Annotated in this window: 48 protein-coding genes and 2 tRNA genes (2 of these 50 only partly in view); 18 read left to right on the top strand and 32 right to left on the bottom strand. The window is 55.5% G+C overall.

Features of this window, described 5'->3' with window-relative positions; genetic code table 11:
* From pgi to AACY09_RS19410, 9 genes are all read left to right on the top strand, one after another.
* Positions 1–905, top strand: the 3' portion of a protein-coding gene (gene pgi, locus AACY09_RS19450) for a glucose-6-phosphate isomerase (protein WP_339490352.1). 760 nt of this gene lie to the left of the window's left edge; only the last 905 of its 1,665 coding nucleotides appear in the window; its start codon lies off the left edge, out of view; the stop codon is at positions 903–905.
* Positions 906–1,064: 159 nt separating this feature from the next.
* Positions 1,065–3,002 (top strand): acetate--CoA ligase, encoded by a 1,938-nt coding sequence (acs, locus tag AACY09_RS19445; RefSeq protein WP_339490350.1) that lies wholly within the window; start codon positions 1,065–1,067, stop codon positions 3,000–3,002.
* Positions 3,003–3,110: 108 nt separating this feature from the next.
* A complete protein-coding gene (locus AACY09_RS19440; protein WP_339490510.1) occupies positions 3,111–3,986 on the top strand; it encodes an oxygenase MpaB family protein in 876 nt (291 codons plus the stop codon).
* Between the two features lie 142 nt (positions 3,987–4,128).
* Positions 4,129–5,310, top strand: a complete 1,182-nt coding sequence (locus AACY09_RS19435; protein ID WP_339490348.1) for an acetyl-CoA C-acetyltransferase — start codon at positions 4,129–4,131, stop codon at positions 5,308–5,310.
* Positions 5,311–5,400: 90 nt separating this feature from the next.
* Positions 5,401–6,417 carry a class I SAM-dependent rRNA methyltransferase gene (locus AACY09_RS19430; protein WP_339490347.1) on the top strand — a complete coding sequence of 339 codons (1,017 nt, stop codon included), beginning with the start codon at positions 5,401–5,403 and terminating at the stop codon, positions 6,415–6,417.
* A 101-nt stretch (positions 6,418–6,518) separates the two neighbouring features.
* Positions 6,519–9,638 (top strand): DUF748 domain-containing protein, encoded by a 3,120-nt coding sequence (locus AACY09_RS19425; protein ID WP_339490346.1) that lies wholly within the window; start codon positions 6,519–6,521, stop codon positions 9,636–9,638.
* Positions 9,639–9,649: 11 nt separating this feature from the next.
* On the top strand, positions 9,650–9,940 hold the full coding sequence (locus AACY09_RS19420) for a DUF2845 domain-containing protein (protein WP_339490345.1): 291 nt from the start codon (positions 9,650–9,652) through the stop codon (positions 9,938–9,940).
* Positions 9,941–10,026: 86 nt separating this feature from the next.
* Positions 10,027–10,275, top strand: coding sequence for a DUF2845 domain-containing protein (locus AACY09_RS19415; protein ID WP_339490344.1), 249 nt, complete (start codon positions 10,027–10,029; stop codon positions 10,273–10,275).
* 58 nt (positions 10,276–10,333) lie between these two features.
* Positions 10,334–11,788: a rhomboid family intramembrane serine protease gene (locus tag AACY09_RS19410; RefSeq protein WP_339490343.1), complete on the top strand. Its 1,455-nt coding sequence runs from the start codon at positions 10,334–10,336 to the stop codon at positions 11,786–11,788.
* A 52-nt stretch (positions 11,789–11,840) separates the two neighbouring features.
* Here AACY09_RS19410 and AACY09_RS19405 read toward each other — a convergent pair whose 3' ends face one another.
* The 18 genes from AACY09_RS19405 to rlmE all read right to left on the bottom strand — a co-directional run bounded on the left by AACY09_RS19405 (position 11,841) and on the right by rlmE (position 30,133).
* The gene (locus AACY09_RS19405) at positions 11,841–12,038 is read right to left on the bottom strand and encodes a CsbD family protein (RefSeq protein WP_339490342.1); all 198 of its coding nucleotides are present in this window, start codon (positions 12,036–12,038) and stop codon (positions 11,841–11,843) included.
* A gap of 135 nt (positions 12,039–12,173) precedes the next feature.
* The gene (locus AACY09_RS19400) at positions 12,174–12,545 is read right to left on the bottom strand and encodes a BON domain-containing protein (RefSeq protein ID WP_339490340.1); all 372 of its coding nucleotides are present in this window, start codon (positions 12,543–12,545) and stop codon (positions 12,174–12,176) included.
* A 200-nt stretch (positions 12,546–12,745) separates the two neighbouring features.
* Positions 12,746–14,170: a tetratricopeptide repeat protein gene (locus AACY09_RS19395; protein ID WP_339490338.1), complete on the bottom strand. Its 1,425-nt coding sequence runs from the start codon at positions 14,168–14,170 to the stop codon at positions 12,746–12,748.
* 288 nt (positions 14,171–14,458) lie between these two features.
* On the bottom strand, positions 14,459–16,564 hold the full coding sequence (gene pnp, locus AACY09_RS19390) for a polyribonucleotide nucleotidyltransferase (protein WP_339490337.1): 2,106 nt from the start codon (positions 16,562–16,564) through the stop codon (positions 14,459–14,461).
* Positions 16,565–16,820: 256 nt separating this feature from the next.
* Positions 16,821–17,090, bottom strand: a complete 270-nt coding sequence (gene rpsO / locus AACY09_RS19385) for a 30S ribosomal protein S15 (RefSeq protein WP_010487557.1) — start codon at positions 17,088–17,090, stop codon at positions 16,821–16,823.
* Between the two features lie 303 nt (positions 17,091–17,393).
* Positions 17,394–18,311 carry a tRNA pseudouridine(55) synthase TruB gene (gene truB, locus AACY09_RS19380; RefSeq protein ID WP_339490336.1) on the bottom strand — a complete coding sequence of 306 codons (918 nt, stop codon included), beginning with the start codon at positions 18,309–18,311 and terminating at the stop codon, positions 17,394–17,396.
* A 4-nt stretch (positions 18,312–18,315) separates the two neighbouring features.
* Positions 18,316–18,717 (bottom strand): 30S ribosome-binding factor RbfA, encoded by a 402-nt coding sequence (rbfA, locus tag AACY09_RS19375; protein WP_339490335.1) that lies wholly within the window; start codon positions 18,715–18,717, stop codon positions 18,316–18,318.
* Between the two features lie 109 nt (positions 18,718–18,826).
* Positions 18,827–21,331 (bottom strand): translation initiation factor IF-2, encoded by a 2,505-nt coding sequence (gene infB / locus AACY09_RS19370; RefSeq protein ID WP_339490333.1) that lies wholly within the window; start codon positions 21,329–21,331, stop codon positions 18,827–18,829.
* A 25-nt stretch (positions 21,332–21,356) separates the two neighbouring features.
* Positions 21,357–22,838 carry a transcription termination factor NusA gene (nusA, locus tag AACY09_RS19365; protein WP_339490332.1) on the bottom strand — a complete coding sequence of 494 codons (1,482 nt, stop codon included), beginning with the start codon at positions 22,836–22,838 and terminating at the stop codon, positions 21,357–21,359.
* Between the two features lie 47 nt (positions 22,839–22,885).
* Positions 22,886–23,344: a ribosome maturation factor RimP gene (gene rimP / locus AACY09_RS19360; RefSeq protein WP_339490509.1), complete on the bottom strand. Its 459-nt coding sequence runs from the start codon at positions 23,342–23,344 to the stop codon at positions 22,886–22,888.
* A gap of 133 nt (positions 23,345–23,477) precedes the next feature.
* A tRNA-Met gene (locus AACY09_RS19355) sits at positions 23,478–23,554 on the bottom strand.
* A gap of 98 nt (positions 23,555–23,652) precedes the next feature.
* Positions 23,653–23,738: transfer RNA gene (locus tag AACY09_RS19350), tRNA-Leu, on the bottom strand.
* Between the two features lie 10 nt (positions 23,739–23,748).
* A complete protein-coding gene (secG, locus tag AACY09_RS19345; protein ID WP_339490331.1) occupies positions 23,749–24,138 on the bottom strand; it encodes a preprotein translocase subunit SecG in 390 nt (129 codons plus the stop codon).
* Between the two features lie 4 nt (positions 24,139–24,142).
* A complete protein-coding gene (gene tpiA, locus AACY09_RS19340) occupies positions 24,143–24,898 on the bottom strand; it encodes a triose-phosphate isomerase (protein WP_339490330.1) in 756 nt (251 codons plus the stop codon).
* 64 nt (positions 24,899–24,962) lie between these two features.
* The gene (gene glmM / locus AACY09_RS19335) at positions 24,963–26,300 is read right to left on the bottom strand and encodes a phosphoglucosamine mutase (RefSeq protein WP_339490328.1); all 1,338 of its coding nucleotides are present in this window, start codon (positions 26,298–26,300) and stop codon (positions 24,963–24,965) included.
* Positions 26,301–26,320: 20 nt separating this feature from the next.
* A complete protein-coding gene (gene folP / locus AACY09_RS19330; protein ID WP_339490325.1) occupies positions 26,321–27,172 on the bottom strand; it encodes a dihydropteroate synthase in 852 nt (283 codons plus the stop codon).
* 167 nt (positions 27,173–27,339) lie between these two features.
* Complete coding sequence (ftsH, locus tag AACY09_RS19325; protein ID WP_339490323.1) at positions 27,340–29,271, bottom strand: ATP-dependent zinc metalloprotease FtsH; 1,932 nt, start codon at positions 29,269–29,271, stop codon at positions 27,340–27,342.
* A gap of 238 nt (positions 29,272–29,509) precedes the next feature.
* A complete protein-coding gene (rlmE, locus tag AACY09_RS19320; RefSeq protein ID WP_339490322.1) occupies positions 29,510–30,133 on the bottom strand; it encodes a 23S rRNA (uridine(2552)-2'-O)-methyltransferase RlmE in 624 nt (207 codons plus the stop codon).
* A gap of 102 nt (positions 30,134–30,235) precedes the next feature.
* Here rlmE and yhbY point away from each other — a divergent pair, with 102 nt between their 5' ends.
* Positions 30,236–30,547, top strand: a complete 312-nt coding sequence (gene yhbY / locus AACY09_RS19315) for a ribosome assembly RNA-binding protein YhbY (protein WP_339490321.1) — start codon at positions 30,236–30,238, stop codon at positions 30,545–30,547.
* A 53-nt stretch (positions 30,548–30,600) separates the two neighbouring features.
* Here yhbY and AACY09_RS19310 read toward each other — a convergent pair whose 3' ends face one another.
* The 8 genes from AACY09_RS19310 to grpE all read right to left on the bottom strand — a co-directional run bounded on the left by AACY09_RS19310 (position 30,601) and on the right by grpE (position 41,158).
* Positions 30,601–30,999: a DUF4149 domain-containing protein gene (locus AACY09_RS19310; RefSeq protein ID WP_339490508.1), complete on the bottom strand. Its 399-nt coding sequence runs from the start codon at positions 30,997–30,999 to the stop codon at positions 30,601–30,603.
* 43 nt (positions 31,000–31,042) lie between these two features.
* Positions 31,043–31,519 carry a transcription elongation factor GreA gene (greA, locus tag AACY09_RS19305; protein WP_339490320.1) on the bottom strand — a complete coding sequence of 159 codons (477 nt, stop codon included), beginning with the start codon at positions 31,517–31,519 and terminating at the stop codon, positions 31,043–31,045.
* Entirely contained in the window at positions 31,516–34,737 is a 3,222-nt protein-coding gene (gene carB / locus AACY09_RS19300) for a carbamoyl-phosphate synthase large subunit (RefSeq protein WP_339490319.1), read from the bottom strand. The genes greA and carB overlap by 4 nt, the downstream gene beginning before the upstream one ends.
* A 38-nt stretch (positions 34,738–34,775) precedes the next feature.
* Complete coding sequence (gene carA, locus AACY09_RS19295; protein WP_339490318.1) at positions 34,776–35,924, bottom strand: glutamine-hydrolyzing carbamoyl-phosphate synthase small subunit; 1,149 nt, start codon at positions 35,922–35,924, stop codon at positions 34,776–34,778.
* 207 nt (positions 35,925–36,131) lie between these two features.
* Entirely contained in the window at positions 36,132–36,935 is an 804-nt protein-coding gene (gene dapB, locus AACY09_RS19290) for a 4-hydroxy-tetrahydrodipicolinate reductase (RefSeq protein ID WP_339490317.1), read from the bottom strand.
* A gap of 289 nt (positions 36,936–37,224) precedes the next feature.
* On the bottom strand, positions 37,225–38,367 hold the full coding sequence (dnaJ, locus tag AACY09_RS19285; RefSeq protein WP_339490315.1) for a molecular chaperone DnaJ: 1,143 nt from the start codon (positions 38,365–38,367) through the stop codon (positions 37,225–37,227).
* 205 nt (positions 38,368–38,572) lie between these two features.
* Positions 38,573–40,489 (bottom strand): molecular chaperone DnaK, encoded by a 1,917-nt coding sequence (gene dnaK, locus AACY09_RS19280; RefSeq protein ID WP_339490314.1) that lies wholly within the window; start codon positions 40,487–40,489, stop codon positions 38,573–38,575.
* A gap of 99 nt (positions 40,490–40,588) precedes the next feature.
* Positions 40,589–41,158: a nucleotide exchange factor GrpE gene (gene grpE, locus AACY09_RS19275; protein WP_339490313.1), complete on the bottom strand. Its 570-nt coding sequence runs from the start codon at positions 41,156–41,158 to the stop codon at positions 40,589–40,591.
* 196 nt (positions 41,159–41,354) lie between these two features.
* On the opposite strand from grpE, the gene recN reads away from it, so the two are divergent.
* Positions 41,355–43,028 carry a DNA repair protein RecN gene (gene recN / locus AACY09_RS19270; RefSeq protein WP_339490312.1) on the top strand — a complete coding sequence of 558 codons (1,674 nt, stop codon included), beginning with the start codon at positions 41,355–41,357 and terminating at the stop codon, positions 43,026–43,028.
* Between the two features lie 101 nt (positions 43,029–43,129).
* Here the strand turns inward: recN and fur are convergent, their stop codons facing one another.
* On the bottom strand, positions 43,130–43,534 hold the full coding sequence (gene fur / locus AACY09_RS19265) for a ferric iron uptake transcriptional regulator (RefSeq protein WP_339490310.1): 405 nt from the start codon (positions 43,532–43,534) through the stop codon (positions 43,130–43,132).
* A gap of 97 nt (positions 43,535–43,631) precedes the next feature.
* On the opposite strand from fur, the gene AACY09_RS19260 reads away from it, so the two are divergent.
* Positions 43,632–44,171 carry an outer membrane protein assembly factor BamE gene (locus AACY09_RS19260; RefSeq protein ID WP_339490309.1) on the top strand — a complete coding sequence of 180 codons (540 nt, stop codon included), beginning with the start codon at positions 43,632–43,634 and terminating at the stop codon, positions 44,169–44,171.
* Between the two features lie 340 nt (positions 44,172–44,511).
* Here the strand turns inward: AACY09_RS19260 and AACY09_RS19255 are convergent, their stop codons facing one another.
* The 3 genes from AACY09_RS19255 to AACY09_RS19245 are packed head-to-tail and all read right to left on the bottom strand — an operon-like array spanning position 44,512 to position 46,719.
* Positions 44,512–44,838, bottom strand: a complete 327-nt coding sequence (locus AACY09_RS19255; protein ID WP_339490308.1) for an RnfH family protein — start codon at positions 44,836–44,838, stop codon at positions 44,512–44,514.
* An 8-nt stretch (positions 44,839–44,846) separates the two neighbouring features.
* Positions 44,847–45,281, bottom strand: a complete 435-nt coding sequence (locus AACY09_RS19250) for a type II toxin-antitoxin system RatA family toxin (RefSeq protein ID WP_339490307.1) — start codon at positions 45,279–45,281, stop codon at positions 44,847–44,849.
* 34 nt (positions 45,282–45,315) lie between these two features.
* On the bottom strand, positions 45,316–46,719 hold the full coding sequence (locus AACY09_RS19245; RefSeq protein WP_339490306.1) for a sodium-dependent transporter: 1,404 nt from the start codon (positions 46,717–46,719) through the stop codon (positions 45,316–45,318).
* A 171-nt stretch (positions 46,720–46,890) separates the two neighbouring features.
* On the opposite strand from AACY09_RS19245, the gene smpB reads away from it, so the two are divergent.
* The gene (smpB, locus tag AACY09_RS19240; protein WP_339490305.1) at positions 46,891–47,370 is read left to right on the top strand and encodes an SsrA-binding protein SmpB; all 480 of its coding nucleotides are present in this window, start codon (positions 46,891–46,893) and stop codon (positions 47,368–47,370) included.
* A 34-nt stretch (positions 47,371–47,404) separates the two neighbouring features.
* Here smpB and AACY09_RS19235 read toward each other — a convergent pair whose 3' ends face one another.
* A complete protein-coding gene (locus tag AACY09_RS19235) occupies positions 47,405–48,172 on the bottom strand; it encodes an FCD domain-containing protein (protein ID WP_339490304.1) in 768 nt (255 codons plus the stop codon).
* Between the two features lie 286 nt (positions 48,173–48,458).
* Between AACY09_RS19235 and AACY09_RS19230 the strand changes: the two genes are divergently transcribed.
* The 5 genes from AACY09_RS19230 to AACY09_RS19210 all read left to right on the top strand — a co-directional run bounded on the left by AACY09_RS19230 (position 48,459) and on the right by AACY09_RS19210 (position 55,543).
* Entirely contained in the window at positions 48,459–50,156 is a 1,698-nt protein-coding gene (locus AACY09_RS19230) for an L-lactate permease (protein WP_339490302.1), read from the top strand.
* 150 nt (positions 50,157–50,306) lie between these two features.
* The gene (gene lldD / locus AACY09_RS19225) at positions 50,307–51,452 is read left to right on the top strand and encodes an FMN-dependent L-lactate dehydrogenase LldD (protein WP_339490300.1); all 1,146 of its coding nucleotides are present in this window, start codon (positions 50,307–50,309) and stop codon (positions 51,450–51,452) included.
* A 122-nt stretch (positions 51,453–51,574) separates the two neighbouring features.
* Positions 51,575–54,385, top strand: a complete 2,811-nt coding sequence (locus AACY09_RS19220; RefSeq protein WP_339490298.1) for an FAD-binding and (Fe-S)-binding domain-containing protein — start codon at positions 51,575–51,577, stop codon at positions 54,383–54,385.
* A gap of 229 nt (positions 54,386–54,614) precedes the next feature.
* Positions 54,615–54,890, top strand: coding sequence for a hypothetical protein (locus AACY09_RS19215; protein ID WP_339490297.1), 276 nt, complete (start codon positions 54,615–54,617; stop codon positions 54,888–54,890).
* Positions 54,891–55,129: 239 nt separating this feature from the next.
* Positions 55,130–55,543 (top strand): HPF/RaiA family ribosome-associated protein, encoded by a 414-nt coding sequence (locus AACY09_RS19210; RefSeq protein ID WP_339490296.1) that lies wholly within the window; start codon positions 55,130–55,132, stop codon positions 55,541–55,543.
* A 183-nt stretch (positions 55,544–55,726) separates the two neighbouring features.
* Here the strand turns inward: AACY09_RS19210 and AACY09_RS19205 are convergent, their stop codons facing one another.
* Positions 55,727–57,671, bottom strand: partial view of an ATP-binding protein gene (locus AACY09_RS19205; protein ID WP_339490295.1) — the 3' portion only. Its footprint extends 983 nt past the window's final position; 1,945 of the gene's 2,928 nt are visible here — the last part of the coding sequence; its start codon lies beyond the right edge, outside the window — the gene reads right to left on this strand; it ends in the stop codon at positions 55,727–55,729.

Below are 57,671 nucleotides of genomic sequence, written 5' to 3'. Positions count from 1 at the left end.
CAGTTGCCTTTGGTATCCGTGAAGAGAATATCTTCCCAATGTGGGATTGGGTTGGCGGCCGTTACTCACTGTGGTCGGCGATTGGTCTGCCGATTGCCATGACTATCGGCATGTCCAACTTTAAGGAGTTACTGTCCGGCGCTTACAGCATGGACCGGCACTTCCAAACGGCACCCTTTGAACAAAACATGCCCGTGCTGATGGCGCTGCTGGGCGTGTGGTATGGCAATTTCTGGGACGCCCAGAGCCAGGCCATCCTGCCGTATGACCACTATTTGCGGAACATCACCAAACACCTGCAGCAACTCGACATGGAGTCCAACGGCAAGTCAGTGATGCAAGATGGCAGCCCGGTGAACTGCGCGACTGGCCCGGTGATCTGGGGAGGCGTTGGCTGTAATGGCCAGCACGCGTATCACCAGTTGCTGCACCAAGGCACCCAACTGATTCCCGCAGACTTTATTGTGCCCGTTGTCAGTTACAACCCGGTCGCCGACCACCACCAGTGGCTTTACGCTAACTGCTTATCGCAAAGCCAGGCCTTGATGCTCGGCAAGAGCTATGAAGAAGCCCAAACCGAACTGCGCAACCAAGGCTTGAGTGAAGATAAAATAGCCGAACTTGCACCGCACAAAGTAATTCCGGGCAATCGGCCAAGTAACACCCTGGTCCTGGAGCGGATTAGCCCTCGCCGTCTGGGTGCGCTGGTTGCCTTGTATGAACACAAGGTATTCACCCAGAGCGTTATCTGGGGAACCAATGCCTTTGATCAGTGGGGTGTTGAGTTGGGTAAGGAGCTCGGCAAAGGGGTTTATTCACGCCTCGTTGGCGCCGAATCCAATGCAGCTGAAGACCCATCGACGCAAGGCCTGATCGACTTCTTCCGCGCCCGTCACCGCGGCTAATAGCGCACTAGATGTACCCCCAAGCCCCGGCACATGTCGGGGCTTGGCGTTTGTGCGCGCAGCATTACCGCTTAGCCAGAAGCGCGGCAACCCACAACAATCACCGACCATGGAGTGCTAACCTAAAGCTGTCGCGGATAAAAAAATAAGGGTCCCGCCATGTTTGAAGTTACTCGCCATCCTGTCGCTGACGATGTTCGCCAACGTGCACACATCAACAACGATGACTACCTGCGCCTGTACAAGCAGTCAATCGAGCAGCCTGAAACCTTCTGGGCTGAGCAGGCCAAAACATTTCTCGACTGGTTCGAGCCATGGCAAAGCGTGCATCAGGTCGATATGCGCAAAGGCCACGCCAGCTGGTTCAAGGGCGGCAAACTGAATGTCAGTTACAACTGCATTGATCGCCACCTGGAAAAACATGGCGAGCAGGTTGCGCTGATCTGGGAAGGTGACAACCCAACAGAATCAGCCAATATCACCTACAACAAATTGCACCATAACGTGTGCCGCCTGGCTAACGTGCTAAAAAGCCGCGGCGTGAAAAAGGGCGATCGGGTGTGTATCTACATGCCAATGATCCCGGAAGCGGCCTATGCCATGCTCGCCTGCACCCGGATTGGCGCGGTGCATTCGGTGGTCTTCGGCGGCTTTAGCCCCGACGCCCTGCGCGACCGTATTCTCGATGCAGATTGCCGCACCGTTATAACCGCCGACGAAGGCGTGCGCGGTGGAAAGTACGTTGCGCTCAAGGCCAATGTCGATAAGGCCTTGCAAAGCTGCCCGGACGTTTCGACCGTGATCGTTGCCCAACGCACGGAAGGCGAGGTCCAATGGTTTAAAGACCGCGACATTTGGTACCACGAAGCCATGCACGCGGCCAGTGCGGATTGTCCGCCAGAGCCAATGGATGCAGAAGATCCGCTGTTCATCCTCTACACTTCCGGCAGTACAGGCAAACCCAAGGGCGTGTTGCACTCTACCGGCGGTTACCTGCTACAGGCCGCGATGACCCACAAATATGTGTTCGACTATCACCCCGGCGACATTTACTGGTGTACCGCTGATGTCGGCTGGGTAACGGGCCACAGCTATATCGTTTACGGCCCGCTGGCGAATGCAGCAACCAGCCTGATTTTCGAAGGTGTGCCCAATTACCCGGATGCCTCGCGCTTCTGGCAGGTGATCGACAAGCATCAAGTCAACATCTTCTATACCGCACCAACAGCTTTGCGCGCCTTGATGCGGGAGGGTAACGATCTGGTCAAAAGCACCTCACGCAGCAGCTTACGCCTGCTCGGCAGCGTCGGTGAACCGATCAACCCCGAGGCCTGGGAATGGTATTTCAATGTGGTCGGCGACAAGCGTTGTCCGGTTGTTGATACCTGGTGGCAAACCGAAACGGGCGCAATCATGATTACCCCATTACCCGGGGCGACCGACCTCAAGCCCGGCTCCGCCACCCGGCCGTTCTTTGGCGTACAACCGGTTCTAATGGATGAACAAGGCAAAGAGATCGAAGGGGCAGGCTCTGGGGTTTTGGCGATCAAAGCCAGCTGGCCAAGCCAGATCCGCAGCATCTACGGCGATCACCAGCGCATGATCGAGACCTACTTCTCAGCCTATCCAGGCTATTACTTCAGCGGCGACGGCGCGCGCCGGGACGAAGACGGCTATTACTGGATCACTGGCCGCGTTGATGACGTAATCAATGTCTCCGGTCACCGCATTGGCACCGCCGAAGTCGAAAGTGCGCTGGTCCTCCACGACGCCGTCGCAGAAGCAGCCGTTGTCGGTTACCCCCATGACCTCAAAGGCCAAGGCATCTATGCCTTTGTCACGCTGATGAATGGGGTGGACACCAGTGACGCCCTGCAACAGGAACTGCTGGCCCTGGTGAGCAAGGAAATTGGCAGCTTCGCCAAGCCTGAATTAATGCAGTGGGCACCCGGTTTGCCGAAAACCCGCTCCGGCAAAATCATGCGCCGAATCCTGCGCAAGATTGCCTGCAATGAGCTCGACACCCTGGGCGACACCTCAACCCTGGCTGACCCCTCGGTGGTCGATGACTTGATCGACAAGCGCCTTAATCGCTAACCGCAACCTTTGCCCCTGCTCCAGTCGGATCAGGGGCCAATGCGCGTGCATAGCATGACAGGCTGCGTGTTGCTTGTAGCTGCTGCGGATAAACCGCACACTTGCGCCATGGAATATATTCGCCGAAAAATCGAAAGTCAGGTCTTGGGACTCAGCGGTATTGCGTTGGGCCAGATCGACTTTGAAAACCCCAAAGGCGACCCCGGTATGTTTGGCCCGGAGTCAATCAGTTGGCAGGTTCACGGCGATTTCACCAGCATGCTGGTTGGCGGTATCAGCGCCCTGCTCATGCAGGCACTGCATCCTTTAGCCCTGGCCGGGGTGTGGGATCACTCGAACTTTCGTGAAGACTTACTCGGTCGGTTGCGCCGCACTGGGCAGTTCATTTCCGGCACCACTTTTGGTGCCAAAGCCGATGCCGACTGGCTGATCGACAAAGTCAAAAACATTCACTTGCACATTACCGGCTTTGCCCCTGACGGACGCCCCTACGCAGCCAGCGATCCAGATCTGCTGACCTGGGTTCACGTGGCTGAAGTGCACAGTTTTCTGCAGTCACATCTACGCTATCGCAACCCGGATTTATCCGGCTCCGATCAAGACCGTTACTACAGCGAAATTGCAGTGATTGCTGAGCGCTTGGGTGCAACCGATGTACCGCGCTCCAGGGCAGAGATTTCGCTCTACCTCGAGCACATGCGCCCCCAATTGTTGTGCGATGAGCGCTCACTGGAAGTTCTGCGCATTCTGCTCAACGCGCCCGCACCCAGCTTTTTTGCCGGTTTCGCTGCCACGTTATTTATGCAAGGCGGCATCGACCTGCTGCCAAACTGGGCGCAGATCATGCTGGGACAGCCGATAAGCCCTGGCCGCAGCCGCTGGATTCGCCTGCGCATTAATCGACTTGCGCCAGTGCTGCGCTGGGCGGTGCGCAGCGGCGCTATCCATCGAGCACGCCGGCGCTTAGGGATAGTCGCCACTTAAGCCAGTGTGCCAACATAGGGGAAAGCAGCCAAATCGGTAGGGTGGACGACGCCGTTCCCGTCCACCACAGGAAGCAACGAACAGCAAAACCACGGTGGACAAGCCTCGCCTTGTTCACCCTACGAGGACTGAGGACACAATCATGCAAGAAGTCGTTATTGTCGCCGCCACACGTACCGCCATTGGTAGCTTCCAAGGTGCGCTGTCGAGTATTCCAGCACCTGAACTGGGCGCAGCGGTAATCCGCCGCCTGCTTGAGCAAACGGGGTTAAATGCCGCTGAAGTTGATGAAGTTATCCTCGGCCAAGTTTTGACTGCTGCTTCCGGGCAAAACCCGGCTCGTCAGGCCTCGATTCTTGCCGGGCTGCCCGTTGCAGTACCGGCGATGACCCTGAACAAAGTCTGCGGCTCAGGCCTGAAGGCCCTGCACTTGGGTGCTCAAGCGATTCGCTGCGGTGATGCCGATGTGATCATTGCCGGCGGCATGGAGAACATGAGCCTCGCCCCCTACGTGCTGCCAGGTGCGCGCACTGGCTTGCGCATGGGCCACGCGAAAATTATCGACAGCATGATCACCGACGGCCTGTGGGATGCGTTTAACGACTACCACATGGGCATCACTGCCGAAAATCTGGTCGACAAATATGGCATCAGCCGTGAACAGCAAGATGCCTTCGCTGCCGCCTCACAACTCAAAGCGGTCACCGCTGCTGACGCCGGTCGCTTTGACGCTGAAATCACGCCGATCATGATCCCGCAACGCAAAGGTGATCCGATCGCCTTTGCCAAAGATGAAGGCCCGCGCGCCGGTGTGACTGCCGAATCACTGGGCAAGCTCAAGCCTGCGTTCAAAAAGGACGGCACGGTAACCGCTGGTAACGCTTCAAGCCTCAATGATGGCGCCGCAGCGGTATTGCTGATGAGTGCAGACAAAGCCAAGACCCTTGGCTTGCCGGTGTTGGCGCGCATCGCCAGTTACGCTAACGCCGGGGTTGATCCCGCGATCATGGGTATTGGTCCGGTTTCAGCGACCCGTCGCTGCTTGGAAAAAGCCAACTGGAAAATTGAAGACCTTGATCTGATCGAAGCCAACGAAGCCTTCGCCGCACAGGCCCTGTCGGTGAACAAGGATCTGGGCTGGGATACCCAGAAGATCAACGTTAACGGCGGCGCGATTGCTCTCGGCCACCCGATTGGCGCATCTGGCTGCCGGGTACTGGTCACCCTGCTCCACGAAATGATCAAACGAGATGCCAAAAAAGGCCTGGCCACCTTGTGCATCGGTGGCGGCCAGGGTGTTGCCCTGGCTATAGAGCGCAACTAAGCCCTCGCCATCTAAATGCCGGTGCTGTCGCTCAGCACCGGCATTTTTATTGATAAACTAGGCACACTTACCCCTCTTGAGTCGTCGCGCATGTCCGCTCTCATATTGGCGCTGCGCGCCGCACTGGCTGATCGTCAGCCGTTAATCGAACAACTGCACAGCCAAGGCACCGATTGCTATCGCCTGTTTCATGGCAGCCAGGAAGGCGCGGGCGGCTTAACCATCGACCGTTACGGCCCGCAACTATTGGTGCAGAGTTTTCATCACAGCCTGACCCGCGAGGAGCTGCTGCAACTCGCCGATAAGTGCAATGCATTTGTCGATCAACCATTGCTGCTGGTCTACAACGACCGCTCAAAAGGCAACTCGCGTATCGACCGTCAAGACCCGGTGTATACCGCGCAAGATGCAGCCCTGGAAGACATGATCGGCCATGAATGGGGCCTTAACTACCGGGTGCGCGGACGCCATGCCGGGCAAGATCCGCTGCTGTTTCTTGATCTACGCAATGCGCGCGGCTGGGTCAAACAGCACAGCGCCGGTAAAAGAGTGCTTAACCTGTTCGCTTACACCTGCGGCGTGGGTCTTGCCGCTGCGGCGGGCGGCGCTAAGGCGGTGACCAACCTGGATTTCGCCGAAGGCAATCTGGCGGTCGGTCGCGAAAATGGTGCACTCAACCCAGCACTGCAACCCATGCAGTTCATTCAGTCAGACTACTTTCCGGCTATCCGCCAGCTCGCAGGCTTGCCGATCGCCCAGCGCCGCGGACAGAAACTGCCGAGCTATCCACGGCTAAAGCCCGAGCAATTCGATTTAGTGCTACTGGATCCGCCGGCATGGGCAAAAAGTGCATTTGGCACAGTCGACCTGCTGCGCGATTACCAAAGTTTGCTAAAGCCGGCGATCTTGGCCACCGCCGATGATGGTGTATTGATCTGCTGTAACAATCTGGCCAAAGTTGCCATCAGCGACTGGCGCGAACAAGTGCTACGTTGCGCTAGCAAATTGGGGCGTCCGGTACGTGATTGCCAGGTAATAAGCCCGGCGGCTGACTTCCCGTCGAGCGATGGCCAACCCCCGTTGAAAACCTTGATCTTGCAGTTTTAGGGCCAGCGCATCACCGACTAAAACCTGCACTGACTTCATTGAACTCGCCCAAGCGTGCCATACTCAAAAGCATTTCTTGCCGGGATAGATGACGCTTAGCTATGTACAAAGGACTGAAATACACCGCTGGCACCCTGATTTTTGGCCTTGGCCTCTATGCCCTGCTGGGTTTTCTGATCATCCCGGGCGTCGGCCTGCGGGTGATCAATCAGCAGTTGGCGCAGTACGCCACCCAACCCGCTAAGCTTGAACGCATGCAGTTCAACCCCTTCAGCCTGGAGTTGAAACTTTGGGGCATGGGCATCGGTGCCGGTGAAACCAAGCACATTGCCTTCGAACACCTGTACGCCAATATCGAAGCCGACAGCGCTTGGACAAAAGCGTTGCACCTGGCCGATATTGAGCTGGACAAGGCCCACAGCGAAATTCTCTTCGACAAGGATGGCGGGCTTAACCTGACGCAGTTATTCAAGCTGCCCGAAAGCCCGAAGCCAGTAGCAGAAGAACCACCTGGCGACCCGTTCCCTGTGCGTATTGACCGAATCAAGTTAGTCGATGGCTACATTCACTTTCAGGACTTGCGCCCAAGTGAGCCGATCAACTTCATTTATGATGCGCTGAACCTCGAGCTGAAAAACCTCAGCACGCTGCCCGACGACAACGCCGCAATGACCTTGGCAGCCACAGGGCCCCAAGGCGGACGGATCGACTGGACAGGCAAAGTCAGCCTGGTGCCCGTCACCGCAACCGGCAGCCTTAAAGTCACCGATGCCCAGCTGAAAGGCTTCTGGCCTTATGTGCGCGACGCAGTGCCGATTGATATTGATAAAGGCGTGCTCAGCCTCTCAAGCGACTACACCCTCGATTTGTCGAAAAGCACGGAGCTGCGTTTAAACAACATCAAGCTCAAGCTCTCGCCTTTCGCCATCAAAGCACCCGACGGCCGCCCACTGGTCAACCTCGAAAACCTTGAAGTCAGCGACACGACCCTGGACCTGGCTAAACAAGAAGTGGTGGTGGGTAAGATTCGCAGCCAAAAACTCGAAACCTGGGCCAGTCGCGAAGCCGATGGCGAGCTGGATTGGCAAAAGCTTTTTGCCAGCCAACCCGCGCCCAAAAAAGCCGTGGAAAAACCCGCTGCTGCACCAACCGCCCCTACCGCAGAGGCGCCTAAAGACAAACCCGCTGGCAACCCGGCAGATGCACCTGCAACCGTAGCCGAGGCTGCGCCCCAGCCCCCAGCCTCAGAAACCGCAGCAGATACAGACGCAACCCAGTCAGCCAGCCCGACGGCAGAGCCTGAGAGGGCCGCCAGTAGCGAACAGCTTGCAACCAATGAAGCTGCACAGAGCAAAACAGCCACTAAAGCCGCAGCCAAACCGGCAGCGAGCAAACCTTGGGTCGTTGTGCTCAAAGACGTGCAACTGCGTGATTATCAGGTGCACTTGGCGGACAAAGTGCCTGAGAAAGATTTAGCGCTGGAGCTTGGCCCGCTCAACCTTGATATCAAAAACTTCAACAGCCAAGGCACCAGCCCGTTTGATATCAAGCTCGATACCGGCTTGGGCAAGCAAGGCAAGGTGCAGGCCGAAGGCAAGGTTCAGCTGACGCCAACCACAGCCAACCTCAAGGTCACCACCAGCAATATCGACTTACGTGTAGCGCAGGCCTACATGGACCCGTTCGTGCGCCTGGAGCTGCGCAGCGGCATGCTGGATAGCCAATTAAATGTGGCGCTTACCAGCACTGAGCCCCTGCAGCTGAATGTTACCGGCAATGCGCAAGTCAACCAGCTACACACCCTTGATACGATCAAGCAGCGCGACTTTGTGCGCTGGAAGACCCTAGACCTGACCGGCCTCAATTATCAGCACGGCGACAGCTTGACCATCGACAAGGTCGGCCTGGATAACCCCTATGCGCGGTTCTTGATCAACGAAGACCTGACCACCAACGTCAGCGAACTGGTTATTGCGCAGCCAGCTGACCCGAATGCCAAAGCCGAACCCGCCGGCAAGCCACTGGGCATCCGTATCGGCGAAATCAATATTGCCGATGGTTCGGCCAACTTTGCCGACTTCAGCCTGACGCCCAACTTCGCCACGGCGATTCAGCAGCTCAATGGGCAAATTGGCACCATCGATAGCCGCGCGCCGAAACCGGCAAAAATCAATATTGCCGGTAAGGTCGACAAGTACGCCCCGGTTAGCATCAAAGGCAGCCTGAATCCATTCGACCCGCTGGCCAGCCTCGATATCGCCACCCAGTTCAAACGTGTCGAACTGACCACACTGACGCCCTACTCCGGCAAGTTTGCGGGGTATCGTATTCGCAAAGGCCGACTCAATCTTGACCTGCATTACCGCATCAACAACGGCAAGCTAAACGCCGAAAACAGCGTGGTGGTTGAGCAGCTGCAACTTGGTGAAAAAGTGGACAGCCCAAGCGCTGTAGACCTGCCAATCAAGCTGGCCGTGGCCCTGCTCAAAGACAGCGACGGTAAGATTTCACTGGCACTGCCGGTACAAGGCGACCTTAACAATCCGCAATTCAGTGTGATGCCGATCGTCTGGCAAACCCTGCGTAATCTGGTGGTGCGAGCGGCAACCGCGCCGTTTAAATTCATCGGCAGCCTGGTGTCTGGCGGCAATGATGTGGACCTGAGCAATGTGCAATTTACGGCAGGCAGCAGTGAGCTCGACAAGTCGGCGCAAAGCTCGCTCGACACCCTGATCAAGGCATTGGGTGAGCGTCCGGCATTGCGTCTTGAAGTGGAAGGCATGAGCGCGCAAACCGCCGACGGTCCGCTTCTCGCCGAGCAACGCCTGCAGCGTGAATACCAATCGACCTACTACAAGATGCTCCAGCGCCGCGGCGATACTGTGCCCAGCGACGCCGACGAGCTTGAGGTGCCAGATGACGTCAAAGGACCCATGCTTGAAGGCATTTACCGCGCCCGTCTGAAAAAACAGCCACCGGCTGAATGGGCCGAGTTGGATGACGAACAACGCAACAAAAATCTCAGCGACGCCGTCATCGCGCAATGGAGTGGCAGTGAATTGCTGTTGCGTAAGCTGGCTCAGGAGCGTGCAGCAACCATCAAGGACTACTTGGCCCAACATGGCTTGAGTGACGAGCGTATCTATCTGCTCGATGTCAGCTTAGGCAGTGCCGAAGCCGATGGACGTGTGGCCACGCCACTGCAACTTGGCAGCGAATAACGACTATGCAGATGCAGCCATTGCTTACCCTGCTCGCACTCGCATTTAGCGCAGGCGTCGCTCATGCCGACGACACCATGCGCTGTGGCAGCCAACTGATCAGTGTCGGTGACCGAGCCTTTGAAGTTGAAGATAAATGCGGTACACCGGCTTTTCGCGATGTAGTTGGCTATACGCTGGGGCCTTATGAGCGCCGCGAAATGAAAATTGAAGAATGGGTGTACGGCCCGAGTAACGGCGTCAATAGCATCCTCACCTTCGAAGGCAGCCGACTCAAAGGCATTGAGCGTAAACGCCAGTAATCTGACTGGCTTCGGCGCCTCCATCAGGAAACCATGTGAAGCTATTTCTGGCAGTATCTTTAGCATTCGGCTTTAGCAGCTGGGCCATGGCCGACAGCCTTCGCTGCGGCAGCGCCTTGGTCACCACAGACGACTCGACCAGCGAAGTGCAGGACAAATGCGGCGAGCCCATCAGCCGTGACTTTCTGGGTTACAAACAAATCGTCGACGCCTTTGGCTACACCAATGAAGTGGCCATTGAAGAGTGGGCCTATGGCCCGCGCAGTGGCATGTATCACTTCATTCGGTTTGAAGGCAATCGCCTGAAACGGGTGACCAGCAAACGCGGAAACTGACAGCAAGCATCGCCAGTGCTAGGCTCCTCGGCAAAATGCCATCACGGACCGCTTGTCGATGCTAATTCTTCCCGCTGAGCACCCGCTGGACTGGAAAAAACCGCCAGTCATGACCTTGCTGCTGATTGCCCTGAATGTGCTGATTTATTTCGCTTACCAAGGTGGCGACAGCGCTCGCGAAGCCAAAGCAGTCGACAGCTACCTGCAAGCAGGCTTGCTTAACCGCGAGCGACCGCTGTTCGTTCAATCCTTCAGTACCCGCCACGAGCTGACAATCAGCGCAACCGAACAACTTGAGCGTGTGCGTCGCAGCCAACTCGCGCGCATGGTGCTTTACGACCTTCAGTTCGAGCACGCAATCCACCATAACGCCGACTACCTGGCCGATAGCGAATGGCAAGCGCAACGCAGCAAGGTTGAGCAACTGCGCGATAAGATCAGCAGCATCCGTTTTGGCTTTATCCCAGCGCGCTTCAGCGTTGAAGGCTTATTCGGCGCCATGTTCCTGCATGGCAGCTTTGGCCATCTTGCGGGCAATATGCTGTTCCTGTTTATTTTTGGCTTTGCCTTGGAGATTGCCCTGGGCCGATGGCTCTATCTGGGCCTTTACCTGGCCTGCGGCGTGGCCTCGCACCTGCTTTGGTGGGTTATGGACCCCGCGTGGATCAGCGGCGTGGGCGCCTCGGGAGCAATTTCGGGCTTGATGGGCATGTACCTGGCGCTCTACGGCCTGCGCAGAATCAATTTCTTCTACTGGCTCGGGCCAATGTTTGGCTATTTTCGTGCGCCGGCCTTATGGATCTTGCCCGTATGGATGGGCAAGGAGCTCTACGGGCTGATCATGGCCAATGACAACACCAATTATTACGCCCACTTGGGCGGCCTGGGCGCGGGCTTCCTGGCGATTTATCTGGCCCAGCTTGGCAATCGGCTAAGTGTCGATCAGAACTACTTAAATAAAACCGACCCCGATGCCGATTTCAAAAGCGAATTGACCCGCCTCGACAAGCAGATCGCCAAGTTCGAACTTGCACACGCCAGCAGCCGCGGCCTTGCCTTGCTTGAACGCTATCCAAGCCGGCCCGAATTGCTGGAAAAGCTGTATGCACTGGCGCTCAATCGCCAAGATAAAATCCTGCTGAGCGCTGTCTTGAAGCAACTATTCAAGCTGCCCGACTCAGCGCGAAGTTTAGCCCTGTTCAAACGGCTCGTAGCGGACAGCGCCTCACCTCAACAGCGCTTGCTGCGTCACCCTAGCGTGCAACTGCACCTGTTGCAGCGCTTACTGCGAATCGATCAAGGCGCTTGCGCGGTTGGCTCATGGCGCTTGGTTAGCCAAGCGAAGCAGCGCCCGCCTATGTTGCCAGCCATGACACTGCAACTGGCCAAACAATTAGGTCGCCAACAAGACAAAAAAGCGGTGACTGAACTTGCGCAATTCCTGAACCGTACGTATCCGGACGCAGAGCAAACCATGCAACTGCACATTTACCGTCAGCATTTAACCGGCTGAAACGTAAAAGGCCCGCAGCGTAAACTGCGGGCCTTCTGTGTTGCTACGCGATTTACAGCTTATCGCCGAAATTACGCACCTCTTCCTGAGCTTTTTCCTTGGTCCAGCCATAACGCTCTTGCAGCTTCCCTGCGAGGTATTCACTGTGACCTTCTGCAACATCCACATCATCATCTGTCAGGTTGCCCCAACGCTCTTTGATGCTGCCATTGAGTTGCTTCCACTTACCTTTAATTACATCAGAATTCATGGTGTGCTCCTCTTTGAGGCGACTGGAAAACCGCTGCATTCCTTGCAGCATCCAGTGGCCTCCAAATTATTGCTTACATTAAGTAGCGTTGAAGACGCCAGATGCAATTGCACCCGGCAAACCTGGCAAACTGGATTAGTCAGCTGCTTTCAGGCCATCAGCCGAAACGTCTTTGACGCCATTGACTTCTTTGGTCTTGGCTACAGCCAGATCACGTTCTGCATCGCTGGCGACAACACCAGACAGCGACACTACACCTTTGTTGGTTTCAACTTTGATGTCCAAAGCGCTGAGGCTGTCATCAGCCAGAAAGGTCGACTTCACTTTGCTGGTGATCCAGGTATCAGTAACCACTTCACCGGCTTGATCCATGGTGTCGTTAGCGGCCAGCATAGTTGGCTGCTGCATCGCGCTTGAAGTATCGGCAAATGCGGTACCCGCCACCGACAAGCTCAAGGCGGTCGCGGTGATTGCGGCAAAGGCGAACTTATTAATTGGCGTTTTCATGGGTATCGCTCCTGTACATTTGATTATTCTGCATGCCAGTTCCTAGCTGCAGTGTCACAAGTACTATTGCAGGCCCTGTGCCAACTTTTAAAATTCAAAAAAATCTATATATATCAACGGCTTATGCCTAACATACTTTTTCGATTTTCGTGCAATGCGCATGTTCGATCAAAATTTACCGGGCATATTGCACGATGGCATCAGCCATCCCCCGGCTTAACTGCCATTTTCTCCAATGTGGCCTCAAGATTTGCCACCTCAGTCAACAAAGGCGACTGCGGATAGCGCGTGCGCACGAACTGCAAGAGTTTCTGGGCTTGCTCCACCTGACCCAGTCCTTCGGCAAAGATGCGTGCTGCCAACAGGTAGGCGCGGGGCACATGCGGGTAATCGGGTGCGCGCTGATGAAGGTTGCGCAGCAGGCTCAAGGCCTCGCGGTTTTTGTGGCGCTTGGCCAGGGCCTCGGCAATACGTTCACAGACCGCCGGATCATCTGGCAGATAATCGGGCTTTAGCCGGCGTGCATTGAGCAGCGCCGTGGCGCCCAACGCTGGATTCATCTTGGCCGTGAGCGGCAGATAGTGTGCAAGATGACGTAAGCAGCGGTCGGCAGCATTGAGGTTAAACAGCAATTGATGAAAGCGCTCATTGAGCTTGAGGTCGTCAGGGTTCTTTTCCAGGGCAATGGTCAGCGTTTCCAGGGCATTGTCACTCTGCCCCTCCTTCAGTCGGATCTCAGTCTCAGCCAATGCTTTGCGCCGCAGATGCTCGTCTGCAGGAAACGCAGCCTGGCTGTTCTCATCGACGATCACATACCCCAGCGCGCCTTGGTACTGAAACACCACGTAGCCCATCATCGCGCACATCACTACGGCAAAATAAGCGAAGGCAAAGGCCATCACCGGCAACAGGATCACCCGTGGCAGGCCATGGGAAAGCATGTAGGTGACCCAACTGGGCGACTGCCACAGGATAAACAGGAATGCGCAGAGAATAAGGTAGCGCCAGCCCATTGCCACGATGACCTGACCGACTTGATCCGGACTCAATGCCGAGGACAGCTCTTTATCCAGTGCCAAGCGAATGATGCTGGCCGGCATCACCAGCAACAGGCCAATATTCACACCCCAATAGAGCGCTTCGCTGTTGAAATCCGCCGCCAGCCACAACACCGCGAAAGCGATCAAGAACACCACGAGCTGTTTGAAAAACAGGCTGAAGCCTTCACCCGTAAAAGCGCTGGCCAGGCTCGGTGCAGATTTTTCGGCGAGGCTGCTGGATTCAATAACGCTGTAAAAATACTTGGTGGCGATACTGAACAGAATCAGCCAAAGGATAATTGAACGCGGCATAAAGATACTGGCAACGGCCAGCAGTCCAGCAAACGCCAGCGGCCCCGATTGCAACGCGTAAATAAAGAACGCAGGAATACGCTGCCAAAAGGGTTGCGCGCTGTTTGCCGCCCCCAGGAACTCGAGCTGGCTGCTACACATTGCGCAACGCGGCGCGTCATCGGGTGCATCGCTATTCAGAGGGACGCAACAATCACCGTAACTGCGCTCACACGAGCGGCACAGCCAGGTCGAAGGCTGCTCGGGGTGATAACGGCAAACGGTCTTGTCCATAAGGTCTGTATTCCTGATTACTCTGCGGCTTCTCGGAGGTAGCCTAATGCCAGCCAGGCGCCTATGCACGCAGAAAATATCAGGGTCATGCAGCGCGTCACGCTCCCCGCTTTTGCAGACGCAAAACGCTCGCTATTGGCGGACGAAAAAGCGCCATCCGCCCTACCGCACCCGGCTCTATGGCGCCCTAACAACGCGAAAACATCGGGCGAGTTACCCATGCCGCCAACTTTCGGACAAAAAAAAGGGCCCGTTAGGGCCCTTTCTTACGCGACAGACTGCTCGCGATTAAACGCCCGATGCTTTCGCAGCGGCAACGTCTTTGATCGACAGCTTGATACGGCCGCGGTTGTCCACGTCCAGTACCAATACTTCAACTTCCTCACCTTCTTTAAGAATGTCGGTGACTTTCTCAACGCGAGCATCGCTCAACATCGAGATGTGCACCAGACCGTCTTTGCCCGGCAGGATGTTTACGAAGGCGCCGAAGTCAACAATGCGCTCAACCTTACCGACGTAGATTTTGCCGATTTCAGCTTCTGCAGTGATGCCCAGAACGCGCTGACGAGCCGCTTCTGCTGCTTCTTTGGTTTCGCCGAAGATCTTGATGGTGCCGTCGTCTTCGATATCGATCGAAGCCTTGGTTTCTTCACAGATCGCACGGATGGTCGCGCCGCCTTTACCGATCACATCACGGATCTTGTCCTGATCGATCTTCATCGCGATCATGGTTGGGGCGTTAGCCGACAACTCAGTACGCGACTGGGCAATAACCTGGTTCATCTGGCCGAGAATGTTCAGGCGCGCTTCAAGGGCTTGGCCCAGAGCGATCTCCATGATTTCTTCGGTGATGCCTTGGATCTTGATGTCCATCTGCAGCGCGGTAACACCTTTTGAGGTACCGGCTACTTTGAAGTCCATGTCGCCCAAGTGGTCTTCGTCACCGAGGATGTCGGTGAGAATTGCGAATTTCTCGCCTTCCTTAACCAGACCCATGGCGATACCTGCAACCGGTGCCTTCATCGGCACACCCGCATCCATCAGCGCCAAAGAGGCACCACAGACCGAAGCCATAGAGCTGGAACCGTTCGACTCAGTGATTTCCGAAACCACACGAATGGTGTACGGAAACTCATCAGCGGTTGGCAGCATGGCAGCGATAGAACGGCGGGCCAGACGGCCGTGACCGATTTCGCGACGACCCGTGGCGCCCATGCGACCACACTCACCAACCGAGTACGGCGGGAAATTGTAGTGCAGCATGAACGGGTCTTTGCGCTCGCCTTCAAGGGTATCGAGCAGCTGTGCATCACGGGCAGTACCCAGCGTTGCAACAACCAGCGCCTGCGTTTCACCACGGGTGAACAATGCCGAGCCGTGGGTTTTGTCGAGAACGCCGACTTCGATGTTCAGACCACGAACGGTGCGAGTATCACGACCGTCGATACGCGGCTGGCCGTTTACGATGTTCTCGCGCACGGTGCGGTATTCGATCTCGCCAAAGACTTCTTTAACTTCACCCGCAGTCGGCTGGTCTTCTGCACCGGAGAACTTGGCAACGATTTCATTGCGCAGTTCGCCCAGGCGCGCATAACGCTCGTGCTTGACGGTGATGGTGTAAGCGGCAGAGATAGCTGGGCCGAACTCACCACGAATGGCGTTCAGTAGCGCAGTGTTCTCAGCCTTTGGCTGCCAGTCCCAAGTAGGCTTGGCGGCTTCGGCGGCCAGTTCGGCAACCGCGTCGATAACAACCTGGAATTCGTCGTGGGCAAACAATACAGCGCCCAGCATCTGGTCTTCAGTCAGCTCTTTAGCTTCCGATTCAACCATCAACACAGCGTCTTTGGTACCGGCTACAACCATGTCCAGGCTCGAAGCCTTGAGCTGCTCGTAGTTCGGGTTCAGCAGGTAGCCTGTTTCCGGGTGGAAGGCTACGCGCGCGGCGCCGATTGGGCCATTGAACGGAATGCCGGAGATCGCCAAAGCAGCAGAAGTACCGATCATCGCTGCGATGTCCGGATCAGTTTTCTTACTGGTGGAGATAACGGTACAGATCACCTGAACTTCGTTCTGGAAACCTTCTGGAAACAGCGGACGGATCGGACGGTCGATCAGACGCGAAGTCAGGGTTTCTTTCTCGGAAGGACGTGCTTCACGCTTGAAGAAACCACCTGGGATTTTACCGGCAGCGTAGGTTTTTTCCTGGTAGTGCACAGACAGCGGGAAAAAGCCTTTGCTTGGGTCAGCAGTCTTGGCGCCGGTTACAGCAACCAATACAGCAACGTCGTCATCAACGGTGACCAGCACAGCGCCGGAGGCTTGACGGGCGATACGGCCAGTCTCGAGGGTTACGGTCGATTGACCGAATTGAAACTTCTTAATTACCGGGTTCACGGTGTTTTCCTTCTCTATATTGCCTTGGGGGAAACGTGTTGAAACGCTCGGAGATACAGTGCGTCAAGCAGTGAGAAGCGTTGCCTGCGCTCGTTACCTTCTCCGAAGGTTCCTAATTTTGTATCGGTAAAACAATTCGTGGGCAGCTGCGGGAATCGGCCCGTGACTGTCCAAAATGCAGGGAGCTGAAACACAAAAGCTGGAAGTGGGATAAACCCACTTCCAGCTTCAGCATTCAGCTACGCGCAAGCATCGCTTAGCGACGCAGACCCAGGCGACCGATCAGGGCGCTGTAACGGCTAACATCTTTACCCTTCAGGTAATCCAGCAGCTTACGACGCTGGTTAACCATACGGATCAGACCACGACGTGAGTGGTGATCTTTACCGTTGGCCTTGAAGTGGCCTTGCAGCTTGTTGATGTTGGCAGACAGCAGTGCAACTTGCACTTCTGGGCTACCAGTATCAGTTTCAGCTTGCTTGTAGTCGTTTACGATTTGGGCTTTTTCTTCAACGCTGAGTGCCATGGTGGCTTCCTCTCATTCAGGCGACCGCAGAACGGTCGCAATAGGCTGGGAACTGCTTCCCATGTTTTAAAGTGAGGTGTGACCGTGCCTATTAACAGCCACCCTCTGCTAAAAACCTTCCAGAGCTACTGCGCTCGACATAGCAGCCTTAAGGCTTGCTCCGCCGTCGCTCGTAACGCTCTAACAGGCTCTTAGATTTTGCTTAAAACCTAAAAACCAAACGCTTTTGCGATGATCCTGGGTATTTCATTAAACCTTTGATCATCACAGCTTTCGCTGGGCGCGTATTCTACTACGGTTTATTCACTCAGAGCGAATCAACCGACGTGGTGCAATTCGGCCATCCTCGCTCACTTCACCGATACCGATAAAGCGACCGTTGTGATCCTGCACCCGCACCATGCCAAACTTTGGCGCTTCCGGCGCGCGTACCGGCTGGCCTTGTAGCCAGTAGAACGAGCTGTGCTCGGAAAACTGCAGCAATGGCCAATGTTCCAAACCGCTATCAACTGGCTGCAGGAAGCGATCAACCGCCTCATTACCGCCTTCAGCATGAACTGCCTCAAGCTCTTCCAGGGTGACGGTCTGGGTCAAATTGAACGGGCCAGCCTTGGTTCTGCGCAGCTCTGCAACGTGAGCGCCACACCCAAGCAAGTGGCCGATGTCTTCAACCAATGTGCGGATGTAGGTGCCCTTGGTGCAATCTACCGCCAAACTGGCGACTTCAGCCTCGCAGGACAACAGCTCTAAACGATTTATGGTGACCGCACGCGGCTCGCGCTCAACCACTTCACCGGCGCGGGCCAGCTTGTACAGCGGCTGACCGTCACGTTTGAGTGCCGAATACATCGGCGGAATCTGGCTGATATCACCACGAAACTGTGGCAATACCGCTTCAATATCGGCGCCCGTCACAGTTACCGGCTTGCGCTCGATAACTTCACCCTCGGCATCCGCCGTGGTGGTCGTGACACCCAACTGCATCAGGGTTTCATAACCCTTGTCAGCATCCAGCAAATACTGCGAGAACTTAGTCGCCTCACCAAAGCACAACGGCAATACGCCGGTGGCCAAAGGGTCCAGACTGCCGGTGTGACCAGCCTTCTCTGCATTAAGCAGCCAACGCACTTTTTGCAGTGCTGCATTGGAGCTAAAGCCCTTGGGCTTATCCAGCAGGATGATGCCGTTAACCTTGCGACGAATTCGCTTAACCTGAGCCACGCACTTACTCCTTGGCGTCAGTTGCTTCGTCGTCATGCTGACGATCTTCAGTCACTGCGCGTTCGATCAGCGCCGACAGCTGAGCGCCACGAATGACGCTTTCGTCATAGTGGAAGCGCAAATTAGGCACGCTACGCAGCTTCATGGCCTTGCCTAACTGCATGCGCAGAAAGCCGCTGGCATCGTTCAGCACTTTAACGCTCTGACGAATGCTCTCGGCATCAATTTCAGAGCCCATCACCGTGATAAACACTTTGGCGTGACTGGCATCGCGACTCACTTCAACAGCGGTCACAGTTACCAAACCACTGACGCGTGGGTCTTTGACTTCGCGAAGAATTAACTGCGCCAGCTCACGCTGCATCTGGTCGCCGATACGCTGGGCACGGCTGTATTCTTTTGCCATTTCTACTACCTAATTACCCGTCTGAGGCCACAAAAGCACCAGACTCAAAAGCGGCAAACGCCCGGCCGTGCGTAAGCAGGGCCGGGCGTTGCATGTTGCGGCAGGCGCCTTACAGGCTACGAGCCACCTGGACTTTTTCGTACACTTCGATCTTGTCGCCGACCTTGACGTCGTTGTAGCTCTTGACGCCAATACCGCATTCCATGCCGTTACGCACTTCAGCCATATCGTCTTTGAAGCGACGCAGCGACTCGAGCTCGCCTTCGTAGATCACCACGTCGTCGCGAAGTACACGGATTGGACGGTTACGGTGAACAACACCTTCAATAACCATGCAACCGGCGATAGCGCCGAACTTAGGTGAACGGAACACGTCACGCACTTCTGCAGTACCCAGAATGTTCTCGCGAACATCGCTGCCGAGCATGCCAGTCAGGGCTTTCTTAACGTCTTCAATGATGTCGTAGATGACGTTGTAATAACGCATATCCAGCGACTCTTGCTCGACGATCTTGCGCGCGCCAGCATCAGCACGAACGTTGAAGCCGAACAGAACAGCGTTGGAAGCCAGGGCCAAGTTAGCATCGCTCTCGGTGATACCACCGACACCGCCGCCGACTACGCGAACCTGTACTTCGTCGTTACCCAGGCCGCTAAGCGAACCTTGCAACGCTTCCAACGAACCACGAACGTCAGATTTGAGGACGATGTTAAGCGTCTTCTTCTCTTCCTGGCCCATGTTCTCGAAGATGTTTTCCAGCTTGCCTGCATGAGCACGCGCCAGCTTGACTTCACGGAACTTGCCTTGACGGAACAGAGCCACTTCACGGGCTTTCTTCTCGTCAGCAACAACAGTCATGTCGTCGCCCGCTTCTGGCGTACCGTCGAGGCCGAGGATCTCAACCGGAATCGATGGACCTGCTTCTTTAATCGATTTGCCGTTCTCGTCGATCATGGCGCGAATGCGACCGTAGTTCGAACCGACCAGAACCATGTCGCCCTGACGCAAAGTACCATCCTGAACCAGCACGGTTGCAACTGGACCGCGGCCTTTATCAAGGCGCGACTCAACCACTACACCGCGGCCCGGGGCCGACGGAGTTGCTTTAAGTTCCAACAGTTCAGCCTGCAGCAATACCGCTTCAAGCAGTTCATCGACACCGGTACCTTCTTTAGCCGAAACCGGTACGAATTGAGTGTTGCCACCCCACTCTTCCGGCACAACTTCACGGCCTGCCAGGTCGTTCTTGATGCGATCAAGATCAGCGCCTTGCTTGTCGATCTTGTTGACTGCAACCACCAATGGAACGCCAGCTGCTTTCGCATGCTGAACCGCTTCTTCGGTTTGCGGCATAACGCCGTCGTCTGCAGCAACAACCAGAATCACGATGTCGGTTGCCTTGGCACCACGGGCACGCATTTGGGTAAACGCAGCGTGACCAGGGGTATCCAGGAAGGTAACCATCCCGCGATCGGTTTCTACGTGGTAGGCACCGATGTGCTGGGTGATACCGCCGGCTTCGCCAGAGGCCACTTTTGCACGACGAATATAGTCGAGCAGCGATGTCTTACCATGGTCAACGTGGCCCATTACGGTCACAACAGGCGCACGGGAGATGGCTTCACCGTCGTACTTCAACGAGGCCGCCAATGACTCTTCAAGTGCGTTATCGCTGACCAGTTTGACCTTGTGGCCCAACTCTTCAGCGATCAACTGGGCAGTTTCCTGATCCAGTACCTGATTGATGGTCACCGGAGTGCCCATCTTGAACATGAACTTGATAACTTCAGCGGCTTTAACCGACATCTGTCCAGCAAGTTCGCCAACAGTGATGGTTTCGCCAATGGCAACATCACGAATAACCGGGCCCATTGGGCTTTGGAAACCGTGCTGATTGCGCTTTTTCAGTTTCGACTTGCCACGACCACCGCGACGGTGACCATCGCTCTCTTCGTCAACTGTACGAGGCGCAACCCGTGGAGCCGGTGCTTTCTCTTTAACAGCTGGACGATGCGAACCTGCTTTACGCTCTGGGCGACGTTCATCGTCATTGCGCGTTTTATCAGGACGGCGAGGCTCGTCTTTTTTGCGGTCATCAACAGCTGGAACGTCAACTGGCATCGGAGTCGCAACAGGCGTTGGCGCTTCAACTGCAGCTGTCGCAGGCGCGGCAGCAGCGGCCGGAGCAGCAGTTGAAGGAGCATTTTTAGCTTCTTCAGCGGCTTTACGCTTGGCTTCTTCTTCAGCTTTCAGGCGCACAGCTTCAGCCGCAGCACGCTGCTCTTCGAGCTCGCGTTGCTTCTCAGCTTCAATCTCTTCAGCGCTACGCTTAACGAAGGTTTTCTTCTTGCGCACTTCAACACTGATAGTTTTGCTGCCAGCCACACGTAATGTGCTGGTGGTTTTGCGTTGCAGAGTAATCTTGCGCGGCTCTTCAGCCTTTTTATCGCCATGACTACTCTTGAGATGAGCAAGCAACGCTTGCTTCTCATTATCGGTGACAACTTGCTCGGCACTGCTGTGCGGCAATCCCGCCTCACGCATCTGCTGCAGCAGGCGCTCTACCGGTGTGTCGACCACTTGGGCCAGTTCTTTCACCGTGACTTGCGTCATGCACTTCTCTCCTCAGGCCGTAAAACTACTCGAACCAATGGGCTCGGGCGGCCATGATCAGCTTGCCGGCACGATCTGCGTCGATGCCGTCGATGTCGAGCAGGTCGTCAATCGACTGCTCGGCCAGGTCTTCGCGGGTAACCACACCGCGTACTGCCAGTTCTTGCGCCAGGCCTTTTTCCATACCCTCAAGGGAGAGCAGGTCTTCGGCTGGCTGGGAATCTGCCAGTTTTTCTTCTGTGGCGATGGCGCGAGTCAGCAGGCAATCTTTAGCCCGCGAACGCAGCTCATTAACGATTTCTTCATCAAAACCGTCGATGCTGAGCATCTCTTCCATCGGCACATAAGCGATTTCTTCGAGGCTGGTAAAGCCCTCTTCAACCAGCACCTGCGCTAACTCTTCATCAACTTCCAACTCGTCGATGAAACGCTGCAGAATGTCGCCAGTCTCAGCCTGTTGCTTCTCTTTAATATCCGCTTCGGTCATTACGTTGAGCGTCCAGCCAGTCAGTTGACTTGCCAAACGTACGTTCTGACCACCACGCCCAATTGCTTGTGCGAGGTTGTCTTCGCCTACGGCGATGTCCATGGCATGGGCATCTTCGTCGACAATGATTGCAGCGACTTCAGCAGGCGACATCGCATTGATAACAAACTGCGCAGGATTGTCATCCCACAGCACGATGTCGACACGCTCACCCACCAACTCACCAGAGACCGCCTGAACACGCGAACCGCGCATACCAATGCAAGCACCCTGAGGATCAATACGCTTATCTTTCGAGCGAACTGCAATCTTGGCACGCGAACCCGGATCACGGGATGCAGCCATGACTTCAATCAACCCTTCGGCGATTTCTGGCACTTCAATGCGGAACAGTTCGATCAGCATTTCAGGAGCAGTACGCGAAAGAATCAGTTGAGGACCACGGTTCTCAGTACGAATTTCCTTAAGCAGTGCACGCAAACGCGCACCCACACGGAAAGTCTCACGGGAGATGATATCTTCGCGAGCCAACAGCGCTTCAGCGTTGTTACCCAGGTCAACAATGACGTTGTCACGGGTAACTTTTTTGACGGTACCAGAGACGATCTCGCCCAAACGCTCGCGATACGCTTCAACAACCTGAGCGCGTTCTGCTTCACGAACCTTTTGCACAATGACTTGTTTAGCAGTCTGTGCGGCGATACGACCGAACTCGATCGAATCGATTTTCTCTTCAAGCACGTCACCGACTTTAGCGTCGGATTTCATTGCCTGCTCCATATCTGGAGTCAGTTGATGCGCTGGGTCATCCAGTTCTGCATCTTCAACAACGGTCCAACGACGAAAAGTCTCATAGCTACCGGTGTGGCGATCAATCGCTACACGCAAGTCGACTTCGTCTTCGAATCGCTTTTTGGTCGCCGTGGCCAAAGCCAATTCCAGCGCTTCAAAAATCACACTCGCCGGTACACCTTTTTCGTTGGATACCGATTCAACAACCAGCAATACTTCTTTGCTCATCGTACGCCTCGCCTTTCGCAATCCATTGGATCCGCGGGATCCGCGTCTCAATCAAACCTTGGGATAATGTTGGCCTTGTCGATCATATCGATCGGCAAAAGGAACTCATGATCATCAACCTGCACCACGACATCCTGCTCTTCAATACCACGCAGAAGGCCTTGAAAGTTACGGCGCCCTTCGAAAGGCGAACGCAGCTTGATTTTTACTTGCTCACCCTTGAAAGCAGCAAACTGCTCCAAGGTGAAAAGTGGTCGATCCATACCTGGAGATGAAACTTCCAAGGTGTATTCAGCCGTGATCGGATCTTCAACATCCAAAACACCGCTGATCTGCCGACTTACTTTCTCGCAGTCTTCGACGAGAACACCGTTGGCATGATCAATATAAACTCTTAGCAGCGAATGCCGCCCTTGAGACAGAAACTCAATGCCCCAGCACTGATAGCCGAGTTCTTCGACTATCGGGGCCAGCAAGTCCTGCAACTGTTCTAGCTTGCTCGACACTCGAACCCCTCGCGCATGCTGTGCAAATAAAAAATGGGCGAAACGCCCATCCATTTAGCTTACCTCTTCGCAAGGTAAGTAAAGCTGTCTCTCAGCTAGCAAAAAGCCCCTTGGAAAGGGGCTCAGCTACTACTGGTTGCGGGAGCCGGATTTGAACCGACGACCTTCGGGTTATGAGCCCGACGAGCTACCAGACTGCTCCATCCCGCGTCAAAGCTGGGGGCCGGATTATACGGCCGAACCCTACTACGGGTCAACCAAAGCCCCATCAACAAGAAAGCCCGCATGTAGCGGGCTTGCTTGACAATTGGTACCGAGAAGGGGACTCGAACCCCTACACCCTATGGGCACAACCACCTCAAGGTTGCGTGTCTACCAATTCCACCACCTCGGCAAAAAACGTTTTACTGCTGCTCTGGAGCTTGAGGTACATCAGCGGACTTATCATCTGCTGCTGCTTTCTGCTCTTCGAGCACCGGCACATCTTCAACGGCCGGTTTGGTCTGAGGCGTTTCCAGGACTGCCGGATCTGGCAAACCTACCTGATTTAACACTTCAGCTTTTTCATTAGCTAAGTAGCCTAAGCCCAAGCTAGTTATGAAAAAAGCGGTGGCGAGTATAGCAGTAACTTTACTCAGAAAGGTAGCAGAACCTTGACTACCAAATACGGTAGCCGAAGCGCCCGAACCAAAAGATGCACCCGCATCGGCACCCTTGCCCTGCTGCAACAGAACCAGCACGACAACGCCAATAGCGCCCAACAGATGAAGTACTACTATGACTGTTTCCAGCATTTTCTCAGTTTCCCGCGGCGCGACAAATCGCACCGAATTCATCCGCATTCAGAGAGGCTCCACCAACAAGCCCCCCATCGATATCAGGCATGCCGAATAACTCGGCTGCATTGGCGGCCTTGACACTGCCGCCATATAAAATTCTTACGCCGCGTGCCACCTCAGCATTTTCAGCTGCGAGCTGCGCGCGTATTGCCGCATGAACGCCTTGCGCTTCGTCTGGAGTTGCCGTCAAACCGGTGCCAATCGCCCAAACAGGCTCATAAGCAATCACAGCTTGCGCAAACACTCCAACACCCAGCGACTCAAAGACACTATCAAGCTGGCGACCTACTACTTCCAGTGTCTTGCCTGCTTCACGCTGCTCGCGGGTTTCACCCACACACAGAATCGGAGTCAGACCACATGACTGAGCCGCTGCAAATTTGCGTGCTACGGTCTCATCAGACTCACCCAGCAACAAGCGTCGCTCAGAGTGCCCAACCAATACCATCTTGCAACCCGCATCATGCAACTGACTCGCAGCCACTTCACCCGTCAAGGCACCCTGCAATGGCTCGTACGCACAGTTCTGCGCACCTACCACGACCGACTTACCCGCCAGGCCTTCAACGACCTGACCTACATACAGACAAGGTGGAAACACTGCGACATCTACGCCAGTCGATAACGCCAACTGCCGAAGACCCTTGATCAGCTCTGCGACGCTAGCGCGGGTACCGTGCATTTTCCAGTTACCAGCAACTATGGGGCGACGCATGCAATACCTCGTCGATCAAAGAGGGCGCAGATGATACCCAGCGCCGCAGTGACTGGCAAGCTGTTCAACCACATACTTCTGCAACAATTTTAGCTAATTCATCAGCATAGCCGCGAACCACGGCCTCTTCCTCGCCTTCAACCATGACCCGAACCAGCGGCTCAGTACCAGATTTGCGCAGTAGAACACGCCCGCGACCGGCCATTTTCTCGGTGACCCTTGCACAGGCTTCTTTAACCGACGGATGCTCCAGTGGATCAACCCCGCCTTTAAACCGCACGTTAACCAGCACTTGCGGGCACTTGCGCATTCCTTGACGGGCTTGCGCCAATGGCTGTTCGCGCCGACGCACCGCCAGCAACACTTGCAGCGCTGCGATAATCGCATCACCGGTAGAGGTGTGCTGGAAGCAGACAATATGGCCTGAGTTTTCACCGCCCAGGACCCACTCACGCTCAAGCAGCTCGGCAATCACGTAGCGATCACCGACATTGGCACGGACGAAGGGGATGTTCAGCTCGGCACACGCCAGTTCAAGCCCCAGGTTACTCATCAAGGTGCCAACCAGGCCGCCGTGCAACTTGCCGCGCTCCTGCAGATCACGGGCAATGATAAACAGCAACTCATCGCCATCCACCAGGGCGCCGGTATGATCAACCATCAACACCCGATCAGCGTCACCATCGAAGGCGATACCCAGATCAGCTTCCCGGGCAACCACTTCAGCCTGCAGGTTTTCGATGTGCGTCGAACCGCAGTTGTGATTGATATTGAGGCCATTAGGCTCAGCCGACAGCACCACCACTTCAGCACCCAGCTCACGGAAAACACTCGGCGCAACCTTGTAGGCGGCGCCATGCGCGCAATCGAGCACTACCTTTAGCCCAGCAAAGCTGGTGCTACTCGGCACGCTGCTTTTGCAGAATTCGATATAGCGACCTGCAGCATCATTGATTCGCGACACCTTACCCAACTTCGCGGACTCAACCACGGTCATTGGCGTATCCAGCAAATCTTCAATCAGTTGCTCTACCTCGTCCGGCAGCTTGGTGCCCTGCCCCGAGAAAAACTTGATGCCATTGTCGTCATGGGGGTTGTGTGACGCACTGATGACGATGCCTGCATCGGCATGAAAGGTCCGCGTCAGATAGGCGATTGCGGGCGTTGGCATAGGCCCAAGCAGCATCACATCGGCGCCAGCAGCTGACAGCCCCGCCTCAAGCGCCGATTCGAACATGTAGCCGGAGATGCGTGTGTCTTTACCGATCAGAATTCGGCAAACACCCTGCTTACGAAATGCCATACCCGCCGCCCAGCCAAGCTTGAGCATAAACTCAGGGGTAATTGGATAATCGCCTACACGGCCACGAATACCGTCAGTGCCAAAATATTTACGTGCCATATATCGTCTTCCCTAAATAGTTATTCTGCAGTTTCAACCGCAGCAATCATCCGTACCACATCAACTGTTTCTGCTACATCATGCACCCGCAGGATGTGCGCACCCTTTGTCACTGCAAGGGCTGCAAGCGCCAGACTGCCAGGCAGACGGCCATCAACCTCACGACCCAGCACCCGACCAATCATACTTTTACGCGAGACGCCTACCAATAGTGGCCGCCCCAGGTCATGGAGCACCTCCATATGCCTGAACAAGCCCAGGTTGTGCTCAAGGGTTTTAGCAAAACCAAATCCGGGGTCCAGCAACAGCTTATCGAAGCTTATGCCTGCCGCCACACAAGCCTGCATACGCTCTCGCAAGAACCCCTCCACCTCTGCCACCACATCGGGGTATTGCGGATTCTGCTGCATGGTCGTGGGCTCACCACGCATATGCATCAGGCATACAGGCAAACCTGTAGCTGCCGCGGCCGCCAACGCACCTTCACGCTGCAATGAACGAACATCATTGATCAGCCCAGCGCCTAGACGCCCAGCCTCAAGCATGACCTCAGGCGCGGAGGTATCCACTGAAATAATCACATCCAGCTCAGCGGCGATCGCCTCTACCACAGGTGCGACACGCTCAAGCTCTTGCTCAGCAGTCACAAGCAGCGCGCCCGGACGGGTGGACTCACCGCCGATATCTATCAGCGTAGCGCCTGCCCGGCACATCGCCTCAGCGTGACGCAAAGCAGCATCACGCTGACTAAAGCGTCCACCATCGGAAAACGAATCAGGCGTGACATTTAGGATGCCCATCACCTGAGTGCGGGACAGATCAAGCTGCCGGCTACCACAAGGCAGCGGACTAAAATTTTGCTTTAGGGTCATCGAATACCTGAAAAAACCTTGAGCGACTCAAGCCACGCATTTTACCCCGCCTTTCCCAGCGAGCAACTTTTCCTGAACAGCCAAATCGACTGAGCCCTAAAGCAAAACGCCGGAATACCCCTCAACGAAGTATTCCGGCGCGCTTTACTCAATCCAGCGGCAGAGGCTTAAACGTCTGCTGCGGGACCACCAATCGGCTTCTCAGGCGATTCGGGCTTTTCCAGATTCGGCGTATCCAGGCTTGGATCAACCGGCGTGCCTGCATTACCACCGCCCGTCCAGTCACGTGGTTCACGCGGTGGACGACCACTCATGATGTCTTCGATCTGCTGAGCGTCGATGGTTTCATACTTCATCAAGGCTTCAGCCATGGCTTCAAGCTTGTCGCGGTTCTCTTCAAGCATGCGCTTGGCAGTGTCGTAGCAGCTATCAATGATGCTGCGAATTTCTTCGTCAATCAGCTTGGCGGTATCGCCAGAGATATTGCTGCTTTGACTGCCCATGCTGCGACCCAAAAAGACTTCGCCTTCTTCTTCGGCATACATCAACGGGCCGAGCTTTTCCGACAAGCCCCACTTGGTCACCATGTTCCGCGCCAATTGCGTGGCACGCATGATGTCATTCGAAGCACCCGTGGTGACGCCATCGAAGCCCAGGGTCATTTCTTCAGCGATACGACCGCCGAACAACGAGCAGATCTGACTGATCAGCGCACGCTTGCTCAGGCTGTAACGGTCTTCCTCAGGCAAGAACATGGTCACACCCAGCGCACGACCACGCGGAATGATCGACACCTTGTAGACCGGGTCATGCTCAGGCACCAGGCGACCGACAATTGCGTGGCCAGCTTCGTGATAAGCGGTGTTGAGCTTTTCTTTATCCGACATAACCATGGTTTTGCGCTCAGCGCCCATCATGATCTTGTCTTTAGCCAGCTCGAATTCTTTCATCTCAACCAAGCGCTTGCCCGAACGCGCCGCAAACAGCGATGCTTCGTTGACCAGGTTAGCCAGGTCGGCACCGGAGAAGCCTGGCGTACCACGGGCAATCACAGCGGCATTGACGTCTTCGCCCATTGGCACTTTGCGCATATGGACTTTAAGGATCTGCTCACGACCACGAATGTCTGGCAGACCCACAACAACCTGACGGTCGAAACGGCCTGGACGCAGCAACGCAGGGTCGAGTACGTCTGGACGGTTGGTAGCTGCAATCACGATGATGCCGTCATTGGCTTCAAAACCGTCCATCTCAACCAGCAATTGGTTCAGCGTTTGTTCACGCTCATCGTGACCACCACCCATGCCAGCGCCACGGTGGCGACCGACAGCGTCGATCTCATCGATAAAGATGATGCACGGCGCATGCTTCTTGGCCTGTTCGAACATGTCACGAACGCGCGACGCACCGACACCGACGAACATTTCGACGAAGTCAGAACCGGAAATCGTGAAAAATGGCACCTTGGCTTCACCGGCAACGGCTTTGGCCAGCAAGGTTTTACCGGTACCCGGCGAACCAACCATCAGCACGCCACGCGGAATCCGACCGCCGAGGCGCTGGAACTTGCCTGGATCACGCAGGAACTCGACCAGCTCACTGACTTCTTCCTTGGCCTCGTCGCAACCAGCGACGTCAGCGAAGGTTGTCTTGACCTGGTCTTCAGACAGCAGACGCGCCTTGCTTTTACCAAAGCTCATCGGGCCGCCTTTACCGCCGGCACCGCCTTGCATCTGGCGCATGAAGAACATGAACACGGCAATGATCACCAGGATCGGGAAGCTGGCAACCAGCAACTGAGTCCAAATGCTCTGACGCTCTGGCTGCTTGCCGACGATATCGACCTTATTGTCGATCAAGTCTTTAATCAGGCCATTATCCTGAATAGCCGGACGCACGGTTTCAAACGAGCTGCCGTCAGTGTGCACACCGCTGATGATGTAGCCATCAACCGTCACACGCTTAACTTCGCCCTCTTGAACCTGCTGAATAAACTCAGAATAATTGAGCTTGTTCGACTCGTTCGGACTGGAAAAATTATTCATCACGGTCACTAAAACCGCCGCAATGATTAGCCACAAGATCAGATTCTTTGCCATGTCGTTCAATTACCTACCCTCTGAAGCAAGCCCGTGCGCGAGCATGCCTCGCATGACGACCAGTTATTTACCGATCTAACTTACTACACAACGCCCCTTTGTTGCAGGCACCGTCTGTAACCCTTTATGAACCGCCAGTGGCGACTCGCGAAATTCTTCAGTCACGCAACACAACATACTACCCAGTTAAGACTGGCAACCTAGACCTTGGTTTCATAGCACCAGTCTCTCAGGCCGATTAATTACCGCGAAAACCGCGGCCGAGCATGTACTGCTCACGTGAACGGTCACGAGAAGATAAAGGCTTGCGCATTTGCACCTTCTCAAACATTTCACGCACCTGCTTGTGGTAGGTATCGAAACCTTCGCCATGGAAGATTTTGATCAAAAAATCACCACCCGGTTTGAGCACCCGCGCAGACAAGTCCAGCGCCAGTTCGCACAAATACATTGCACGGGCCTGATCTGCTGTCCTTACTCCACTCATATTGGGGGCCATATCGGAAATCACAAGGTCTACCGGATTATTTCCGATGGCTTCCAGAATCTGCGCGAACACTTCATCCTCGGTAAAATCGCCCTGGATAAAGGTCACATCGGGGATGCTGTCCATTTCCAGGATGTCGGATGCGATCAAAGTGCCCTTGTCGCCAATCACCCGACTTGTGACCTGTGACCAGCCACCGGGCGCGGCGCCCAAATCGACCACGGTCATACCGGGCCGAAGGATTCGGTCTTTTTCCTGTATTTCCAGCAACTTGTAACTGGCTCGCGAACGATAGCCGTCCCTTTGCGCCATTTTGACGTAAGGATCATCGAAGTGTTCTTTCAGCCAACGCTGGCTAGTTTTGGAACGCGCCACGTGGCACCTCTAATAACATGTGTGAATTTCTGGGCGAGCATTAAAGCGCTCGGGTAAACTGAGCACCATATTATTCACCAGATCAAACGCAGGGTTCAGATTATGCCGCTCACTCAAGAGCAGAAGAAACAATACAAGTCTATCGGCCACCACCTGAAACCGGTAGTAATGGTTGCCGATAACGGTTTGACCGAGGGCGTTCTAGCCGAACTAGAGCGCGCAATTAACGATCATGAGCTGATCAAGGTACAGGTCCGCATCACTGAGCGCGAAGACCGTATCACTGCGATCAATGAACTGTGCAAGTCGGTCAACGCTGAATTGGTACAGATCATCGGCAAAATGGCGCTGATCTACCGCAAAAACCCGAAAGTCAATAAAAACCTGTCGAACATCCACCGTCATCACGGCTGATGCGTAACGCTCGACCATCCACCACAACTGGAGGTGGATGGATCAAGCAAGCGTCAAGCGCGCTTACCGGGCACTGGTTGCAGCACCAGCAGCAAGCCACAGAACGCCAATACCATATAATTGAACAACTGCCAGCGTGGCGCCTGAACGCCAAGCCAGTGCACGGCAAAGTAGCCCGCAACCATCAACAACACCGTGAGCAGCAACTGCCCGCGAATGTCGCGCCACACGCTGGATAAACCATCCGCCGCAATCAGCACAAACACCTGCAATACCGCACAGCATCCCGCCAACCCTATCAACAAGGGCTTCAGGGAATTGTCCAAATCATCAATCAGTAGCGGCGCCAGCCCCAGCTTGGACAGCGCTGGCATCACCAGAAATTGCAGCAGCCAAATTCCACCCACCCAGAACGTCTGGGCGATTAGCCAACTGATCGAGCCCGCATTCAGTCGCGAGACAGCCCCTTGCGGAACTGCCCGCGCATCACCCGACTTAAATATGACGGACTTCGACAATTTCGTACTCAATCATACCGCTCGGGGTTTTAACCACGGCGACATCACCCTCTTCCTTGCCGATCAAGGCGCGAGCAATAGGGGAACTCACCGAAAGCTTGCCCTGCTTGATATTAGCCTCGTCGTCACCGACGATCTGGTAGGTCACGCTTTCATCGGTTTCGCAGTTGGCGATCTCAACGGTGGTGCCAAAGATTACCTTGCCGGTGTGAGGGATGGCCGTGACATCGATGATCTGGGCATTCTGCATGCGCCCTTCGATATCACGGATACGCGCCTCAACCATACCCTGCTGCTCACGAGCAGCATGGTATTCAGCGTTTTCCTTGAGGTCGCCCAGCTCACGCGCAGTACCGATGTCTTCGCTGAGCTTGGGACGCACCACCTTGGTCAGGTGCAAATGTTCTTCTTCCAGGGCGCGAGCGCCCTGGACTGTCATTGGGTATTTAGTCATGCCTTGATTCCTGCATGGAGATCCTGCAAGCGGCGCACGGTCTTCTCTGGACCAAACTTCAGCGCTTCACAGATTGCTGCACCCGCCGCCAGGGTGGTTGTGCAGCAGATCCGGTGTTGCAGAGCGTTACGACGGATCGAGTAAGAGTCAGCAATCGACTGACGCCCCTCAGTGGTATTGATGATCAGCGTGACTTCGTCATTCTTGATCATATCGACAACATGCGGACGACCTTCAGTCACCTTGTTGACGCGGCGCACAGGCAAGCCCGCAGCCTCGATCACTTTAGCAGTGCCTGCGGTGGCCACAACTTCGAAACCCAGCGAAATCAGGTCACGTGCAACGTCAGCCGCTTGCGGCTTGTCATCATCACGCACACTGATAAAAGCGCAGCCTGAGTTCGGCAGAATTTCGCTCGCACCCAGTTGAGCCTTGGCAAAGGCTTCGCCGAAGCTATCGCCAACGCCCATGACTTCACCGGTGGATTTCATTTCCGGGCCGAGGATCGGGTCAACACCCGGGAACTTGGCGAACGGGAACACCGCTTCCTTGACACTGAAGAACGGTGGAATGATTTCCTTGGTGAAGCCGATCTCGGCCAAGGTCTTGCCCGCCATCACGCGCGCTGCAACTTTAGCCAGCGACTCGCCGATGCACTTGGAGACAAACGGCACAGTACGCGATGCACGCGGGTTCACTTCAATAACGAAGATGTCCTCGCCCTGCACGGCCATCTGCACGTTCATCAAACCAATGACGTTGAGTTCAAGGGCCATTTTCTTGACCTGATCACGAATCTCGTCCTGGATGTGCGCTGGCAGCGAGTATGGCGGCAGCGAACAGGCAGAGTCACCGGAGTGAACACCCGCTTGCTCAATGTGCTGCATGATTGCGCCAATCACCACTTGCTCGCCATCGCTGACCGCATCGATATCGACTTCGATTGCGCAGTTGAGGAAGTGATCGAGCAGCACTGGGCTGTCGTTGGAGACCTGAACCGCTTCACGCATATAGCGGCGCAGTTCGTCTTCCTGATAAACGATTTCCATGGCACGGCCGCCCAACACATAGGACGGACGCACAACCAGCGGGTAACCGATGGTTTTCGAGGCGGCAAAGGCTTCGTCTTCGCTACGCGCTGTGGCGTTTGGCGGCTGACGCAGGTTCAGACGCTCAACCATTTGCTGGAAGCGCTCACGGTCTTCGGCACGGTCGATAGCATCCGGGCTGGTGCCGATAATCGGCACGCCTGCCTCTTCAAGGGCGCGGCACAGTTTTAGCGGGGTTTGCCCGCCGTACTGCACGATCACACCTTTAGGCTGCTCGACACGGACGATCTCAAGCACGTCTTCCAGGGTTACTGGCTCGAAGTACAAGCGATCAGAGGTGTCGTAGTCGGTCGATACGGTTTCCGGGTTGCAGTTGACCATGATGGTCTCGTACCCGTCTTCACGCATCGCCAGCGCCGCATGTACGCAGCAATAGTCGAACTCGATACCTTGGCCAATACGGTTTGGACCGCCGCCGAGGATCATGATCTTGTCGCGGCTCGACGGGTTCGCCTCGCACTCTTCCTCGTAGGTCGAGTACATATAAGCGGTGTCTGTGGCGAACTCGGCAGCACAGGTGTCAACGCGCTTGTAAACCGGCAGCACCTTCAACTTGTGGCGGTGGCTGCGCAGGTTCTTCTCGGTCACACCCAGCAGCTTGGCCAGGCGCGCATCAGAGAAACCTTTGCGCTTGAGCTTGAACATTACATCACGGTCGATGCTGGTCAGGCCCTGAGTCTTGATGCGCTCTTCATCCTTGATCAGATCTTCGATCTGCACCAGGAACCACTCATCAATATTGGTCAGGGCGAACACTTCTTCGACCGTCTTGCCTGCACGGAAGGCATCGCCGATAAACCAGATGCGATCTGCACCCGGCACAATCAACTCACGCTTGAGCGTGCTTTCGCTTTCCGGGTCTTTCAAATCGAGCTTCGGATCAAGACCCGCCACGCCCACTTCCAGACCGCGCAAAGCTTTCTGCAAGGACTCCTGGAAGGTGCGACCGATGGCCATGACTTCCCCAACTGACTTCATCTGGGTGGTCAGACGGGCGTCGGCTTTCGGGAATTTCTCGAAGGCGAAGCGTGGGATCTTGGTCACGACGTAGTCGATAGCGGGCTCGAACGACGCAGGGGTACGACCGCCAGTGATGTCGTTGGACAGCTCATCGAGGGTGTAGCCGACCGCCAGCTTGGCTGCGATTTTAGCAATCGGGAAGCCGGTGGCTTTCGATGCCAGTGCCGAGGACCGCGATACACGCGGGTTCATCTCGATCACGACCATACGGCCGGTGTTCGGGCAAATGCCGAACTGTACGTTCGAACCACCGGTCTCAACGCCGATTTCGCGCAGAACAGCCAGGGAGGCGTTACGCAGAATCTGGAATTCTTTGTCAGTCAGGGTTTGCGCCGGCGCAACAGTGATCGAGTCACCGGTGTGCACGCCCATCGGGTCAAAGTTCTCAATGGTGCAGACGATAATGCAGTTGTCCTTCTTATCGCGGACAACCTCCATTTCGTATTCTTTCCAACCGATCAATGATTCGTCGATCAACAGCTCGCGGGTCGGTGACAGGTCAAGACCGCGGGCACAGATTTCTTCGAACTCTTCACGGTTGTAAGCAATACCGCCACCGGTGCCGCCCATGGTGAAGGACGGTCGAATGATGCACGGAAAGCCGACCTTTTCGAGAACCGCGTAGGACTCTTCCATGCTGTGCGCAATACCGGAAACCGGGCACGCCAAGCCGATGTCTTTCATCGCCTTGTCAAAGCGTGAACGGTCTTCAGCCTTGTCGATGGTGTCAGCATTGGCGCCGATCATTTCGACGCCGAACTTTTCCAGCACACCGTGCTTCTCAAGATCGAGTGCGCAGTTCAGTGCAGTCTGGCCGCCCATGGTTGGCAGCAGTGCATCTGGACGCTCTTTCTCGATGATCTTGGCCACAGTCGACCACTTGATCGGCTCGATGTAGGTGGCATCCGCCATCGACGGATCGGTCATGATCGTGGCTGGGTTGGAGTTCACCAGGATGACCCGGAAACCCTCTTCTTTAAGCGCTTTACAGGCTTGAGCACCGGAATAATCAAACTCGCAGGCCTGGCCGATAACAATCGGGCCGGCGCCGAGGATCAGGATGCTTTTTATATCAGTACGTTTTGGCATTTTTACTCACTCGAATCCGTTGGTCACAGTCAGCAGGCTTAGCGGCGCTTGGCCATGGCTTCGATGAAGCGGTCAAACAGTGGCGCGACGTCGTTCGGACCTGGGCTTGCTTCAGGGTGACCCTGGAAGCTAAACGCAACTTTGTCGGTACGCTCGATGCCCTGCAGGGTGCCATCGAACAGCGACTTGTGAATTGCCCGAACATTGCCTGGCAAGGTCGACTCATCCACCGCAAAGCCGTGGTTCTGGCTGGTAATCATCACCACGCCTGAATCGAGGTCTTGTACCGGGTGGTTGGCACCGTGATGGCCGTGGCCCATTTTCATGGTTTTGGCACCTGAGGCCAGCGCGAGCAGCTGGTGGCCAAGGCAGATACCGAAAACCGGAATCTCGGTTTCCAATACGTCCTTGATCGCCGCGATGGCGTAGTCGCACGGCTCAGGATCACCCGGGCCATTGGACAGGAACACACCGTCTGGATTCATCGCCAAGACTTCGCTGGCTGGCGTTTGCGCCGGCACAACCGTCACTCGGCAGCCGCGAGCGACCAGCATGCGCAGGATGTTCAGCTTGACCCCGTAGTCGAACGCGACCACGTGATAAGGCAGTTCACTGGCAGGCACTTCAGCGTGGCTGTCGGTTTTCAGATCCCAAACGGTCGAGCGCCATTCGTACTGCTCAGTGCAACTGACGACTTTAGCCAGATCCATACCCTTCAAGCCAGGGAAGCTACGCGCCAATTCGAGGGCTTTTTCTTCAGTGGCGTCGTCGCCGACCAAGATGCAGCCATTTTGCGAGCCTTTTTCACGCAGAATGCGTGTCAGGCGACGGGTGTCGAGACCGGCGATGGCGACAGTGCCGTTTTCTTTCAGGTATTCATCGAGCGGCTGCTTGCTGCGCCAGTTACTGGCGATCAGCGGCAGATCACGAATAATCAGACCGGCTGCCCAAACGCGATTCGATTCAGCGTCCTCCGGCGTAATGCCGGTATTGCCGATATGCGGGTAAGTCAGGGTAACGATTTGCTGGGCATAGGAAGGATCGGTAAGGATTTCCTGATAGCCGGTCATGGCGGTGTTGAAAACCACCTCACCGATTGTATGGCCATCGGCACCGATGGCCTCGCCACGAAAAATGCTGCCATCAGCAAGAGCCAAAATGGCAGCTTTAGGGGCTGGCTTACTCAAGAAAACCTCCGAAGATCAAAGCTTGAAGCAAACGCAGATTGTAAAAAAGCGGGATGACGTGTGAACCGTCATCCCGCTTTTTTTATGAATTCATTCTGCGTAACTTTTAGTGGGCACACTAAAGCAGAAAGCTTACAGGAAGGTGGCTTTTTGGTCCACCCAACTTGCGCTAAAAATTCATCGATTCCCTGCCGCTGATCGAGTGGCTCAATTCAAACCTAAAACATCCTGCATATCGTATAAGTCAGCAGGCTTGTCTTTAAGCCATAAAGCAGCGCGCACGGCGCCCTTGGCAAAGGTCATACGGCTTGAGGCTTTATGGGTGATTTCCACCCGCTCGCCCTCTGCGGCGAACAATACGGTGTGATCACCCACTACATCACCCGCGCGCACAGTGGCAAAGCCGATAGTCTCGCGCTCACGGGCACCTGTCTGGCCTTCACGACCATAGACTGCAACCTTTTCCAGATCACGACCCAGGGCTTTGGCAACCACTTCGCCCATGCGCACAGCGGTGCCAGATGGCGCATCCACTTTGTGCCGGTGATGGGCTTCAATGATTTCGATATCAACCTCATCACCCAGCACCCGTGCTGCGGTGTCGAGCAACTTCAGACACAGGTTGACGCCAACACTGAAGTTAGCCGCGAAGACGATTGGGATCTGCTTGCCCGCTTCACTGAGCAACTGCTTTTCTTCAACGCTGAAACCCGTGGTGCCGATGATCATCGCCTTGCCCGCCTTGCGGCAGATCTCAAGGTTTTTCAGGGTGACGGTTGGATGGGTGAAGTCGATCAACACATCGAAATCATCGAGCACGGCGCTCAAATCGCCCGATAGCGCTACGCCGATCTTGCCAACGGCGATCAACTCGCCAACATCGGCGCCCACCAGACTGCTATCCGGGCGATCAACTGCTGCGCTCAGGCTTGCGCCATCCGCCTGTTGAACCGCTTCAATCAGGGTTTTCCCCATACGCCCAGCGGCGCCCATCACGGCAATACGTTGCATATCAATCTGCTCCAATCTGAAAACATAAAGGCCGGATGACCACGCCACCCGGCCTTTAGGAACCCCTGAAAAACTACTGCGCTAGGTATTGCCGTGTTGAAAAGCTGCTCACAGCCTTTAGGCTGAACGTACTTTAGTACGGCCCCGAAGGGGTGAGCCATGCGAATCAAATGCTCATTTACTGCAGTAAACTCCGCTTTCTCGCACCTTCTCGCCTCGCACTCCCGTCGCTCGCTACATTTTTCAAAGGCTCCTTAGGAAGTTACTCAGCGTACTACTTCTGTAACCGTTACAGGTCGCCGAAGAAACGCTTCACACCTTCGAACCAGCCATTGGCTTTCGGCGAGTGCGAGCTATCGCCGTCGATCGACTTGCGGAACTCTTCAAGCAATTCACGCTGACGACGATCAAGCTTGACCGGGGTCTCAACGGCTACACGGCACATCAAGTCGCCGGCGCCACCGCCACGCACGGGTGCAACACCCTTGCCACGCAGGCGGAACAGCTTACCGGTTTGCGTACCTTCCGGAATCTTCAGCTTGACCCGACCATCCAGTGTCGGTACTTCCAATTCGCCACCCAGCGCCGCATCGGCAAAGCTGATCGGCACTTCACAATACAGGTGCTTGCCGTCACGCTGGAAGATCGCGTGCTCGCGCACATTCACCACCACATACAGGTCGCCTGCCGGGCCACCCATGGCGCCCGCTTCACCTTCACCCGAGAGACGGATACGGTCGCCCGTATCAACACCCGCCGGCACTTTAACCGACAGCGTCTTGTGCTCTTCAACACGCCCCTGACCATGGCAATCGCCACAAGGGTCAGTGATCATCTTGCCGCTGCCGTGGCAACGCGGGCAGGTCTGCTGCACCGAGAAGAAGCCCTGCTGCATGCGCACCTGGCCAATACCGCCACAGGTGGTACAGGTCACAGGCGTGGTGCCCTTCTTGGCACCCGAGCCGTCGCAGGTCTTGCAGTTAGCCAAGGTCGGCACGCGAATGGTCACCGTAGTGCCGCGCACAGCCTCTTCGAGATCCAGTTCAAGGGTGTAACGCAGATCGCTACCGCGCTGCGCACCACCACGACCCCGACCGCCAGCACCTGCAGCGCCACCGAAGAAGTCACTGAATACATCACCGAAAATATCGGAAAAATTCGCCCCACCGAAACCTGCACCGCCGGCACCGGCGCCACCCATTTGCGGGTCTACACCTGCATGACCGTATTGGTCATAAGCGGCACGCTTGCTCGAATCAGACAGCACTTCGTAAGCCTCGTTGGCTTCCTTGAACTTGTCTTCCGAGACTTTATCGTCAGGATTACGGTCCGGGTGATGCTTCATCGCCAGGCGTCGGTAAGCTTTCTTCAGCTCAGCTTCGCTGGCGCCGCGCTCAACACCGAGCACCTCGTAATAGTCACGTTTAGACATAAATCCTCAACACCTCAAACAAATCGTTAATAAGCTATCGCACCTGCGTCTCTGATTAACGCCTTGCAAATCATTCCCTCCAGACACGCCAACGCGGGAGCAAGCTCCCGCGCGGCGGATCATACAGGTTATGACTCACGCCACAACCGGCTGGAGCCTTGGTGCATCCACGAAAACACCGGGGATGCACCTAGCAAGCGTGCGCTTACTTGTTGTCTTTGACTTCTTCAAACTCAGCATCAACAACGTCATCGCCAGCGTTCTGATCGTTGCTTTCTGGCTGGGCTTCAGCGCCCGGCTGTGGCTGCTCGGCATACATCTTCTGCGCCAGAGGTGCAGTCGCTTCCGAAAGTGCCGCCACTTTAGCGTCGATCTCTTCTTTGCTGTCGCCTTTGACTGCAACTTCGAGCTCGCCAATGGCTTTCTCGATGGCCGCTTTCTCTTCCTCAGTGGCTTTGTCGCCAGCCTCGGTGATCATTTTGCGGCTTGCGTGAACCAGTTGGTCGCCCTGGTTGCGTGCAGTTGCCATCTCTTCGAACTTGCGGTCTTCGTCAGCGTTAGCTTCGGCGTCACGCACCATTTGCTCGATTTCTTCCTCGGACAGACCCGAGTTCGCCTTGATCACGATCGACTGGGTTTTGCCAGTCGCCTTGTCTTTGGCGCCTACGTGCAGGATGCCGTTGGCATCGATATCGAAGGTCACTTCGATCTGCGGCACGCCGCGTGGAGCAGGTGGAATCTCAGCCAGATCGAACTTGCCCAGCGACTTGTTCTGCGAAGCTTGCTTACGCTCGCCCTGCAGCACGTGAATAGTCACAGCGCCTTGGTTGTCATCGGCGGTCGAGAACACTTGCGACTTCTTGGTCGGAATCGTGGTGTTCTTTTCGATCAACGCAGTCATCACGCCGCCCATGGTTTCAATACCCAGGGTCAGAGGCGATACGTCGAGCAGCAATACGTCCTTAACGTCACCCGCCAGCACAGCACCCTGAATTGCAGCGCCCATGGCAACCGCTTCGTCCGGGTTAACGTCTTTACGCGCTTCTTTGCCGAAGAAGTCAGTCACCAACTTCTGCACCAAAGGCATACGGGTCTGACCACCGACCAGAATCACGTCGTTGATCGCGCCAACGTCCACACCAGCATCTTTCAACGCGATGCGGCAAGGCTCGATTGTGCGCTGAACCAGGTCTTCAACCAGCGACTCCAGCTTCGAACGCGAGATTTTCACGTTCAAGTGCTTAGGACCGGACGCATCTGCAGTGATGTACGGCAGGTTGACGTCAGTCTGCTGGCTTGAAGACAACTCGATCTTGGCTTTTTCAGCAGCTTCTTTCAGACGCTGCATCGCCAGCGGATCACCCTTGAGGTTCATGCCGCTTTCTTTCTTGAATTCGTCAACGAGGTAGTCGATCAAGCGGATGTCAAAGTCCTCACCACCGAGGAAGGTGTCACCGTTGGTCGCCAACACTTCGAACTGGTGCTCGCCATCAACTTCGGCAATTTCGATAACCGAAACGTCGAAGGTACCGCCACCCAAGTCATAAACGATGACAGTGTGGTCGCCTTTAGCCTTGTCCATACCGTAAGCCAGAGCGGCTGCGGTCGGTTCGTTGATGATTCGCTTAACATCCAGACCCGCAATACGGCCGGCGTCCTTGGTTGCTTGACGCTGGCTGTCGTTGAAGTAAGCCGGAACGGTAATTACCGCTTCAGTTACCGCTTCGCCCAGGTAGTCTTCGGCGGTTTTCTTCATCTTTTTCAAGATTTCAGCCGAGATCTGTGGCGGCGCCATTTTCTGATCGTTTACTTGAACCCAAGCGTCCGCGTTGTCAGCTTTGACAATTTTGTACGGCACCATCTGGATGTCTTTCTGTACAACTTCTTCGTCAAAACGACGACCGATCAAACGCTTCACCGCGTACAGGGTGTTGTGCGGATTGGTCACTGCTTGACGCTTAGCCGACTGGCCCACCAGGATTTCGCCATCATTTGCATAAGCAATGATCGATGGAGTGGTGCGCGCGCCTTCGGCGTTTTCAATAACTTTAGCTTTGCCGTTTTCAAGAACGGAGACGCAGGAGTTGGTTGTCCCCAGGTCAATACCGATAATTTTACCCATGATTACTCTCCCGAAACTTTGATAATTCCGCGCCGACTTTGAGTCAGCTGCGGCAGCACTAAAACGCTTGACTGTTTAATGGGGGCTGAAAATTTAATTTCAAGCCTTTTCATCAATTGATGGTGTCGGCGCGGCAGGTGCCTTGCTCACGACAACCATCGCCGGACGCAATAGGCGACCGTGCAGCTGATAACCCTTCTGGAACACCTGAATCACACTGTTTGGTTCCAGGTTTTCGCTTTCCTGCATGGCCATCGCCTGATGCAACTCAGGGTTGAATGGCTGGCCATGCGGGTCGATCGCTTCAAGCTGATGACGCGACAGCGTGTCGCGAAACAGCTTCAGGGTCAGTTCCATGCCTTCACGCACTGCTTTGATCGCGTCGTCATCCGGGCTCGACAGCTCAAGGCCACGTTCCAGACTGTCGACGACCGGCAACAAGTCATTGGCAAATTTTTCCAAGGCAAACTTGTGCGCCTTTTCAACATCCTGATCTGCGCGACGGCGAACGTTTTGCAGGTCAGCAGCCATGCGCAGCGATTGATCCTGCGCAGCTGCCAACTGCTCTTCCAGCGTTTGCACGCGAGCAGCCAGTTCATCACCCGGCGCTGCATCTACTGCTGCATCTGCCTCGGGAATCTGCGTATCCAGGGTCTGTTCGTCAGCCATGCCTCATTTCTCCTCTAAATAACTGGCGTGAGTCTTAATTCACGCTTCTGCACAGGTATATGGGGGCGGTTTCCGGCGCTTCAAGGGTTAACCGCTGGCAAAAGCGCAAGATTACACACACGCCTGAGAAGGATATTGCCAGCAAGGAAAAAACTACTGTATAAATAACCATGTCATACACCTCGGAGACCGAGCCATGCTGGTGCACCTGTCCGTACACAATTACGCAATCGTTGAACATCTCGACCTAGAGCTGGAGCGCGGCATGAGCGTGATCAGCGGCGAGACCGGTGCCGGCAAATCAATCATGCTCGATGCACTCGGACTGACACTCGGCGACCGCGCAGACAGCGGTGTAGTACGCCCCGGTGCCGATAAAGCAGACATTCTCGCCAGTTTCGATCTGGACGACATCCCCGAGGCGCGCACCTGGCTGGCTGAGCGCGACCTGGACCACGACGGGCCGTGTATCTTGCGCCGGGTGATCACCGCTGAAGGCCGCTCGCGTGGCTACATCAACGGATCGCCCTGCCCGCAAGCCGATTTAAAAGCCCTTGGCGAGTTGCTGATCGATATCCATAGCCAGCATGAGCACCAATCGTTGCTCAAAGCCGAAACCCATAGGCGCCTGCTCGATGAATTCGCCGGCAGCCAAGACCTCGCCCGCCAGGTCTCCCTGGCCGCACAGCGCTGGAAGCAGACCAGGAGCGAACTGGAACGCATCTCCAGCATTGGCGATGAACAACGCGCGCGCCATCAACTGCTCAGCTATCAGCTGGAAGAAATGGATAACCTGGCGCTGGTGGATAACGAGTTGGAACAGCTTGAGCAAGAACACAAAAACCTGACCAATGCCGAGAGCTTGCTCGGCGCTTGCCGTCAGGTATTGGAGCTGTGCAGCGATAGCGACGCGGGCAACGTGTTATCCGCCCTCACCGGCAGTCTCAACCGTCTGAGCGGCTTTCAAGGCCAGCCCGGCGCACTGACAGAGGCGAGTAATATGCTCGCCAATGCACAAATTCAAGTTGAAGAGGCGGTCGGCGAACTCAACCGTTTTATCGATCACTTCGATGCCGATCCCGAGCGCCTGCAAACCCTCGAGGAACGCCTTGATGCCATCTATACCTTGGCCCGTAAGCACCGTATCCAGCCTGATCAATTGCCGCACATGCAGCAGCAATTGTTCGATGAACTGGAAAGCCTGAATGCCGACGACCAAGCCGCCGAGCGCCTGAGCGAAGAGCTCGGCGCTTTTGAACGCCATTACCAGCAAAAGGCCAGCGAACTTAGCCGCCTGCGCAACAAGGCTTCGGAAAAACTCGGCAAAGCGGTAGAGAAGGAAATGCAAACCCTGGGCATGCCCGGTGGCCGCTTCAGCATTAAACTTCAGGTCAGCCCCAACCCAGAGCCCCATGCCAATGGCATGGAACAGGTTGAGTTTTTAGTCAGCGCCAACCCCGGCCAGCCACTCAAAGCCCTGGCCAAAGTGGCATCGGGCGGTGAACTGTCGCGCATCAGCTTGGCGATTCAGGTGATCACCGCACAAACCTCGCGGGTGCCAACCCTGGTCTTCGACGAAGTCGACGTGGGCATTGGTGGCCCCACGGCTGAAGTCGTCGGCCAACTGCTACGCCGCTTGGGCGGTCGCGGCCAAGTCCTGACCGTGACCCACCTGCCGCAGGTGGCTGCGCAAGGCCATCAGCACCTGTTCGTGCACAAGGCCCGTGGCAATGACGCCACACGCACCGCCGTCAGCAAGCTCAGCAACGACCAACGGGTTGAAGAGATCGCCCGGATGCTCGGCGGCGTCGACCTGACCGACGAGTCCATCGCCCACGCCCGACAAATGGTCAGCAGCGCCCAGGCCTGAAAAAAACCACAAAAAAGGCGACCAACGGGTCGCCTTTTTTAATCACCCGCGCAAACTGCCCGCGTGGTGATGGAAATTCACGGAGCTCCCCGCAAAATTCCTCAGGTCTTTTTACGCACGTAGAGCACCAAATTGTGATCGACGAGCTCAAAACCATGCTCAGCTACAATTTCTTTTTGACGTTTTTCGATCTCGCTATCGAAGAACTCGATAACCTCACCCGTCTCCATACACACCATATGGTCGTGGTGGCCGCCGTCAGCCAATTCAAACACTGCATGGCCGCCATCAAAGTTATGACGAACAACCAGGCCTGCGGCCTCAAATTGCGTCAACACCCGATAAACAGTGGCCAAACCAACGTCCTCACCCGCCTCCATCAGCGACTTGTAGACATCTTCTGCACTCATGTGGCGTTGACCTGCATTGTCCAGCATTTGCAGGATTTTAACCCGTGGTAGGGTTACTTTCAGGCCAACCTTGCGTAGTTCGTTATTTTCAACCATGGTCTGCTTTCTCGAGGAAGCGGTTTCGCAGCTTCCCTTATTACGGGTATGATCGGGGTTTACGTTGCCCAGCCAAGATAGTGGAAGTCACGCACCGATGCAAAAAACCAAGCTCCTGCTGACCAGCCTCACCTTTACGGGGCTCATCGCACTCGCCGGTTGTTCATTCCCCGGGGTTTATAAAATCGACATTCAACAGGGCAATGTCGTTACACAAGACATGATAGACCAGTTGCGCCCAGGAATGACCCGCAAACAAGTGCGGTTTATTATGGGTAACCCGCTGATCACCGATACATTCCATGCAAATCGCTGGGATTATCTGTACAGCATGCAGCCAGGTGGTCGCCAGCGCTTGCAAGAGCGCGTCAGTCTAGTGTTTGACGACAATGACCAGCTCACAGGCCTGGCCGGCGACTTCAAGCCGGGCGTCAGCCGTGACCAGGAAATCATGGGCGATGAGCCTGGGACGACTGTCACGCCGACTGATGACAACCAGGAGCAGCCGAAGGTCGATACGCCGAAAGTCGACGAAGAGCCGCCTGCTCCGGGCTCGCTGCTGGAACAAATCCAGGATGACGTCGACAGCGCAGAACCTGCTGCTGTGCCTTCACCTGAGCCGCTGGAAACCGAATAACGGTCTCCAAACGGCAGATACAAAAAAACCGGTTTAAAACCGGTTTTTTTGTATCTGGTACGTCGGTCGATGGTCTATTTGGCAACCATTCGTCGCCACAAACGCTCGAACAAACCATTTAACCTTATGCCCTGCGTTGCCCGCCCATGGTGGGCAAGCTTCGCGTTGCCACACCCTACGCAAGCCCTACAGCGCGCTACTCCCGCAGGGTAGTCGACGCTCTTTTCGGCCACCATTCATCGCCACAAATATCCGAATATCTGTGCGTGTTTGAGCATCTGGTTGTTTGATTCATTGTCGAAAACGCTTCGTATTGCAACTCGAAGCGCCTGAGAAGACTTCACAGCGACTCTTGTGCGGCCTCTTCTTTGGCCTTGGCCGCTTTCGCGGCGCGTTGCTTACGCACTTCTTTCGGATCGGCGATCAAGGGGCGATAAATTTCTACGCGCTCGCCATCCTCAAGCACGCGTTCTTCAGGCTTGGCCACAGCCTTGCCAAAGATGCCCAACGGGCTATTGGCTAAATCCAGACCGGGAAAATGGACCTGCATCCCCGACTGCATGACTGCCTGACGCATTGTGGTGCCGTAAGGCAGGCTCAACCGCAGCAGTTTTTGCTTATCGGCCAAGGCATACACAACTTCCGCCACAATGGTTTTGCTATCCATAAAACCGGCTACCCGTATAAATTTTTAGCGCGCTGGCAGAACGCATCGACCAAGGTGTTTGCCGCCTGATTAAACAACGGCCCAAGGGTTGCGCGGACGATGGACCCTGAATAATCAAAGGTCAGGTCCAGGCTGATCTTACAGGCCTTATCGCCCAGCGGCTTGAAGTCCCAACGCCCATGAAAATGGCTAAAGGGGCCATCTTCAAGATTCAGCTCGATCGATTGCCCCGGAACCAAGGTGTTGCGCGTAACAAAGCGCTGGCTAAAGCCCGCCTTGGCAACTTCCAAGCTGGCAACCATTAGCACGTCGCTGACTTCCAGCACTTCAGAGGCGGAGCACCAAGGCAGGAACTCAGGATAGCTCGCCACATCATTGACCAAGTCATACAGCGCTTGCGCCGGGTATGGCAGCAGCGCCGAACGCTGAATATGCGTACTCATAAACCGGCAACTTCATGCAACACGAACATAATTCTCACTTTGTCAGTTCTGCAATAAACACAATCAAAACACCAATAGGCGCCACAACGCGAACCAGCCACAGGGCGATATTGAACAACAGCGGGCTTTTGATCGATAACTCATCACGCACCGCGTCCCGAGTCATGACCCAGCCCGCAAACATGGCAAATGCCAAGCCACCAATCGGCAACAAAATACGACTGGTGAGGTAATCGATCCCCTCAAAGAAGTTTTTGCCGCCTTCTGCGCCCCACTGAAACAGGTGGAAGCCATCTTTGGCAAATACAAAGAACTTAGCGTCGGCCCCCACATTGAACGATAGCACTGTGCCCATGCCCACCAGCCAACAAAATAAGGCCAGGGCGCTGGTCACCGCTGCACGGCTACGCCCGGTGCGCTCAACAAAGTAAGCAACTGCTGGCTCAAGCATCGAAATAGACGAGCTCCAGGCGGCCAAGGCAACCAATACGAAAAAGACCAAGCCCATGACTTGACCAAAGGCCACATTACCAAAGGCAATAGGCAGGGTGACAAACATCAGCCCCGGCCCACCGCCCGGCTCCAGCCCGGCAGCAAACACAATCGGGAAGAGGGCCAAGCCAGCCGTCAGCGCTACCAGGGTATCGAGCAGTCCAACCGTCAGCACCGTAGCGCCAATGGAAGATTTCTTCGGCATATAAGAGCCATAAACCATGATTGAGCCGACACCGACACTGAGCGTGAAGAAGGCATGGCCCATGGCCGCAAGAATCCCGCCCTGCACCTTGCTTGGATCAAAATGGAAGAGGAAATGAAAACCCTGCATAAAGTGCCCAGTGGTGAAGCTGTAACCCAGCAGGATCAGCAGCAACACAAAGAGCATGGGCATCATGATCCGTAAACTGCGCTCAAGCCCGGCGACCACACCTTTGGCGATGACAAAACCGGTGCCGATCATAAACAGTGTGTGCCACAAGGTCAGACGCCATGGATTTTCAGTCAGGCCGCCGAATGCCTTACCGGCGCCTTCGGCAGTGATCCCACTGAAATCACCACGCCCCATTCCGATGATGTAATCCAGAGACCAGCCTGCAACCACGCTGTAGAACGACAGAATCAGCAGCGCTGCGACCATGCCGATCACTGCTGCAACCGACCAATATCGAGAACCGCCTGATTCTTTGGCCAAACTGCGCATCGAATTGACCGGGCTCTGCCGGCCACGACGACCAATCAAGGTCTCAGCCAGCATGATCGGCAAACCGACCAGAGCAATGCACACCAGGTACATGGCAACAAATGCTCCGCCACCGTAAAGTCCCGTCATGTAAGGGAATTTCCAGATATTTCCCAACCCGACTGCCGAGCCGGTGGCCGCTAAAATGAACACCCAGCGGCTGGCCCAAGCGCCGTGAATCGAGACTTTATCGTTTGCCATGTGTGGCTAGCCTGTTATGCATGCGAAAAAAAGATCGCGCATTGTCCGAGATAACACGAGACGGCTCAACCCTGCATGCCACGTACAATGCGTCCCACAACAGGCAAATAATTAATTGTCGTGCATCAGCCGATAGCGCGAGCGCTTGCGACTCCCTATAATGCGCCGCCTATGGCTAAACAAAAGAAGCAGCACGAAAACACCATCGCGCTTAACAAAAAAGCGCTGCATGACTATTTCATCGAAACCAAGTTCGAAGCAGGCCTCGTGCTCGCCGGCTGGGAAGTGAAAAGCATGCGTGCCGGCAAGACTCAATTGACCGACAGCTACGTGCTGTTGAAAAACGACGAGGCTTGGCTGATGGGTTGCCACATAACCCCTCTCACCACTGCAAGCACCCACGTGATTGCAGACCCGACGCGCACCCGTAAGCTTTTGCTCAACAAACGTGAGCTGGAAAAGCTATTTGGCGCCGTCAACCAGAAAGGCTATACCTGCGTCGCCTTGTCGATTCAGTGGAAGGCGCATCTGGTCAAGTGCACCATTGCGCTGGTGAAAGGCAAGAAAGACTTCGACAAGCGTCACACCGAGAAAGAACGTGATGCCGACCGTGAAGTCCAGCGCGCCATGCGCACCAAAGGCAAAGAGTAAAGCCTGACTGCGCAGGCGCCAGACAACTGCCAGATCAATTGATCGAGCGGCGCTGCGCCCTGGCTTCTCGCTGCACCTGCTGCTGCACTTCGGCGAGCACTTCCTGCACATAGTCAATGTGCTGATTGGACAGCGCTCGCGCCTCATCGGCACGCCCACCGATAATCGCCTCATATAAAGCCCGATGCTGATTGATCAGCATGTCACGGGTTTCTGTGCGCTGCTCATACATGCCGCCGATGTTGGTCACCACGTTGCGTTTAAGCAAATCAAACAAACCCCGAATGGTGTGCAGCAACACGGCGTTGTGGCTGGCTTCGGCAATCGCCAGATGAAATTGCGCGTCCGCCGCGCCCTCTTCTGCCCGGGTGACCTTGCCACTGCGGTTGTAGCAATCCTGCAGCGCATCGAAGGCTTTCTTTAGACGTTCAAGGTCGAGATCGGTAGCGCGCAGCGCCGCGTAATAAGCGCACGAACCTTCCAGCGTATGGCGAAACTCGAGCAAGTCACGCTGCGCTTCAGGGTTGCTTTCCATCAGCAATAGAAGCGGGTCGCTAAAGGTTGAACCCAAAGTCTGCGCGACATAATTGCCACCGCCCTGACGACTGACCAGCAGGCCCTTGGCGACCAGTTTCTGGATAGCTTCGCGCAACGACGGCCGCGAAACGCCAAAGCGTTCCGCCAGCACTCGCTCGGCCGGCAAACGCTCACCAACCTTGAGTGACCCCTCAAGAATCATGGTTTCCAGTTGCGCCACGATGTCATCACTGAGACGTCGCTGACGCAGAGGTCCAACTTCCATACTTAATCCTTACTGGTTTGACCACTTAACGCGAGGGATCGCGCCAAGAGCGCAAGCCTATATCGTCACCATTGCGCGCACAACAACACGCCATCCGACGAAAGTCTTAGTCATGAGGTTTGACAGCCAAGCCCACTACTTTTAACCTGAGCGCCGTACTTTGTAAATTGGTATTACCAATTTACTCGGCGCTTAATAACAATAACTTTGGGGTTCGTCATGATTGCTGCGTCAAACAGCCCGCACCTCCACGTCACACCTACGCGCTACTGAGCGGAGATTACAGATGACTTCCGGTGTACTCGCTTTACTTGCTTTCTCGCCTATATTGCTCGCGGCCATTTTGCTGATCGGCCTGCGCTGGCCTGCTAAACGCGCCATGCCTCTGGTTTACCTGTTGACCGCAGCAGTTGGTTTGCTGGCCTGGGACATGAGCTTCACCCGTATTCTGGCTTCGACCCTGCAAGGCCTGCTGATTACCCTTGGCTTGCTGTGGATTATCTTCGGCGCCATCTTGCTGCTGAACACCCTTAAACACTCCGGCGGCATCACCGCGATTCGCTCGGGCTTCGCCACTATCAGCCCGGACCGCCGCATTCAGGCGATCATCATTGCGTGGCTGTTCGGTTGCTTTATCGAGGGTGCGTCAGGTTTCGGCACGCCTGCGGCCATCGCCGCACCATTGCTGGTTGCGATTGGCTTCCCGGCCATGGCAGCAGTGCTGATGGGCATGCTGGTGCAAAGCACGCCGGTATCATTCGGCGCGGTGGGCACACCGATTATTGTCGGTGTCAGCACGGGCCTCGACAGCCACACCATTGGCGCGCAACTGCTTGAGCATGGCTCTTCATGGGCGCAGTTCCTGCAACTGATCACCAGCGAAGTGGCAATCATCCACGCCATCGTTGGCACGGTGATGCCGCTGTTTATGGCGATGATGCTGACCCGCTTCTTTGGTCAGGAAAAAAGCTGGAAAGCCGGATTGGAAGTGCTGCCGTTTGCGATTTTCGCAGGCTTGGCTTTTACCATTCCTTACGCCCTGACCGGCGTGTTCCTCGGCCCTGAATTCCCGTCTCTGATTGGCGGCCTCACCGGTTTGGCAATTGTCACCAGTGCAGCGCGCATGGGTTTTCTGGTGCCGAAAACCGCGTGGGATTTTGCCCCGGCGAAAGACTGGCCTGCTGAGTGGATCGGCACCGTTGAGATGAAACTCGACGAGCTGGCCCACAAGCCAATGAGTTCGCTGCGTGCCTGGCTACCTTACGTGCTGGTTGGCGTGCTGCTGGTTATCAGCCGCGTATTCCCAGATGTCGGCAATGCGCTTAAAGCGGTGGTCATCAACTTCCCCGATCTACTGGGCGAAGCTGGCGTCAGCGCTAACTTCCAGCCGCTGTTCCTGCCGGGCGGTATTCTGATCGCCGTGGTATTGGCCACCTTCTTCCTGCACGGCATGAAAGTGCGTGAATTGACGGCCGCCGTAAAGGAGTCCAGTTCGGTACTGCTCAGCGCCGGCTTTGTATTGCTGTTCACCGTGCCAATGGTGCGCATCCTGATTAACTCCGGGGTAAATGGTGCAGACTTGGGCAGCATGCCAATCGTCATGGCGCGCTGGGTCGCGGACAGCGTAGGTGGCATCTATCCGTTGCTCGCCCCGAGCATTGGCGCGCTGGGTGCCTTTATTGCCGGCTCCAACACGGTCAGCAATATGATGTTCAGCCAGTTCCAGTTTGGCGTCGCCACCAGCCTCGGTTTCTCTAGCGCGCTGATTATTGCCGCCCAGGCGATCGGCGCAGCCGCGGGTAACATGGTTGCCATTCACAACGTGGTCGCAGCCTCCGCCACCGTTGGCTTGCTCGGCCGCGAAGGCACCACGCTGCGCAAAACCATCTGGCCTACGCTGTACTACGTGCTATTCACCGGCATCATTGCCATGATTGCGGTGTATGGTCTGGGCATCAGTGATCCGTTACTGGTCACGCCGTAAAAGCTGTAAAGCACCTTGCCCGGCACTGCTGGCCAAGGTGTTTTAAGTAACTCCAAGTTTATAAAGCGCGCGCAACGCTGTGCACGCAAAGTCGAGGACAGCGCCCGCTTGGCAAGATCCTCATAATCACGATCACAGGGTGTTTTATTGATGATTATCTCTGCCTCTACTGACTACCGCGCCGCCGCTCAACGCAAGCTGCCGCCATTCTTGTTCCACTATGCAGACGGCGGCGCCTATGCCGAGCACACGCTGCGTCGCAATGTGTCGGATCTGGCTGACATCGCCTTGCGCCAGCGCGTGCTGCGCAACATGTCGGAGCTCAGCCTGGAGACCCAGCTGTTTAATGAAACCCTGTCGATGCCCGTGGCCATCGCCCCCATTGGTTTATGTGGCATGTTCGCCCGTCGTGGTGAAGTTCAAGCCGCGCGCGCCGCTGACGCCAAAGGCATTCCCTTTACGCTTTCGACCGTGTCGGTATGCCCGATCGAAGAAGTGGCTCCGGCCATCAACCGGCCGATGTGGTTCCAGCTTTATGTATTGAAAGATCGCGGCTTTATGAAAAACGCCCTTGAGCGCGCCAAGGCCGCGGGCGTCACCACCTTGGTGTTTACCGTTGATATGCCAACCCCGGGCGCACGCTACCGCGATGCTCATTCCGGCATGAGCGGCCCGAACGCAGCCGCACGACGCATGCTGCAAGCCATGACTCACCCATCATGGGCGCTGGATGTTGGCTTGCTGGGCCGCCCGCACGACCTGGGCAATATCTCGACTTATCGGGGCAACCCAACCGGCTTGGCTGACTACATCGGCTGGCTGGCGAATAATTTCGATCCGTCCATCTCTTGGAAAGACTTGGAATGGATTCGCGATTACTGGGACGGCCCAATGATCATCAAAGGCATTCTCGATGCCGAAGATGCCAAGGATGCGGTCAAATTTGGCGCCGACGGCATCGTCGTATCCAACCATGGCGGTCGCCAGCTCGACGGTGTCCTTTCCAGCGCCCGCGCCCTGCCAGCCATTGCCGACGCAGTTAAAGGCGACCTGAAAATCCTTGCTGATTCGGGCATCCGCAACGGCCTTGATGTGGTACGCATGATCGCCCTCGGCGCAGACACCGTAATGCTCGGCCGCGCATTCCTTTATGCATTGGCTGTAGACGGCCAGGCGGGCGTGAGTAACCTGCTTGATCTGATCGAAAAAGAAATGCGCGTGGCAATGGTGCTGACCGGTGCTAAATCGATCAGTGAAATCAGCGCCGAGTCTCTGGTGCGCGAACTAGGCCGCTAAGCAACACTAAGCCGGATACCGGCTAAGCAAAACGTACAAAGCTGTAGCAATAAGACCGCGTAGACGGTCTCTTCGCTACAGCTGGATTACCCGTTCAACAACCGATGATTCCCGGAGCTCGCATGAGCCTGCCTGCTGTATTTCTGACTGAAGTTAAGCGCCTGATTCCAGCCGAGCGCCGGTTTGATGATCCGCTCTCGACCCTGGCCTTTGGCACAGATGCCAGTTTCTACCGGCTGATCCCCAAGCTGGTGGTGCGGGTTGAATCTGAGGTGGAAGTCGTCGGTTTATTAAAGCTCGCCGCCGCCCAGCAAGTCGCGGTGACCTTTCGCGCTGCAGGCACCAGTCTTTCTGGCCAAGCCCTGAGCGACTCGGTGTTGATCGTGCTCGGTGACAACTGGAACGGCCGCGAGGTCCGCCAGCAAGGTGCGCAAATTCGCCTGCAACCTGGCGTCATCGGTGCTCAGGCGAACGTGGTTTTGGCGCCGTTTCAACGCAAGATCGGCCCGGACCCGGCCTCAATCAATGCCTGCAAAATCGGCGGTATCGTCGCTAACAATGCCAGCGGCATGTGCTGCGGCACTGCGCAAAACAGCTACCACACCCTCGCCGGCATTCGCTTGGTGCTGGCAGACGGCAGCGTGCTCGACACTGAAGACAGCGCCAGCGTGACTCGCTTTGAACAAAGCCATGCCGAGCTGCTTGCGCAACTCAAAGAGCTGGGCCAACAAACTCGCGCCAACACCGAGCTGGCGGCAAAGATTCGCCACAAATACCGCCTGAAAAACACCACGGGCTTATCACTCAACGCCTTGGTCGATTTCGATCAACCCCTGGATATCCTTAGCCATCTGATGGTCGGTTCCGAAGGAACACTGGGCTTTATCAGCGCCGTGACCTACGACACCGTCCCCGATCATCCGCACAAAGCCAGCGCGCTGATCGTGTTCCCGGATGTCGAAACCTGCTGCCACGCCGTCACCGTGTTGAAAAGCCAGCCGGTGTCAGCCGTTGAGCTGCTTGATCGGCGCAGCCTGCGCTCAGTAGAGAATCAAAAAGGCATGCCGGACTGGGTCAAAGCACTTTCAGCCAATGCCTGCGCCTTGTTGATTGAAGCACGCGCTGCTGGCGATACTTTACTGACCGAACAACTCAACCAGATCAGCGCATCCATCAGCCACTTCCCGGTAGAGAAGCAGGTCGATTTCAGCACCGACCCCGTGGTTTACAACCAACTGTGGAAGATCCGCAAAGACACCTTCCCTGCCGTTGGCGCGGTGCGTGAAACCGGCACCACAGTGATTATCGAAGACGTCACCTTCCCGGTGGAAAAACTCGCCGAAGGCGTCAATCGTCTGCTGGAGCTGTTTGATAAACACGCCTATTTCGAAGCGATTATTTTTGGCCATGCACTGGAAGGTAATCTTCACTTCGTCTTCACCCAAGGGTTTGACGCACCTGAGCAAGTCGCCCGCTATGAAGCCTTTATGCAAGACGTTGCCCAGTTGGTTGCGGTGGAGTTCGGCGGCTCGCTCAAGGCGGAACACGGCACCGGGCGCAACATGGCCCCCTTTGTTGAGCTGGAATGGGGCCGCGATGCCCATCAACTGATGTGGCAGATCAAGCGCCTGCTGGACCCGAAAGGCATCCTCAACCCGGATGTAGTGCTCAGTGAAGACCCGCAAATTCATTTAAAACATTTAAAGCCGCTGCCTGCCGCCGATGAGATCGTCGATAAATGCATCGAGTGCGGTTTTTGCGAACCGGTTTGCCCGTCCAAAGGACTGACATTAACCCCGCGTCAACGCATCGTTGTTTGGCGCGATATCCAGGCCAAAAAACGCCAAGGCATTGATACCACCGCACTTGAGCGTGATTACCGCTACCAGGGAATCGACACATGCGCCGCGACGGGCCTGTGCGCGCAGCGTTGCCCTGTCGGCATCAATACCGGCGACCTGGTACGAAAATTACGCGCCAGCGAGGCAACCAGCATTCGCAGTGCTGACTGGCTTGCCGACAATTTCGAGACTGCGCTCAACGGCACGCGCGCCATGCTGACCTTGGCCAATGGCGCGCGTAAATTCCTCGGTGCGCCTCGCCTGCAAAGCCTGTCATCGCGTTTGAGCCGTGTCTCCAAGCAGCGAATTCCACAATGGACACCGGCAATGCCACAGGCCGTGCGGCCCATCCGTGTGCATGCGCCAAGCAATGATGCACGCCCTCGTGTGGTCTATCTGGCTGCCTGCGTATCACGGGCCATGGGCGCAGCATTCAGTGACAGCGAACAAACACCACTAATCGACAAAACCCGAAGCCTGCTGGAAAAAGCGGGTTATCAGGTGGTGTTTCCTGAAGGCCAGGAAAGCCTCTGCTGCGGCCAGCCTTTTGCGTCCAAAGGCTATGCCGAACAAGCCGAGCGCAAGCGCACAGAGCTGGTCGACGCCTTACTCAAAGCCAGCCGTGGCGGGCTTGATCCGATTTACTGCGACACCAGCCCCTGCACACTGCGCTTGATTCAAGATGGCATCGACCCACGGCTCAATGTGAATGACCCGGTCAAATTTATTCGCGAGCATTTACTCGATCGTCTGGAAATAACCCCGCAAGACAAACCCATTGCCTTGCACGTTACCTGCAGTACCCAGCATCTCGGTGAAGCTCAAGGCTTGATCGACATTGCCAGGCGCTGTTCGACTCAGGTGGTTATTCCAGAAGGCATCCATTGCTGTGGCTTTGCCGGCGACAAAGGCTTTACCACACCTGAGCTCAACACCCATGCGTTGCGCGGCTTGAAGGACGCAGTACAGATCTGCGAGGAAGGCATTTCCACCAGTCGCACCTGCGAGATTGGGTTGAGCGAGCACGCCGGGATTGATTATCACAGCCTGGTATATCTGCTCGATAGGGTGTCGCGGCCCCGTTCAATTTAACCCTGCCTGACAAGCCCGCACAGACGCCGTCCAGCGCGTGCGGGCTTACCTGAGTTATTTCCCATTACATCCACTCCGGCCTGTATTTACGAAAGTCTGAACTTTCAATCGGTGCTCCGGGTCATTTTCTATGAGCTTTGAAAGAAATGGCTTAAGAAAACCCGTCGATGCAACTCCATCTAAATGATGAGCTTGCTCGCGAGAACTACCATTGAAAAGGATGACTACCATGAAACGTATTTCAGCTTTCGTTATCGCAGCAGCTCTGACAGCTCCAGCATTCGCTGCAAGTGACCTATGTGATGTAAACCTGCAGAAGCTCGATGACAGCTCTGCTGTGATCAGCACGCTTGGCACTCCGCTGAAAGAGCAAGTTGAAGAGCACACAAAACTTGCCAAAGAAGCCAAGGCCGCTGGCAATGTAAAAGAATGTGGCAGCCATGCTGAGCAGGCGCTGCAAATGCTAAAAGGCCCCAACGGTGACACCAACACCGACGCAGGCTAATGACAGTAGATGGCAGCCGACGGGCTCAAACCCGGGCGGCTGCCTGGCTACTTCAGCTATCTGAACAGGCAACGTAATCACCGACAATTTAAACAGTTGCGCGTGCTCTGCGTTGTCCTGTCACCTGCACCATATGTGCGCTCACCAACTCCGGTAAGCCGCAAAAAAATTAGACACCACAAACCCACCCGAATAGGGTAAGTTCACTCTATGTGAGCGTGCCTAAGTAAGGGAAAACTATGAAAATCCAGGTCAATAGCGATAACCACATCGAGAGCACCAGCAGACTGGAGGAATGGGTTAGCACCACTGTAGAAAGCGCACTCGCGCATTACGACGAACACATCACTCGCGTTGAAGTTCACCTCAGCGATGAGAACGGCGACAAGCCCGGCCCAGATGACATGCGCTGCCAGATGGAAGCCCGCCCTAAAGGCCACCAACCAATTTCAGTGACCCACAAAGCCAGCTCTTTGGATCAGGCCGTTGAAGGCGCTGCGACCAAGCTCAATCATGCCCTTGAACACATGTTCGGCAAACTGCGTAACAAACGCGGTGGCGCCCATGCTCTGGACAGTGACGAGCCTTCGAGCAACCCGGATGCCTTGCTCCAGGAAGAGTTTCTGGAAAACGATCAGGCGCTGCACAGCTGATCAAGGCCTGTGCCCTGACCTGAACGCCCGGTGCACTGCATCGGGCGTTTTGCGTTTTAATCCCCCAGTCTTGCTGTATATCCGCCACACAAGGTGGTATGAAAAAGTGCAATGTACCTAACAAATCACCAGCCTCGCAGGCTGTGACACTGTTGCGCTGTCCACCCTGAACTGCAGTTACCCTTACAAACGCGCGGCCTGATTGACGACATGCAAGGAAGACAGCAACACACGGCGCAGCGTTTTCAGATCGACCGGCTTGCCCACGCAAGCACTCGCCCCCAACCCACGCGCATCGGCAAACACCTGCTCATCCACTTGCGCACTCATCACCACTATCGGCAGCCCTGTAAACGCCGCGTTACTCTGGATTTGGTGTAATAACTGAAGGCCTTCAGTGGCCGTCGGTAAGTCGAGATCTATCAGCAATAGGTCTGGCAGCTCTTCGTCCAGGGCTGCAAGGGCCTGGGCAGCATTGCTAACCCCGCGCACAATGACCAATCCCTGTAGCGCCTCGTTGGCCATCGGAACGCTTGAAAGGCTGTTATCCACACAGAGTACTGTCAGTGTGTGAGGCGTCAGTGTGCGCTCATCCTGAGTATCGGTTGGCTGGCCTGCGCTTTGTAGGTCTATCCAGAAACAACTGCCTTTGCCCTCCTCGCTCTTCACACCAATCTCACCCCCCATCAAATTGGCAAGCTCGCGACAAAGCACCAAACCAATTCCTGTGCCTGGGATGTTCGAGCTCTCACGGCCGAGTCGCTGGAAGGGCTCGAATAACTGCTGTACCTGCTCATCGCTCAGTCCATCGCCGGTATCACAAACCTGCAACCTTACCGAATCTGTACGCACCTCATACCCCAAGCTGATGGTGCCTTGGGGCGAGTTGTATTTAATTGCATTAGACAGAAAGTTGAGTAATACCTGCCGCACGCGCCGCGCATCGGCATAAACAAACAGCGCGATATCCTTGTCCATTTCAACAACAATATTCAGCTGGCGGCGTTGCGCTTCAGGCTGCAGCAACTCAGCACAACCGTACAACAGGCTGGAAAGCTCCACGGGCTCCATGTGTAAATGCTGGGTGCGGCTTTCAATACTCGACAAGTCGAGGATGTCATCAACCAATGAGGTCAGGTGACGGCTCGCATTAACAATCTCCTTGGCGTAATCAGCCTCTTGCTGACGGTTGTGTTTATCCTGAGTATCGAGCTCAATTAACTGCGCAAAACCTTGAATGGCGTTGAGCGGCGTTCGCAATTCGTGGCTCATGCTCGACAAGAAACGACTCTTGGCCTGACTGGCAGATTGCGCTTCCAGCGTCGCACCCCGAAGCTCCTCTTGAGCGAGCTTTAGCCGGGTAATATCAACATGAGTACCGGCAATGCGCAGCACCTCGCCAGCGTCACTACGCTCCAGCACCTTGCCCCGACTAAGCAGCCAGACGTAACCACCCTCGGCGTTTGCATAACGGAACTCTGCCTCATAGTGCTCCTGACCACTGCGCGAAAACTGCTCACGCAAGTGCCGGATACGCTCTACATCATTTGGGTGCAAACGCTGATTGAAATCGTTGAAGGTGAGCACACCCTGGGGCAGGCCGAAGCGTTTACGAAAGCGTTCACTGACGCTGATTGTCAATGAGCTGCGGTCCACTTCCCACAAGCTCTCGGTAGTGCTTTCAAGGACCAGTTGAAGAATGCCTTGAGCTTCTTGACGCTCTATCTCACTCGCCTGCAACTGCTCAGCGGTCTGCAGCACCGCCGTTGAAATGGACTCCAGTTCGCTGATCTCACTGCGTACCGGCTGCAGCACGTATTTGCCACTTCCAAGCTGGCGGAGCATTGCCACTATCGCGTCAATCGGATTGAGCAACAGCGCGCTCATTCGCTTGGACCGCAGCCACATCCAACCGAAAAACAGCAAATAGAACACCAGCAAACCCACAATCATCAGATAGCCGATACTCAGGTAGTGACTGGCAATCCGGTTGGTCTCATGAAAAATATTGACCTCATCGACCACGAGCAGCAACTTCCAGCCCGTCTGCTCAATCTCACTCCACGCCACTAATTGCTTGCGACCATCAAGGTTTGTTTCGGTAACCGAACCATCGCCCTGAGCAATT

Source organism: Pseudomonas sp. EL_65y_Pfl2_R95, from assembly GCF_963971045.1.
Lineage (GTDB): Bacteria > Pseudomonadota > Gammaproteobacteria > Pseudomonadales > Pseudomonadaceae > Aquipseudomonas.
The sequence above is the reverse complement of the archived record's forward strand: the minus strand, read 5'-3'. Positions and strand labels throughout refer to the sequence as shown.

What these genes read in the sequence shown, in the direction of transcription:
- acs (WP_339490350.1), top strand. Translation starts at nt 1,065, where the DNA reads ATGTTTGAAGTTACTCGCCATCCTGTCGCTGACGATGTTCGCCAACGT.
- AACY09_RS19440 (WP_339490510.1), top strand. Translation starts at nt 3,111, where the DNA reads ATGGAATATATTCGCCGAAAAATCGAAAGTCAGGTCTTGGGACTCAGC.
- AACY09_RS19435 (WP_339490348.1), top strand. Translation starts at nt 4,129, where the DNA reads ATGCAAGAAGTCGTTATTGTCGCCGCCACACGTACCGCCATTGGTAGC.
- AACY09_RS19430 (WP_339490347.1), top strand. Translation starts at nt 5,401, where the DNA reads ATGTCCGCTCTCATATTGGCGCTGCGCGCCGCACTGGCTGATCGTCAG.
- AACY09_RS19425 (WP_339490346.1), top strand. Translation starts at nt 6,519, where the DNA reads ATGTACAAAGGACTGAAATACACCGCTGGCACCCTGATTTTTGGCCTT.
- AACY09_RS19420 (WP_339490345.1), top strand. Translation starts at nt 9,650, where the DNA reads ATGCAGCCATTGCTTACCCTGCTCGCACTCGCATTTAGCGCAGGCGTC.
- AACY09_RS19415 (WP_339490344.1), top strand. Translation starts at nt 10,027, where the DNA reads ATGGCCGACAGCCTTCGCTGCGGCAGCGCCTTGGTCACCACAGACGAC.
- AACY09_RS19410 (WP_339490343.1), top strand. Translation starts at nt 10,334, where the DNA reads ATGCTAATTCTTCCCGCTGAGCACCCGCTGGACTGGAAAAAACCGCCA.
- AACY09_RS19405 (WP_339490342.1), bottom strand. Translation starts at nt 12,038, where the DNA reads ATGAATTCTGATGTAATTAAAGGTAAGTGGAAGCAACTCAATGGCAGC.
- AACY09_RS19400 (WP_339490340.1), bottom strand. Translation starts at nt 12,545, where the DNA reads ATGAAAACGCCAATTAATAAGTTCGCCTTTGCCGCAATCACCGCGACC.
- AACY09_RS19395 (WP_339490338.1), bottom strand. Translation starts at nt 14,170, where the DNA reads ATGGACAAGACCGTTTGCCGTTATCACCCCGAGCAGCCTTCGACCTGG.
- rpsO (WP_010487557.1), bottom strand. Translation starts at nt 17,090, where the DNA reads ATGGCACTCAGCGTTGAAGAAAAAGCCCAAATCGTAAACGACTACAAG.
- rbfA (WP_339490335.1), bottom strand. Translation starts at nt 18,717, where the DNA reads ATGGCAAAAGAATACAGCCGTGCCCAGCGTATCGGCGACCAGATGCAG.
- infB (WP_339490333.1), bottom strand. Translation starts at nt 21,331, where the DNA reads ATGACGCAAGTCACGGTGAAAGAACTGGCCCAAGTGGTCGACACACCG.
- nusA (WP_339490332.1), bottom strand. Translation starts at nt 22,838, where the DNA reads ATGAGCAAAGAAGTATTGCTGGTTGTTGAATCGGTATCCAACGAAAAA.
- secG (WP_339490331.1), bottom strand. Translation starts at nt 24,138, where the DNA reads ATGCTGGAAACAGTCATAGTAGTACTTCATCTGTTGGGCGCTATTGGC.
- tpiA (WP_339490330.1), bottom strand. Translation starts at nt 24,898, where the DNA reads ATGCGTCGCCCCATAGTTGCTGGTAACTGGAAAATGCACGGTACCCGC.
- glmM (WP_339490328.1), bottom strand. Translation starts at nt 26,300, where the DNA reads ATGGCACGTAAATATTTTGGCACTGACGGTATTCGTGGCCGTGTAGGC.
- folP (WP_339490325.1), bottom strand. Translation starts at nt 27,172, where the DNA reads ATGACCCTAAAGCAAAATTTTAGTCCGCTGCCTTGTGGTAGCCGGCAG.
- ftsH (WP_339490323.1), bottom strand. Translation starts at nt 29,271, where the DNA reads ATGGCAAAGAATCTGATCTTGTGGCTAATCATTGCGGCGGTTTTAGTG.
- yhbY (WP_339490321.1), top strand. Translation starts at nt 30,236, where the DNA reads ATGCCGCTCACTCAAGAGCAGAAGAAACAATACAAGTCTATCGGCCAC.
- greA (WP_339490320.1), bottom strand. Translation starts at nt 31,519, where the DNA reads ATGACTAAATACCCAATGACAGTCCAGGGCGCTCGCGCCCTGGAAGAA.
- carB (WP_339490319.1), bottom strand. Translation starts at nt 34,737, where the DNA reads ATGCCAAAACGTACTGATATAAAAAGCATCCTGATCCTCGGCGCCGGC.
- dapB (WP_339490317.1), bottom strand. Translation starts at nt 36,935, where the DNA reads ATGCAACGTATTGCCGTGATGGGCGCCGCTGGGCGTATGGGGAAAACC.
- dnaJ (WP_339490315.1), bottom strand. Translation starts at nt 38,367, where the DNA reads ATGTCTAAACGTGACTATTACGAGGTGCTCGGTGTTGAGCGCGGCGCC.
- dnaK (WP_339490314.1), bottom strand. Translation starts at nt 40,489, where the DNA reads ATGGGTAAAATTATCGGTATTGACCTGGGGACAACCAACTCCTGCGTC.
- grpE (WP_339490313.1), bottom strand. Translation starts at nt 41,158, where the DNA reads ATGGCTGACGAACAGACCCTGGATACGCAGATTCCCGAGGCAGATGCA.
- recN (WP_339490312.1), top strand. Translation starts at nt 41,355, where the DNA reads ATGCTGGTGCACCTGTCCGTACACAATTACGCAATCGTTGAACATCTC.
- fur (WP_339490310.1), bottom strand. Translation starts at nt 43,534, where the DNA reads ATGGTTGAAAATAACGAACTACGCAAGGTTGGCCTGAAAGTAACCCTA.
- AACY09_RS19260 (WP_339490309.1), top strand. Translation starts at nt 43,632, where the DNA reads ATGCAAAAAACCAAGCTCCTGCTGACCAGCCTCACCTTTACGGGGCTC.
- AACY09_RS19255 (WP_339490308.1), bottom strand. Translation starts at nt 44,838, where the DNA reads ATGGATAGCAAAACCATTGTGGCGGAAGTTGTGTATGCCTTGGCCGAT.
- AACY09_RS19250 (WP_339490307.1), bottom strand. Translation starts at nt 45,281, where the DNA reads ATGAGTACGCATATTCAGCGTTCGGCGCTGCTGCCATACCCGGCGCAA.
- AACY09_RS19245 (WP_339490306.1), bottom strand. Translation starts at nt 46,719, where the DNA reads ATGGCAAACGATAAAGTCTCGATTCACGGCGCTTGGGCCAGCCGCTGG.
- smpB (WP_339490305.1), top strand. Translation starts at nt 46,891, where the DNA reads ATGGCTAAACAAAAGAAGCAGCACGAAAACACCATCGCGCTTAACAAA.
- AACY09_RS19235 (WP_339490304.1), bottom strand. Translation starts at nt 48,172, where the DNA reads ATGGAAGTTGGACCTCTGCGTCAGCGACGTCTCAGTGATGACATCGTG.
- AACY09_RS19230 (WP_339490302.1), top strand. Translation starts at nt 48,459, where the DNA reads ATGACTTCCGGTGTACTCGCTTTACTTGCTTTCTCGCCTATATTGCTC.
- lldD (WP_339490300.1), top strand. Translation starts at nt 50,307, where the DNA reads ATGATTATCTCTGCCTCTACTGACTACCGCGCCGCCGCTCAACGCAAG.
- AACY09_RS19220 (WP_339490298.1), top strand. Translation starts at nt 51,575, where the DNA reads ATGAGCCTGCCTGCTGTATTTCTGACTGAAGTTAAGCGCCTGATTCCA.
- AACY09_RS19215 (WP_339490297.1), top strand. Translation starts at nt 54,615, where the DNA reads ATGAAACGTATTTCAGCTTTCGTTATCGCAGCAGCTCTGACAGCTCCA.
- AACY09_RS19210 (WP_339490296.1), top strand. Translation starts at nt 55,130, where the DNA reads ATGAAAATCCAGGTCAATAGCGATAACCACATCGAGAGCACCAGCAGA.